This window comes from Serratia sp. TSA_198.1 (assembly GCF_052686505.1).
In genome coordinates this window covers 57672-114394 of the sequence record NZ_JBQZFP010000008.1, presented here as the reverse complement: position 1 = coordinate 114394, position 56723 = coordinate 57672, and the positions used below count along the sequence as shown (strand labels likewise).

At 54.1% G+C, this 56723-nt stretch carries 56 protein-coding genes and 1 tRNA gene (1 of these 57 only partly in view); 32 read left to right on the top strand and 25 right to left on the bottom strand.

The genetic code is table 11. From position 1 onward, the window contains the following. Positions 1 to 50 precede the first annotated feature (50 nt). The 12 genes from ACUTSW_RS23145 to ACUTSW_RS23090 all read left to right on the top strand — a co-directional run bounded on the left by ACUTSW_RS23145 (position 51) and on the right by ACUTSW_RS23090 (position 8890). Positions 51 to 428 (top strand): hypothetical protein, encoded by a 378-nt coding sequence (locus ACUTSW_RS23145; protein ID WP_020439758.1) that lies wholly within the window; start codon positions 51 to 53, stop codon positions 426 to 428. Then, positions 425 to 955, top strand: coding sequence for a serine hydrolase domain-containing protein (locus ACUTSW_RS23140; protein WP_080589810.1), 531 nt, complete (start codon positions 425 to 427; stop codon positions 953 to 955). The genes ACUTSW_RS23145 and ACUTSW_RS23140 overlap by 4 nt, the downstream gene beginning before the upstream one ends. Positions 956 to 1329: 374 nt before the next feature. Continuing rightward, entirely contained in the window at positions 1330 to 2019 is a 690-nt protein-coding gene (locus ACUTSW_RS23135) for a response regulator transcription factor (protein WP_006327934.1), read from the top strand. Positions 2020 to 2021: 2 nt separating this feature from the next. Next, positions 2022 to 3191, top strand: a complete 1170-nt coding sequence (locus tag ACUTSW_RS23130) for a sensor histidine kinase (protein ID WP_020439756.1) — start codon at positions 2022 to 2024, stop codon at positions 3189 to 3191. Positions 3192 to 3764: 573 nt separating this feature from the next. Next, positions 3765 to 4103, top strand: coding sequence for a hypothetical protein (locus ACUTSW_RS23125; protein ID WP_006327932.1), 339 nt, complete (start codon positions 3765 to 3767; stop codon positions 4101 to 4103). Positions 4104 to 4193: 90 nt separating this feature from the next. Then, positions 4194 to 4568, top strand: a complete 375-nt coding sequence (locus tag ACUTSW_RS23120; RefSeq protein WP_006327931.1) for a hypothetical protein — start codon at positions 4194 to 4196, stop codon at positions 4566 to 4568. A gap of 95 nt (positions 4569 to 4663) precedes the next feature. Beyond that, on the top strand, positions 4664 to 5242 hold the full coding sequence (locus tag ACUTSW_RS23115; protein WP_135638622.1) for a hypothetical protein: 579 nt from the start codon (positions 4664 to 4666) through the stop codon (positions 5240 to 5242). Between the two features lie 74 nt (positions 5243 to 5316). Further along, the gene (locus ACUTSW_RS23110) at positions 5317 to 5802 is read left to right on the top strand and encodes a hypothetical protein (protein ID WP_006327929.1); all 486 of its coding nucleotides are present in this window, start codon (positions 5317 to 5319) and stop codon (positions 5800 to 5802) included. Between the two features lie 87 nt (positions 5803 to 5889). Then, complete coding sequence (locus ACUTSW_RS23105) at positions 5890 to 6492, top strand: DUF3085 domain-containing protein (RefSeq protein WP_020439754.1); 603 nt, start codon at positions 5890 to 5892, stop codon at positions 6490 to 6492. Between the two features lie 75 nt (positions 6493 to 6567). Beyond that, the gene (locus tag ACUTSW_RS23100; protein WP_006327926.1) at positions 6568 to 7575 is read left to right on the top strand and encodes an ArdC family protein; all 1008 of its coding nucleotides are present in this window, start codon (positions 6568 to 6570) and stop codon (positions 7573 to 7575) included. A gap of 11 nt (positions 7576 to 7586) precedes the next feature. Continuing rightward, positions 7587 to 7850, top strand: a complete 264-nt coding sequence (locus ACUTSW_RS23095) for a TA system toxin CbtA family protein (RefSeq protein WP_006327925.1) — start codon at positions 7587 to 7589, stop codon at positions 7848 to 7850. 116 nt (positions 7851 to 7966) lie between these two features. Next, the gene (locus ACUTSW_RS23090; protein ID WP_020439753.1) at positions 7967 to 8890 is read left to right on the top strand and encodes a DUF1281 domain-containing protein; all 924 of its coding nucleotides are present in this window, start codon (positions 7967 to 7969) and stop codon (positions 8888 to 8890) included. 166 nt (positions 8891 to 9056) lie between these two features. On the opposite strand, the gene ACUTSW_RS23085 is transcribed toward ACUTSW_RS23090, so the two are convergent. The 3 genes from ACUTSW_RS23085 to ACUTSW_RS23075 form a co-directional block, all read right to left on the bottom strand. Next, the gene (locus ACUTSW_RS23085; protein WP_407822032.1) at positions 9057 to 9311 is read right to left on the bottom strand and encodes a hypothetical protein; all 255 of its coding nucleotides are present in this window, start codon (positions 9309 to 9311) and stop codon (positions 9057 to 9059) included. A gap of 275 nt (positions 9312 to 9586) precedes the next feature. After that, the gene (locus ACUTSW_RS23080) at positions 9587 to 10525 is read right to left on the bottom strand and encodes a VirK/YbjX family protein (RefSeq protein WP_020439752.1); all 939 of its coding nucleotides are present in this window, start codon (positions 10523 to 10525) and stop codon (positions 9587 to 9589) included. A 368-nt stretch (positions 10526 to 10893) separates the two neighbouring features. Beyond that, entirely contained in the window at positions 10894 to 11724 is an 831-nt protein-coding gene (locus tag ACUTSW_RS23075; protein ID WP_020439751.1) for an oxidoreductase, read from the bottom strand. Positions 11725 to 11854: 130 nt separating this feature from the next. Here ACUTSW_RS23075 and ACUTSW_RS23070 point away from each other — a divergent pair, with 130 nt between their 5' ends. Together ACUTSW_RS23070 and ACUTSW_RS23065 are read left to right on the top strand one after the other, a co-directional pair. Then, positions 11855 to 12745 (top strand): LysR family transcriptional regulator, encoded by an 891-nt coding sequence (locus ACUTSW_RS23070; RefSeq protein ID WP_020439750.1) that lies wholly within the window; start codon positions 11855 to 11857, stop codon positions 12743 to 12745. Positions 12746 to 12978: 233 nt separating this feature from the next. Beyond that, entirely contained in the window at positions 12979 to 13266 is a 288-nt protein-coding gene (locus ACUTSW_RS23065; RefSeq protein WP_020439749.1) for a Bor family protein, read from the top strand. Between the two features lie 90 nt (positions 13267 to 13356). Here the strand turns inward: ACUTSW_RS23065 and ACUTSW_RS23060 are convergent, their stop codons facing one another. Beyond that, the gene (locus tag ACUTSW_RS23060; RefSeq protein ID WP_020439748.1) at positions 13357 to 14109 is read right to left on the bottom strand and encodes an SDR family NAD(P)-dependent oxidoreductase; all 753 of its coding nucleotides are present in this window, start codon (positions 14107 to 14109) and stop codon (positions 13357 to 13359) included. Positions 14110 to 14374: 265 nt separating this feature from the next. Here ACUTSW_RS23060 and ACUTSW_RS23055 point away from each other — a divergent pair, with 265 nt between their 5' ends. From ACUTSW_RS23055 to ACUTSW_RS23045, 3 genes are all read left to right on the top strand, one after another. Further along, positions 14375 to 15058, top strand: a complete 684-nt coding sequence (locus ACUTSW_RS23055; protein WP_064799692.1) for a hypothetical protein — start codon at positions 14375 to 14377, stop codon at positions 15056 to 15058. Between the two features lie 777 nt (positions 15059 to 15835). Beyond that, on the top strand, positions 15836 to 17545 hold the full coding sequence (locus ACUTSW_RS23050; protein ID WP_020439745.1) for a TraI domain-containing protein: 1710 nt from the start codon (positions 15836 to 15838) through the stop codon (positions 17543 to 17545). A gap of 66 nt (positions 17546 to 17611) precedes the next feature. Then, positions 17612 to 18625, top strand: a complete 1014-nt coding sequence (locus ACUTSW_RS23045; protein WP_041417764.1) for a tyrosine-type recombinase/integrase — start codon at positions 17612 to 17614, stop codon at positions 18623 to 18625. A 198-nt stretch (positions 18626 to 18823) separates the two neighbouring features. On the opposite strand, the gene ACUTSW_RS23040 is transcribed toward ACUTSW_RS23045, so the two are convergent. Beyond that, positions 18824 to 18899 (bottom strand) — tRNA-Phe (locus tag ACUTSW_RS23040). A 706-nt stretch (positions 18900 to 19605) separates the two neighbouring features. On the opposite strand from ACUTSW_RS23040, the gene speF reads away from it, so the two are divergent. Beyond that, positions 19606 to 21768: an ornithine decarboxylase SpeF gene (speF, locus tag ACUTSW_RS23035; RefSeq protein WP_445585459.1), complete on the top strand. Its 2163-nt coding sequence runs from the start codon at positions 19606 to 19608 to the stop codon at positions 21766 to 21768. A 55-nt stretch (positions 21769 to 21823) separates the two neighbouring features. Here speF and mltC read toward each other — a convergent pair whose 3' ends face one another. From mltC to mutY, 3 genes are read right to left on the bottom strand one after another with little or no spacing between them, the layout of a single operon-like run. Next, a complete protein-coding gene (gene mltC, locus ACUTSW_RS23030) occupies positions 21824 to 22900 on the bottom strand; it encodes a membrane-bound lytic murein transglycosylase MltC (protein WP_013814494.1) in 1077 nt (358 codons plus the stop codon). 54 nt (positions 22901 to 22954) lie between these two features. Continuing rightward, the gene (locus tag ACUTSW_RS23025; protein ID WP_004948040.1) at positions 22955 to 23227 is read right to left on the bottom strand and encodes an oxidative damage protection protein; all 273 of its coding nucleotides are present in this window, start codon (positions 23225 to 23227) and stop codon (positions 22955 to 22957) included. Further along, on the bottom strand, positions 23224 to 24324 hold the full coding sequence (gene mutY, locus ACUTSW_RS23020; protein WP_371105480.1) for an A/G-specific adenine glycosylase: 1101 nt from the start codon (positions 24322 to 24324) through the stop codon (positions 23224 to 23226). Before mutY ends, ACUTSW_RS23025 begins: the two co-directional genes overlap by 4 nt. Positions 24325 to 24500: 176 nt before the next feature. On the opposite strand from mutY, the gene trmB reads away from it, so the two are divergent. The 5 genes from trmB (at position 24501) to ACUTSW_RS22995 (ending at position 27992) form a co-directional block, all read left to right on the top strand. Further along, on the top strand, positions 24501 to 25220 hold the full coding sequence (gene trmB, locus ACUTSW_RS23015; protein WP_004948035.1) for a tRNA (guanosine(46)-N7)-methyltransferase TrmB: 720 nt from the start codon (positions 24501 to 24503) through the stop codon (positions 25218 to 25220). After that, complete coding sequence (locus ACUTSW_RS23010; protein WP_065506525.1) at positions 25220 to 25546, top strand: YggL family protein; 327 nt, start codon at positions 25220 to 25222, stop codon at positions 25544 to 25546. Before trmB ends, ACUTSW_RS23010 begins: the two co-directional genes overlap by 1 nt. Before the next feature lie 243 nt (positions 25547 to 25789). After that, positions 25790 to 26713, top strand: a complete 924-nt coding sequence (gene glsB, locus ACUTSW_RS23005; RefSeq protein WP_445585458.1) for a glutaminase B — start codon at positions 25790 to 25792, stop codon at positions 26711 to 26713. A gap of 30 nt (positions 26714 to 26743) precedes the next feature. Continuing rightward, a complete protein-coding gene (locus tag ACUTSW_RS23000; RefSeq protein WP_004948025.1) occupies positions 26744 to 27460 on the top strand; it encodes a YggN family protein in 717 nt (238 codons plus the stop codon). Positions 27461 to 27557: 97 nt separating this feature from the next. After that, positions 27558 to 27992, top strand: coding sequence for a DUF29 domain-containing protein (locus ACUTSW_RS22995; protein ID WP_062792715.1), 435 nt, complete (start codon positions 27558 to 27560; stop codon positions 27990 to 27992). A 39-nt stretch (positions 27993 to 28031) separates the two neighbouring features. Here the strand turns inward: ACUTSW_RS22995 and hemW are convergent, their stop codons facing one another. The 6 genes from hemW to ACUTSW_RS22965 form a co-directional block, all read right to left on the bottom strand. After that, positions 28032 to 29171, bottom strand: coding sequence for a radical SAM family heme chaperone HemW (gene hemW / locus ACUTSW_RS22990; protein WP_445585457.1), 1140 nt, complete (start codon positions 29169 to 29171; stop codon positions 28032 to 28034). Then, entirely contained in the window at positions 29164 to 29757 is a 594-nt protein-coding gene (locus ACUTSW_RS22985; RefSeq protein WP_062792737.1) for an XTP/dITP diphosphatase, read from the bottom strand. The genes hemW and ACUTSW_RS22985 overlap by 8 nt, the downstream gene beginning before the upstream one ends. A 17-nt stretch (positions 29758 to 29774) precedes the next feature. Further along, entirely contained in the window at positions 29775 to 30065 is a 291-nt protein-coding gene (gene yggU, locus ACUTSW_RS22980; protein WP_269936125.1) for a DUF167 family protein YggU, read from the bottom strand. Continuing rightward, positions 30062 to 30616 (bottom strand): YggT family protein, encoded by a 555-nt coding sequence (locus ACUTSW_RS22975; RefSeq protein ID WP_004948012.1) that lies wholly within the window; start codon positions 30614 to 30616, stop codon positions 30062 to 30064. Before ACUTSW_RS22975 ends, yggU begins: the two co-directional genes overlap by 4 nt. A gap of 31 nt (positions 30617 to 30647) precedes the next feature. After that, entirely contained in the window at positions 30648 to 31466 is an 819-nt protein-coding gene (gene proC / locus ACUTSW_RS22970) for a pyrroline-5-carboxylate reductase (RefSeq protein WP_445585456.1), read from the bottom strand. 148 nt (positions 31467 to 31614) lie between these two features. Beyond that, positions 31615 to 32322, bottom strand: a complete 708-nt coding sequence (locus ACUTSW_RS22965) for a YggS family pyridoxal phosphate-dependent enzyme (RefSeq protein ID WP_445585455.1) — start codon at positions 32320 to 32322, stop codon at positions 31615 to 31617. 20 nt (positions 32323 to 32342) lie between these two features. Between ACUTSW_RS22965 and ACUTSW_RS22960 the strand changes: the two genes are divergently transcribed. Beyond that, complete coding sequence (locus ACUTSW_RS22960; RefSeq protein WP_445585454.1) at positions 32343 to 33350, top strand: type IV pilus twitching motility protein PilT; 1008 nt, start codon at positions 32343 to 32345, stop codon at positions 33348 to 33350. An 8-nt stretch (positions 33351 to 33358) separates the two neighbouring features. Here ACUTSW_RS22960 and ruvX read toward each other — a convergent pair whose 3' ends face one another. The 6 genes from ruvX to ACUTSW_RS22930 all read right to left on the bottom strand — a co-directional run bounded on the left by ruvX (position 33359) and on the right by ACUTSW_RS22930 (position 37680). Next, complete coding sequence (gene ruvX / locus ACUTSW_RS22955; protein ID WP_062868625.1) at positions 33359 to 33781, bottom strand: Holliday junction resolvase RuvX; 423 nt, start codon at positions 33779 to 33781, stop codon at positions 33359 to 33361. Beyond that, on the bottom strand, positions 33781 to 34344 hold the full coding sequence (locus ACUTSW_RS22950; RefSeq protein WP_004948000.1) for a YqgE/AlgH family protein: 564 nt from the start codon (positions 34342 to 34344) through the stop codon (positions 33781 to 33783). The genes ruvX and ACUTSW_RS22950 overlap by 1 nt, the downstream gene beginning before the upstream one ends. A gap of 146 nt (positions 34345 to 34490) precedes the next feature. Next, entirely contained in the window at positions 34491 to 35441 is a 951-nt protein-coding gene (gene gshB / locus ACUTSW_RS22945; protein WP_445585453.1) for a glutathione synthase, read from the bottom strand. Positions 35442 to 35451: 10 nt separating this feature from the next. After that, entirely contained in the window at positions 35452 to 36183 is a 732-nt protein-coding gene (gene rsmE, locus ACUTSW_RS22940; protein ID WP_020453960.1) for a 16S rRNA (uracil(1498)-N(3))-methyltransferase, read from the bottom strand. Between the two features lie 187 nt (positions 36184 to 36370). Further along, positions 36371 to 37066, bottom strand: coding sequence for a deoxyribonuclease I (gene endA, locus ACUTSW_RS22935; RefSeq protein WP_062868624.1), 696 nt, complete (start codon positions 37064 to 37066; stop codon positions 36371 to 36373). 101 nt (positions 37067 to 37167) lie between these two features. After that, complete coding sequence (locus tag ACUTSW_RS22930) at positions 37168 to 37680, bottom strand: SprT family zinc-dependent metalloprotease (protein ID WP_004947987.1); 513 nt, start codon at positions 37678 to 37680, stop codon at positions 37168 to 37170. Positions 37681 to 38044: 364 nt separating this feature from the next. Here ACUTSW_RS22930 and fumA point away from each other — a divergent pair, with 364 nt between their 5' ends. Further along, complete coding sequence (fumA, locus tag ACUTSW_RS22925; protein WP_445585452.1) at positions 38045 to 39691, top strand: class I fumarate hydratase FumA; 1647 nt, start codon at positions 38045 to 38047, stop codon at positions 39689 to 39691. A 169-nt stretch (positions 39692 to 39860) separates the two neighbouring features. Further along, on the top strand, positions 39861 to 40727 hold the full coding sequence (locus ACUTSW_RS22920) for a helix-turn-helix domain-containing protein (protein ID WP_445585451.1): 867 nt from the start codon (positions 39861 to 39863) through the stop codon (positions 40725 to 40727). On the opposite strand, the gene ACUTSW_RS22915 is transcribed toward ACUTSW_RS22920, so the two are convergent. Together ACUTSW_RS22915 and ACUTSW_RS22910 are read right to left on the bottom strand one after the other, a co-directional pair. Further along, positions 40663 to 41700, bottom strand: a complete 1038-nt coding sequence (locus tag ACUTSW_RS22915) for an XdhC family protein (protein WP_445585450.1) — start codon at positions 41698 to 41700, stop codon at positions 40663 to 40665. The two genes, ACUTSW_RS22920 and ACUTSW_RS22915, sit on opposite strands and share 65 nt — an antisense overlap. Before the next feature lie 8 nt (positions 41701 to 41708). Next, the gene (locus ACUTSW_RS22910) at positions 41709 to 42293 is read right to left on the bottom strand and encodes a nucleotidyltransferase family protein (RefSeq protein WP_445585449.1); all 585 of its coding nucleotides are present in this window, start codon (positions 42291 to 42293) and stop codon (positions 41709 to 41711) included. A 205-nt stretch (positions 42294 to 42498) separates the two neighbouring features. On the opposite strand from ACUTSW_RS22910, the gene ACUTSW_RS22905 reads away from it, so the two are divergent. Genes ACUTSW_RS22905 through ACUTSW_RS22895 form a run of 3 tightly spaced genes read left to right on the top strand, consistent with a single transcriptional unit; the run spans position 42499 to position 47077 of the window. Next, a complete protein-coding gene (locus tag ACUTSW_RS22905) occupies positions 42499 to 45288 on the top strand; it encodes a xanthine dehydrogenase family protein molybdopterin-binding subunit (RefSeq protein WP_445585448.1) in 2790 nt (929 codons plus the stop codon). Further along, complete coding sequence (locus ACUTSW_RS22900; RefSeq protein ID WP_062868614.1) at positions 45285 to 45839, top strand: (2Fe-2S)-binding protein; 555 nt, start codon at positions 45285 to 45287, stop codon at positions 45837 to 45839. The genes ACUTSW_RS22905 and ACUTSW_RS22900 overlap by 4 nt, the downstream gene beginning before the upstream one ends. Next, on the top strand, positions 45836 to 47077 hold the full coding sequence (locus ACUTSW_RS22895; protein ID WP_445585447.1) for a c-type cytochrome: 1242 nt from the start codon (positions 45836 to 45838) through the stop codon (positions 47075 to 47077). Before ACUTSW_RS22900 ends, ACUTSW_RS22895 begins: the two co-directional genes overlap by 4 nt. Positions 47078 to 47116: 39 nt before the next feature. Here the strand turns inward: ACUTSW_RS22895 and ACUTSW_RS22890 are convergent, their stop codons facing one another. The 3 genes from ACUTSW_RS22890 to ACUTSW_RS22880 all read right to left on the bottom strand — a co-directional run bounded on the left by ACUTSW_RS22890 (position 47117) and on the right by ACUTSW_RS22880 (position 51051). After that, positions 47117 to 48067 (bottom strand): glycoside hydrolase family 43 protein, encoded by a 951-nt coding sequence (locus ACUTSW_RS22890; RefSeq protein WP_197929617.1) that lies wholly within the window; start codon positions 48065 to 48067, stop codon positions 47117 to 47119. A 10-nt stretch (positions 48068 to 48077) separates the two neighbouring features. Then, a complete protein-coding gene (locus ACUTSW_RS22885) occupies positions 48078 to 49478 on the bottom strand; it encodes a glycoside-pentoside-hexuronide (GPH):cation symporter (RefSeq protein WP_062868608.1) in 1401 nt (466 codons plus the stop codon). A 196-nt stretch (positions 49479 to 49674) separates the two neighbouring features. Beyond that, positions 49675 to 51051 (bottom strand): amino acid permease, encoded by a 1377-nt coding sequence (locus ACUTSW_RS22880; RefSeq protein WP_445585446.1) that lies wholly within the window; start codon positions 51049 to 51051, stop codon positions 49675 to 49677. 655 nt (positions 51052 to 51706) lie between these two features. On the opposite strand from ACUTSW_RS22880, the gene pdhR reads away from it, so the two are divergent. From pdhR to aceF, 3 genes are all read left to right on the top strand, one after another. Then, complete coding sequence (gene pdhR / locus ACUTSW_RS22875) at positions 51707 to 52471, top strand: pyruvate dehydrogenase complex transcriptional repressor PdhR (RefSeq protein ID WP_004947949.1); 765 nt, start codon at positions 51707 to 51709, stop codon at positions 52469 to 52471. Between the two features lie 165 nt (positions 52472 to 52636). Continuing rightward, positions 52637 to 55300: a pyruvate dehydrogenase (acetyl-transferring), homodimeric type gene (gene aceE, locus ACUTSW_RS22870; protein ID WP_013814466.1), complete on the top strand. Its 2664-nt coding sequence runs from the start codon at positions 52637 to 52639 to the stop codon at positions 55298 to 55300. Between the two features lie 13 nt (positions 55301 to 55313). Further along, positions 55314 to 56723, top strand: the 5' portion of a protein-coding gene (gene aceF / locus ACUTSW_RS22865; protein ID WP_445585445.1) for a pyruvate dehydrogenase complex dihydrolipoyllysine-residue acetyltransferase. It continues 480 nt past the right edge of the window; 1410 of the gene's 1890 nt are visible here — the first part of the coding sequence; the start codon lies at positions 55314 to 55316; its stop codon lies beyond the right edge, outside the window.

Here is a 56723-nt window from a genome sequence, read left to right as displayed (position 1 = left end):
TGATAGTAACGGTATTTAATTCGTGCTGGATTATAACCAGGATGCATTGAATGAAAAAGATACTCTTCTCCATAATTATGTCATTGTGTTTGACTTCATCAGTCTATGCCCAGTCTTCGGCTTCCGTTATCGGACTAGGTGAGAATATCTCTAGTGCCGGCAAAACACGTACTGAACTTGGTATCGAGCAATACAACATGCTGAGCCAGAGAAATAATCGTTACAGCTTTAAACATGCAAAGGAGTTTTTCCCCCATAAAAGTATTGATACTGCAGGTACGCCGGTTTACTCGCTTGGAACAGGTAAGCCTCAGTTGAATATGAACGAAATAAATTTCGACTTTGAAGATCCGGTTATTCATCGTGTTTTTCGAAAAACTGTCGCGGATATGTTGCATCAGACACGAACAGATTCGTTTTCGTCATAAAAAATGGCGAAATAAGATACGAAAATTACTTCGATGGGCAAAGTAGTCGCACTCGCCATCTGGTAATGTCTGTATCAAAATCACTTACCGGGATACTGGCCACCTTTCTCGTTGCTGAAGGGAAGTTAAACAGGGATGCTAAGGTCATGGATTATATACCTGAGTTGAAAGGTGCGGCTCCTGAGCTCAAAAATGACCATGGGCCGAGGACTATTCGTCAGTTCTTAACTACACTGAAAAAGCAGAGAAAACATGGTGATAAGTTCCATTATGTGACTCCCACTACGGATGTACTTTGCTGGCTTACAGAACGTGCCTCAGGGGAGACATTTGAAACGTTATTGTCAGATCGGTTGTGGTCTAAACTCGGTATGAGCAGAGGTGCCTTCGTGTTGGTTGATAAATCAGGCACCCCATCCTGTGGTGGCGGTGTGAATGCTACGGCAATAGATCTGGCTAAGGTCGGCGTGATGTTATTGAATAAAGGTGAATTTAATGGGAAAAAATCCTGCCGTACAAGGCCATAGAGAGCATCACTTCTGGCGGCGATATTAATGTATTTGCGGAAAGTGGATCTGCGGCAGAAGGGCTGGCTGGAGCTATAAGGACCAATTCTGGATCCGCAATAACGCTCATCATGCCTATACGGCAATTGGTGTTTACGGTCAATGGGTATACATTGATCCGACAGCAAACGTGGTGATTGTGAAGCAATCCAGCTTGCCGCAGGCAGATAACAATGGGGTGGATGCCTATACTCGTGCGGGGTTCGATGCGATTATTAAGCAACTCGACAAGCAATGACGCTGAACATGACATAATTTCGCATAGTTACTGGCTGTAAAAGCGGCCAGTAACTATACAGGAATGAGAGGGATTTATTGGTAGTCAGGAAAACGTTATGGACAAAAAACATGTATTGATTATTGAAGATGACAGTGATGCCGCACAGGTGCTGGAAGCTTATCTACAACGGGAGCATTTCCATGTCTCAGTGGCTGGGGATGGTTCTAAAGGGATGGAGATGGTTCAGCGCCTGAAGCCTGACTTAATCTTGCTTGACATGATGCTGCCGGGTATCAACGGGACGGAAATTTTGAGCCAGTTAAGGAAAAAGAGTGACACTCCCGTCATTATGATCACCGGAATGGGGGATGCGACGGATAAGATCGGTGCACTTCGTTATGGTGCCGATGACTATATCGTCAAGCCTTATCATCCTGGGGAAGTGATGGCCCGTGTGCATGCGGTAATGCGACGCTATTACTATCAAAATCATGTGAAAGAGAGCCTGTCTTTTGGCTCATTGCGCCTTGATACTGAATCGATGGTGGCCTCCGTCGAAACCTCCGCTGATAAAGTCCAAAATCTCGAGCTAACCCCGACAGAATTCAGCTTGTTGGCGACACTTTTACGTGCACCTACCAAGGTTTTTTCACGTCAGGAGTTGCTAGAAAAGTGTTTACCAGAAAGTGAGGCTATGGAGCGAGTGATGGACATGCATATTTATAAGCTACGTAAAAAATTGGAGAATGCCGGCGTCACTGGAGTGCTGCTCACCGTCAGGGGCTTCGGATACAGGTTCAGGTAAGTATGGACAAGTCACACAAACCGTCATCTTTATCGCGTTGGATTTTATTGCGGGTCCTCTCACTGGCTATTGGTTGCGTGATCATTATTGCCAGTTGTATGTGGGGTGCTTATCGTCTGGTATATCTTTGGAAACTGCACTCTATGCCTGAGTCTACCAGGGAAGAGATGCAGAAACTGTTGGCAGACCCAGACATTAATATCACACGCTATCATCAACTGGTGGATGCTTGGTATGGCGTAAACTTCTCTAATCCTTCTGCCACCTCTATTGACTTGATGCTGCTTTGTTCCCTAGTTTTGGTCGCTATACCGACAATTGTTATCCTTGGGCTATATGCTGCCCGTCCGCTATCACGCCAATTTACCCGTATTGCGAAAATAGCGAGGAAGGTCTCTGAAGGGGAGTTTTCGCATCGTGTCGGGCTGGAAAGAAGAGCGCCGGTAGAGCTCATCAACCTGACTAACGACTTTAATACGATGACGGAGCGCCTTTCGCAATATGAACGTGAACTCAAGGCTTCTCACGTGGCAATGGCCCATGAGCTACGCTCTCCCCTTACTGCAGCGACCGGACGGATGCAGGGAATGATTGATGGCATTTTTCCTTGTGAAACGAAGCAGCTTAACCTTGTCATGAGTCAGCTTCATCATCTTAACCGTTTGATTGATGATCTGTACCTGTTATCCATGGCGCAGGCGGGGCAACTGTTACTGGATAAGTCTCCGGTTAATATTGTTGAATTACTTAGAGAACGGATCCTCTGGTTGAGGCCGCAGGCTGAACTACAAGGCTTTACTTTCACTCTGGAATCACATACCTCACCGAGTCTTTTGGTCGATCCTTATCGTATGGGGCAGGTATTTATCATTTTGATGGATAACGCATTGCGTTATGCCAAAGAGGGGCGGCATCAGGAGATCAGCTTATGTGACGAACCCGGTTTTCTAGCAGTACGTTTCCGTGATTACGGGCCCGGGGTAAGCAGTGAGTTTTTACCGCATATGTTTGAACGTTTTGCTCGCGCTGAAAGCTCCAGAGCGAGATCTTCAGGCGGTAGTGGGTTGGGACTTTCTATCGCACGTGCTATTTGTGAGTTACATAGAGGGAGCCTAGATGCGGAAATCGCTCCAGAAGGGGGAATGACTTTCACGTTACGGTTGCAGGTGTGAAAATATATTTATTTTTTGTTGGTTTTGTTCGGTTAGGACTATGCCATGTCCCATATTAAAATAATTTCTTTATTGATGTGTTTGCAATTACATTTGGTAGGTTTTAATGGTTGCTGTTAATAACAGTTTTTTTCCATATTTAACATGTTGACGTGATATTGATAGTGTCAGGATTCGAACACTGATTATATAGCTTGATTTTTTTAAGAAACATAACCTGGCTGCATTTTAGTTCTCCTGTGGTTGACATTGTTCTCTTTTGATTCGAAAATGAACAGGCTTACTTGTTGTCTTCGGACAACCAGCCAATGCTTCAGCACTCTGTGAGAAGCGCCTTCGGGTGAGTGCCAGCCAAAGTTTCAGCGGTCTGTGAGAAACGCCTTCGGGTGACTGCCAATAGCCTCGTAGCCTGAAAGAGGAAGCCCCAGTGGCGGTAACCCTGTTTAACCTTTGAGAACAGGGATCACTTAACGGTGATGAAGGTACTGACGATTGCGGTTACCGCAATCCAATCCCCAGGGGAAATACCTTTCCCCTGGGAGCGGTGTTTCCCTTTTTTACAGGAGAAACACCATGTCTGTTTTTACTTCTTCAGTTGTTCCTGATTTCTTCTCAACCCTGCACCGTGTCAAATCGGCTGTCCAGCGAATACCTTTTCGCATGACGCCGCCGCGTTTTACTGACTGGTACGTCAATGCAGCAGGTAATTTTGCCGTTCGCGCGCATGTTATCTGCAGTGATGATGGTTCGGTCAGCGCGTTGCTGACGCTGCGCAAAGGTTGGTACAAAGGCGAATATACCTACGCAAGCACCCATGTTGTGCTGGCTTGCAAACATACCGAGCGCAGAAAAGCTTACCGACTCGCTAGCCAACATGCTGAGCATTTGGCCAGACTGCGTTACCGCTTTTAGAGCTGTCGGTTTACCCACTTAATACCCTGACGGGGATTTACACCCGTTATGGGGATAAATCCCGCTTTTCTTTTTGTGGAGGATTTATCGATGCATACCCAGTTACCCAACGTACTTGACGTGAAAACCGCGCTTGATGCGTTTCATTTCCTTTGCCTGGTTGAAGGTAAGCTCATGAGTATACGGGCTTGCCAGCGCCTGGGATTGGGTATTGAACGTGAAGACCCCACTGAGCTGAATGATGTGGAAAATGCCGTTATCAATGCGGGAGAGGCCTTTGGTGGTTTCCTGCTGGTCATGCAGTACGGCTATATATCGACACTTTCCGCTAACGGGCAAGCGCTTATGGCTCGCCTGGATACACTGAGCAAAGATATTCATGCGTCTTATTGGACACAGGCCGTGGAGCAAGGCAAGCGTTATGTCGAAGCCGACATAGCTATTGGCGAGCTCGAGGTTTGGTGATCGGCACGGCAGCCTGACAGACACACACCCTGACGGGGATTTATTCCCGTCAGGGGGATAAATCCCCCCAATTTTTTGTTACCGGAGGATTTATCGTGAGTATGAACGTGTATTTTGTCGCACCACCGTCCCAGGACGAGTGGATTGATTTCACCCTGGCGGTAACCGAGGTGTTCTGGTTGTTGCCGGATGAAGCCCGGCCAGAAGGTATCACGGAAGCCGGCCAGCTGTTTGATGGCATGATCTTCGAAACGGCCGGTTTACGTGTATCACCGGAATCAGAGGAAAATAGTCCGATGCAACCGGTGCCTGACGTCGAAGAACGTGTGGGGTTCTTTCAGCGCCCCGACTTTTTTCACCGACTGGTTCTGACACTGATTCATAACCTGTGCCCTGGCTCTGTACGGATAGAGCGGAACGACTCCAAACTCGCCAAATATCCAGGATGGGAGTTGCCACTACTCTGGTTGCGCCACCACCTCAAACGCCCAGAACTTATTGCTCCAGGTGAAGTGGATGAGGCGGCACTGACTGATGACTCCATTCTTTACCATTTGGAAGGGTATAGCAGTCATAACGATGATCCCGATGAACTGCTTTGTCGCTGGTGCGTTATTGTCGGCATGGATGACGTGCTGGCGGCGCGTTTGAATCAGGCGCATTCGGCGGCATAGTCGCGATTTTTTTATTCACCCGGCAGGGCCTCCCTGCAGGGGAGCTCCTGTCCGTATACCGAGAGGAGTGACCCATGGGGCTTGATATCAACTTTTTCCGTCAGCGTAAGGCTGACTATCCGATGTTGCCGGTTAACGGCGACTGGACACCCGTTGGCGACTGGGTGCCGTGTTCACCAGCGTGGCTGGAGGACGGCGGTGATTGTGTGCAGGCGCCGCGAATATACAACCACAAAACGTGTAACCACTACCATCCGCCGCTGCTGGTTCACTCCTGTCATTTTCGCGGGTTTACTGCGTTGATGCATTGGGTGGCCAACAGTGTCGGGGACGTCAAAAGCGGTGAGCTGATGGCGTTCGACCGCAATGACATCCAGATGCTGCAGATGCTGTTGTCACGATTGAATGAAGCGAACTGCCATGAGGAGTTCCCTGATGACTCTCGCGACTACTGCGATGTGTACTGGATGCAGGTCGACTTACTGAAAACGTACGTTAACAGCGTACTTACCGGTTTCGATTTTAGTCGGTATCACCTTTACTTCCGGGCTTCGTGGTAACACCACCGCGCTGGCCATAACGTTTTATTTCCCTGGAGGGGCTTCCCCTCCAGGGGAAGTCGTCTCCGCTTTTTAAGGAGACTTATCATGTTGCATTTTAACCCTGCAGAACTGCGCGCCGTGGTGGCTGAAGTCCGCGCCAATCAGTGTGCGTTGGTGTTGGCCAAAGACGACGGCGTCTATCTGATGCCTGCTGTGGGCGAACGAAACGCCACCGGCCGTATCAAGCACCTGGCGTATGCCGACGGTTGCCATCCCGAAAAGGATGAAGCCTGGTATGAAACGTCCCGGCGGCTCGCTGGCGGCGACGACTTTGGCGAGGAGCTGATGCTGAACGACAGTTGTATCGAGCGAATACTGTCGCAAGGCCATGAGCTCTGGATCCACCTGTTACCCGAAACGGTCTATATGCACGTTGCCACGGTTAACTGGGTGTGTGTCGCCGACTTCCGTCGTATAACCGCCCGCATGCTGCAGCTGGCCGAGGTCCATTACTCGGTTTGTGTCAGCCAGGATGAGTTTAAACACTGGCGTGAGCGGTCCATCAACTTGCTGGCCACGGCCTGTCATACCGATTGCAAGCGGGCAAAGCCCGCCGATCGGGAAGACTATCTGGCCATGTTCGAACGGCTGAAACAGCGTGTTGACACGGTAAACCCGAAAGGGGCACTGCGTTACCCCGCTCTCTAACCACTTTTTTCTGTCCCCTGGGGCGTATTCTTCGCCGCTAGGGGAGGAATGCGCCTTTTTTACGAGGAGCACTCCATGAAAAAAACATCATCATCACGTCGGCCGGCAAAAGCCCGTCGCGAACGTACTGACCTGTACCAACAGGTTACGGACAAAATCATTGCCGCCATCGAGACGGGAACCTTGCCCTGGCGCAAGCCCTGGCGGACCGACAAGGGCCGCGGCGCGTCGACGGCCATCATGCCGCAGAACGGCACGACCGGTTACCACTACAGCGGCGTGAATGTGCTGTTGTTATGGATGGCCGCGGACGAAAGGGGTTTTCACTCCAATCGCTGGCTCACCTACAAGCAGGCGGAAGCCGTTGGTGGGTATGTGCGTGCCGGCGAAACCGCGACGCTGGCCGTGGTATTCAAACCCTGGGACAAGCAAGTGGAGGATGCTGACGGCCGGCAGCTGTTTGACGAAGAGGGGAACCCGCTGAAAATGCGAATACCCATGCTGAAGCCATTGTACCTGTTTAACGTTGCCCAATGCGACGACCTCCCGGAAGTTGTCGGCATTACGCCGGCAGAGGAGCCGGAAGAGGAGGGGGCGTTGGTCGATGCGAAAACACAGGCTCAGGTCAGCACCCTCGTTGACGCCTGTGGCGTTCGGGTTGAACAGGTTTACCAGGACAGAGCCTATTACGCGCCGGGTCGCGACCAGATTGTCCTGCCACAGGTTCAGCAATTTCGAACCGAGGCGGATTACTGGTCGACGTTATTGCATGAACTGGTGCACAGCACCGGTCATGCAACACGGCTCAACCGGGAGGGGATCACGTCTTCCTCCCGGGCGTTCGGGGACCCGGTATACGCGTTCGAGGAACTGGTGGCGGAGCTGGGCAGTGCTTTTATGTGCGCACAGCTTGGCGTCTTTGGCGACATCCAGCACGACAGTTACCTTGAACATTGGCTCAGGGTATTGCGTGAAGATAAGCGCGCGCTGTTTCGTGCGGCAAAACAGGCCCGTGAGGCGTCAGAGTTTTTACTGAAACCCTTGGCGGAAGCGGTGACAACCGATCCTGCCGTTGCGGCATGAGGAGTCTGGTGATGACGATTGAACAACGTTACTGGCAGACCATTGCCGGCAGGTTACTGGCCAAATACTTTGGCCTGGCCTTAAACGATACCGATCTGTGTGAAGCGGAGTGCGTGATGGCTTTACAGGAAGCGGGAGTGCGGCCGTTTGAGGCGATCAACAACCTGGTGGATAAATACCACCTGGTACGCCTGGGCGCCAGTCCCTTTACCCCATCATCACCGTATCTGCGCCAGGCGGAAGAGCTGGGCGTGATCGGTGAGCATGAACTCTAACGGCAGGGCAGTACCCTTGTCCTGACCATCATGATTTAACACCTAACCCATCGGGGGAGACTTTCCCCCGTAGGGGAAAGCTTCCTCTTTTTTCTTGTAAGAAGAGGAGAACTACTATGTCAAATTGGTGCACCAATCGTCTGGTCATCACGGGCCAATCCGTTTTTGTGGATGAACTGCAGCAATGGGTGAATGGCCATGTTGTGCCTGACTACCGTCATGCCATTCAGCAGAGCTGCCGGCTGTTCCTGGCCGGGTGCGGCGGCATACTGAAGCCGGCCACGACAAAACCCGGTGTTTACGTGTCCTATCCGGGCTTATTAACGCATCCGGGTATCGCATCACCTCAGAACCTGGCCTTTGAACACTGGTTCGGGTTGCTGAAGGCGGATGTCCCGTTAACGGCTGAGAGCATTCGCTTGATTGAGCGTCTGTATCGCCAGTCGGGTATTGACGCCGTGAAATGGGAGAACATCCCCAACGTCGCGAAGGAGCGTATGGCGGATGTGCTGTCTCGCCAGTATGCGGACTGGTTCGGTCTGGTGGGAGTGAGCCCTGACATCGATGCCGGCAGCTGTTGGGAGCGTTTGGGCATGATGCCTGAGTATACCGCACCGTGCGATATGCTGATGCTGATCCCGACGCGCCTGGCTACCGAGCTGAATGGTTCAGGCGCACTGTTACGTGATGTGCCGACCACGGCCGAGCTCTATGGTCGACAGTACGGCGTCGAATGGCCATCAGGCCAGAATGTCGGTTGTGTTCGGGATGGCATCAACACGTTGACTGTTCACTTTGATTCCCCGTGGTACCCGCCAGCCGGCGAGGTTATCGGGATAGTGTCGGATCTGTTCAGTTGCCAGGTGGAACATACCTGGTATATGCCCGATGCGAAACGCAGTGGTTACGATCGCTACGACCGCGGCGAGCATGTCGACGGCGGACGAATAGCGGCTGAGGTCGAGGTTGGTGAGGTGAGCCACCTGGCCTACGCCGACAAGGATTCTGTGCCGTTGTCACCCAATTCAGCAGTTGGCTAATCACCGAGTTTTGTTATTGCATTAACCTATGGCCACCGATGTTCGGTGGTCTTTTTCCCCGTAGGGGGAGATCACCATACGGACGTTTACTAAGGCACAAAAAAATTCAGCGGTCTCTTTGGCCAAACACTATGTCTCCACCTGTTGTACCAGCGGTGATATTGCCTTACTTATTGATTGAAGCCTGTTCTTTACGCAGCAGCTCCCAATAGATAAGGCATAATTTAGTGATTTTGGCGGCTTTCATTGTTTTCGATTTATCTCCATTTATCGAGTAAACCGCGTTAAGCAGAGGGTAAAGCACTGCGCCGGGTTCAATGATGTGATCAGTCTTGGTTCGCGCAATGAGAGTTAGCTCACCTGAATTCAGCACTAGAGCGTATGAGTAATCTGAGTTTTTTAAAGGAATACTATCAATCACAAGCCATTGCAAAGGCCACCTCGGCAGAAATCCTACATTGAATTTAGAGAAATGAATGGATGCAGTGCATAATGTTTTGTACTCACCGTAAACGTGTCTGCTTTAATTTACGCCCCCACACTGAAATAATTGGGGGGCAGGGCGAGGAATGATTTCAATAGGGGAATGCTGCCATTTTTCAACAGATCGCCATAGCAGGAATTGAGATTTTCCTGTTGCCCAACATCAGATTAACACGGAGGATTTAATCAGATATTTACCCCTCGCCAAACATACTATTTACTTATTGAGATACAGTTATTAATTTGTTCATTCATACTATCCAGTAGCTGAAAACGGCGCCGATATTCCGCTCGTTTTTTACTTGGGATATTTTCCAGCATCTTCCGTTCTGGCCATATGGGCAAATTCCAAACCCGTTTGTTCATCTTCACACCCCCTAGCGACGCCCAGAATTCGTCATAGCTGGCGTGGAAATGATGCCCCTTACTCCAACGGTAGCGCAGCGCACGGAAAACATGTCCATCGTTGCTGACGCCATAAATGGTGCTGATAGAAGTGCGGGCAACCAGTAGCCAAATAAACTCCATCAGGATCCTCTTTGGGAAAAGCCCGTGGCAGGCACGTGTTGCGTCTTTGATGACATCGTGCGCAACATCACGTCTTGGTCCCTGTAGACCGCCGATCACCAGGACCAACTTTGCCTTTACCTGCATAACACTAAACGTAAGGCTAGCCAGCAACCTATCGTTGTTATCACGCAGCCATAGTGTCGCTTCCCCTTCGAGTTCGGCTTTATGCGCGCTGGATGCTGAAAGCGTGAAACACGCTTCATCTTTCCCTGCTAATTGCAGCAGCATAACTTCATCGGGGGAGGTAAATGCCCTGATGAGTCGAGGGGCCGACAGCGAGTCGATATAGTGATAATAATCGACGATTGCTGCGGCGCGCTGGCCCGCATTTAACCCTAAAATTAAATACTGACGGTGTGGTTTACTTGGCAGAGTAATCTGTGCGTTTAACAGATATTCAAAATCAGTGCGTTTTGAAAGGTTTTTCAGCATGTGCCGTGTCGGACCGTAATATAACGCCGTTCTTATCATAAACTTGAAACGGTAGTTTTTTTTCTTCCAGATGTCTCCGGGAGTCAGTCGCCCTGTAATGAGGTCAAAAATAATATGAGTGCGAGATGTTGAAAGTTTTCCATGTTTCATGAAATTGATACTTCTCCAAACCTTATTGAAGGTTATGATTAGAAATTATTTAAACCATATTCCAATTAATTTCTTTTCATACAACAAACATAAGAAATTATTAATATGAATAGCGATATAATTAATCCAACATAAAACAGATGGGTAAAATAAATGCAAATTTCAAAAAAAAACACGTAATTTCATGGAGCGTCCAACATATGAAAACGCTGGGGGGAATAATTATTCTATTGATATTTATATTGCGAGCTTAAAATTACATTGATTGCGCGCCGTTAAAGCTAGCGGTGAATGAGCATAACCACGCATTCTACCTGTCCAATACACGCAAAAACCGGATAAGTCCGGTTTTTGTGTCGTATCGTTGTTTAGTCTTTAAAGTCTGTCGAGAGGGACAGCGCTTTCCATTCGGCTAATTCAGCATCCACAAAGCGATGCTTCTCGCCGATCCGAGCTACCGTATCACTGCCCAACGCTAGGCGCTGAGGAGGGTTCGGCGCATTAACCAGAGTCAATATGGCTTCGGCAAACTTCACTGGATCACCAGGCTGAGCGTGATTAGCTCCCTCGGCAAAGCGCCGCATTTTCCCGACGGTATCGTCGTAGTCTGAGAGCTCCAGTGCAGTCTTGATCAAAGACTGCTCATCAAGGAAATCGGTGCGAAAGAAACCTGGTTCAACTACCGTCGCATGGATACCCAAGGGGGCCAACTCTTGGTGGAGTGCTTCGGTGATGCCCTCCACGGCAAACTTGGTGGAGCCGTAAACCCCCCAGCCAACATAGGCTTGATACCCGCCGACAGAGGAAATGTTGATGATGTGGCCGCTACGTTGGCGGCGCATGTGTGGTAGTACAGCGCGCGTCACATTCAGTACGCCAAAGACGTTGGTGGCGAACAGACTCTCCGTTTCGCGAGCACTGGTTTCCTCAACCGCGCCCAAAACTCCAAAGCCAGCGTTATTGATAACGACATCAATCTGGCCAAAACGCTTGATACCTTCAGCAACAGCCTGATGTGATTCTTCTTCGCTGGTGACATCCAGTCTTACAGCCAGCAGGTTTGGGTGGTCGCCCAAGCGATCAGTGATGTCTTTTGGCTTGCGAGCGGTAGCGATGACTGAGTCTCCCGCACGCAGGGCATGTTCTGCGATGAGTGTGCCAAATCCACGGGATGCTCCAGTAATGAACCAAGTACGCATTTCAACTCCTCCTGTCAGCGATCCGTTCGGTGTCGCTAAGTCTTCTTGATGGGTTGACACAACTGTACACATTCATTACTAATGTGTTAATACCACTAATTTGACATTGCTTTGTGAAAATGGCTCATATATGAAAGCACCATCGCCAGCTGACCTGTCGATATTTTTGAGTATTGCTCAACATCTAAACCTAAGCAGGGCAGCAATAGATCTTGGCCTTACCCCTTCAGCCTTGAGCCATTCTTTGCGTGTACTGGAGAATCGGCTTGGCGTGCGGCTGTTCAATCGTACTACGCGTAGCGTGGCATTGACCGAAGCCGGAGACAGGCTATACACCCGCCTGAGACCTGCATTCCGAGATATTGATGATGCTCTCGAAGACCTCAATAGCTTTCGCGACAAGCCTTCAGGCAGTTTGCGCATAACCGCAAGTCGCCAGGCTTGCGAATTGGTGCTTCTCCCAATAATTAGCCCGTTTCTACAGCAGTATCCGGATATCCGGCTGGAGATCGTCGAAAGCGATGCTTTCGTCGATGTAGTAGCTGAGGGATTTGATGCAGGAGTACGCTTTAGTAATCGACTGGACGCAGACATGGTGTCTTTGGAAATTGGCCCGAACCTGCGATCTGTTGTCGTGGGGGCACCCAAGTTTTTCGAGCTTCACGGTGTCCCACAAAAACCTGAAGATTTGCAGCGTATTCCCTGCATTCGCCATCGATTTCCCAGTGGGACAATTTATCGCTGGGAATTCGAGCGTGGGGGGATCACCCAAGAAATTGAAGTTAACGGCTCACTTACCCTAGGTGACGTCAGTCTGATGCTCAGGCCGGCTATACAGGGGCTGGGATTGGCTTATGTCTTCGAGGACATGGCGACTCGATATCTGGCCGAAGGGAGCTTGATCCAGGTTTTGGCCGATTGGTGTCCATACTATCCAGGACTACATTTGTATTACCCGGGCCGGCGACATGTACCTGCTCCGTTAAAGGCTTTCATTGATTTTGCCCGCACGACCCGCTAGTTAAGGAAGCAAAAGTGCGCTATTTGAGAGGAAACTAACCACTGTTTCACTCCTTGTTATAGACGTTTTAATCACTCTTCCTTTCTTCTGAATACGAGGTTCACGAAGACAACTACTAACCTAGTAATACATAGAGTGTGGTGTGATTTTTTTGTTAAAATTGACTCCAGCATGTAAATTAATGTAAAAGGATTATCGTTAAAGTGTTTTGCTAATTTACATAAGGAATGGTTATGAAGAAGTTGTTTGCCACTGTAGTTCTCGCAATGGTTGTTACTGGCTGTGCTCAGCAAACATTTATTGTAAAAAATGACGTAGCGGTAACACCAAAACAGATCACTACTCACCACTTCTTTGTGGCCGGTATTGGTCAGAAGAAAACTATTGATGCTGCCGCTGTTTGTGGTGGGACTGACAAAGTTGTCCGTACAGAAGTACAGCAAACCTTCGTTAATGGGTTGCTTGGATTTGTGACCTTTGGCATCTACGCTCCGCGTGAAGCTCGCGTATATTGCTCATAATCATTTTGCTGTAAACTAAGCCTGCTTAATGCAGGCTTTTTATTATTTCTACTTGATATTAGATATTTAAAAGTTGTATTACACGCGGAATTAACCTACTGAATAACCACCGTCAATAGTGATAATTTGGCCAATGATAGAACGGGCATTATCCGAAGTCAGGAAAAGTGCCGTTGCAGCAATCTCCTCGGTTGTAACAATACGCCCGGTAGGCATTTTGCTGAGAAATTTTTCCTTCTCTATCGGATCGTTCCCCACAAACCGGTCAAACATTGCTGTTGCTACTGGCCCAGGAGCAATGGCGTTAACCCGTACCCCGTCAGCGGCAACTTCAAGTGCGGCGGAGCGCGTTAATCCGTTTACTGCATGTTTACTTGCTGAATAGACGCTGCCGCCAGGAATACCGACTTGCCCGGCTTGGGATGAGAAATTAACTAAACTGCCTGAACCCTGTTTGCACATAACCGGCAGAGCATGTTTCATCACAAGCTGAGTTCCCAGCACATTGGTATCAAATACATGGCGGAAGTCTTCGACTGTGGTTTTGTCATGCGAAATAGGTTTCCCCTCTGTACCTGCAACATTAAGCAATACATCGATTGTCCCAAAGACTTGTTGCGTGTACTTAATTAATTCGGAAACCTGATTTTCAAATACGATATCGGCTAAAAAGAAGTGTGTCTCAGGATTGATTTGACGTAGTTCGGTTTCTAATTCCCTACCTCTTTGCTCATTACGTCCTGAAATTACTACATTATACCCCACTTGACTGAACGTGCGGGCACATTCTTCGCCAATTCCGCTAAGCGCACCAGTAATTATGACGGTTTGTTTCTTAGACATCCTGAATCTCCATGGACTGTAAAACACCTACCCCAGTATAGATTGGCATTTAGGAAACGGAAATAAAATATCCTGTTTTTAGCTGCATTATAGTTATAATGGGTCGCGGTTTTAATCCGGAAAATAATAATGAAAATTATTGTTACATTATATTCATAAAATGCTAGGGTTTTAGGTTGCAGGAAATATGTTACTTATAGAATGAATGTGAAGGATTGTGCTTTCACTTTACAGTGAAAGACCTAAAGTCCATGGGAGGACTTCCATGACCAAAATAGACAGTAGACAGTTTTCACCTTTGGATGAGAAGAATGCACCAACCATTGAGTATTATTTGGACAATCCCGTAATACCTGCCTGCGCCGGGATAAACCTTGTTAAAGATCTCAATCACCGCTTTGTTGCATCTAACTTGTTGTTTAGTCGGTTCTCTGGCGTAGATCCACATAGGTTGCCGACTCTTGATGACTCAGACATGCCATGGGCTGAAAGAGGCGATATTTATAGGGATCATGAGAAAGCGGTTCTTGCAGGTGAGGTTTACAATGTTCTTGAACCACTCCCAGGTGTTGTTCATGCATTTTTACATACCTCTAAACAAGTTATATATGATAAGAATGGATTTCCTGCCGGGACCACGGCAACAGCTATTATTATGAATGGTTATGTTGACTTTCATAATATTACCGGTGTGTCAAAAGTGTTAAAAATATCATCATACAAAGATGTGAAACTTAGTGCCAATGAGGCTAAGTTGCTGTTTTTTCTTCTGAAGGGATTAAAAAGAAAACAAATATCAGAGCTTTTGAATATTAACCTTGCTAATTATGACTACTGTATGAGAAACCTGAAAATCAAGTTCAATGTGATTTCAAGTGTTCAGCTTATAGATGAGTGCATTAAGTTAGGGTATCAGGATACATTCCCTTTTCAGATTTTTTTCAAGTAGTTATCGTGAGTTTCTTGGTTTTATCCTATGACTTCTCATAGGATCTTAAATCCTTCTTTTTGACACGTTAATAAAATTAATATTATTCTACTCTACACGTTGTTAATTAAAAAATTATAAATAGTTATCATAATTACTTGTGGTATTACTGAGGCCGAATTTATTTTAGATAACAGGAATGAATTGAAAATACGTAACGTCAGGGAAATTCTCAACACTTAGTTTAGAAGGGTTGTAATGCATAAGGTAATATATTCTCTCGTGCCAAATAAAATGATATCCGAATTTTTTCTATCGGTGTTGAAAATCCATATGTTTGAAGTATGTACCATATATCCGTTCATGCCGTCTGGATTAACACGTTTTTTACGTAATAAATGATGTGACGTAATGGTAAATGTACCATCCCTATAAAAATTTAAAATAGATATAGACCTACTATTTTTTCGCGAGTCACTGACTCAACTTATTTTCCATAAGATCTTTTTACCAGACTCCAGCAGCATATATGACAGCCCAGAGAAAATCTTTTCTGTCGCGAAAAGATTTTCCTGTGGTGTGTACCGTATTGACTTAGGCAGCATAGCGCCGGTCATGATTCAACGGAGTGCTGCTAATGCCTTATTCTGATATGCCTGAACAGGCCGCTATCATCGGTTGGTCTGGAAGCAAACTGGTGCTAAAGGTTTTTGCCGGCACCGGAAAAACGTCCCAAATGGTGCGATTCGCGCTGGCGAAGCCTGGCAACAGGATGCTTTATGTCGCTGGAGGCGTGGCATGCTGAAGGTCTTCAAAGAGCTGCTTGTTGGGGCTCGGGATATGTCGGCAAAGCCAGCGGTAATCACTTCAGGCTCACGAGGCCCTGCTGGTTACTATATGCCCGCGTCAGCAGAACAGCTGTTGAGCACGGCATCTCGTAAGCAGTGTTTACAGCAGTTATGGGAAAACTGTGCACTTCCCAAAGACCTCTATGAACAATTCTATCTGCAGCCATTGAAGCAACTCATGACGTTGATGCAGGTATTGCCGGCTACGCTTCTGGGCGAGTATGCCAGGGAAGGGGGGTTGGTTGATATCACTCTGCAGACGACGACGTATGCGGTGCGTCTGGCCAAAGGGCACATGTTACCTCCTGGGGCCGCACCGGAAGAACAATCTGCCCAGAATGTACAATGGAATGTCGTGGTGTATTACGCTGCGCTTTGGCGCTACCTGCCGCTGTTGAGTCAGCTGCAGGGGGAGTACCAAAGTGGCCGCGCCTGGTTACCTGGTCTGACAGTGCCGAGTGAACCTTACCGCTTTCGTTTCAGTGCGATTCCGCCAACCCCGACATTGACAACAAGTCAGAGTACGATGATTTCGGCCCGGCTGTTGCCAGCAGAGGTAATCGACTGGCTATCAACACTGCCGGCGGCTACACACTCGTTGATGACGATCGCTTCCCGACAGTCTGGCGCTTTACCTGTGATAGACGAAATTGTCCAGGAAGCGGCCAAGCTGGCGCGCGGCGATAGCCTGCCCGTAGCGTCCTCTCCTGCATCCATCTCCAACACTTTGACAGTAGCCTTACCGCCGGTGGCGCCGACTACAGAAAATATCACCTCATCAGTGCCCGTGGTTGATTTGCAAAGTGCGGTCAGTAGCAACAACTCGCCGGTCATTGAGGAACAACTGCCGGCCGAGGCATTAAGCCACCCCGAAGAAAATACAGCGTCAGTGGCTGAGGTATTACTGAGTTCGGCTCTGGATGCACCGGTCAGCGATAAGCCTTTGGCTGAGATGATCCTGGCACCAGAAACGGTTGTCGGTATCGGGGAGGATATGCAGGCCCTATTGTCATTGATGGCGGTTGAGGTGTCTGTTCCGGTAATTCAGACAGAACAGGAGTCCGGGGACGCCCCTCACCAGGATGAAGGCCCTACGCCTGCCGATTGCCCTGCGATTACTGCTGAAGTGACTCAGGTAATTGAAGCTGCCGAAATAAACCGGGAGTCAGACGCTATCGATGATATCGCTGTCGAAGCGGCAGATTCAATATCTGAATTTTGTGCCCCTCAAACTACTGACTTCGTTCCCTCACAATCACAAAAGTCGGGCATTGAAGGCGATGGGGGCATAACTCCCGGTGAAGTCTTTTGGCGTTGGTTAGCTGATGGACTCAATTCTAATGAGATCCCCATCAATTCCGTAGTAGCGCGGGTTCATCTTGTTTCTGGTTTTGTCTTTATCGCCGTACCTGGGATTTTTTATTTGTACCTTAAACAGGCTGGTCAGGATGGCTCTCAACGAGAAGCCCTTCAGGAGGATTTCGAACGTCTGGATAAACATCGCCGGCTCAAAGGTAAGCGATTTTATTTTGCTCACCTGTATGAAACATCAGAGCGCACAGGAGCGTTTAAACGAACCAAAGGTTACCTCGTTAAAGCAAGCTTGCTCTATCGGGGGAAAAGTTTGCCTGACGACAGTCCGGTGCTGGTGATTCCTTGATAGGGATTAATCGTATCTTGCGACAACATCATGTTCGCAATACTTCTATTTAAACTAGGGGAAATCATGCATAAATCGCGTGTTATGGACTGGGACACTTTGCTCGAAGAGTATTTTTTCTCAAAGGTGTTACGCCCGGAAACTGAGAGGAGCTATCGCAGAGTGGTTGCCGTTTTCAGAAAATTTATTGGGTATGACACGTTACCGGATGAAGTCACGAACCGAGAGCTGATTTTGTGGCGTAGAGACATGTTGGGAAGGGGTTTAACAAGAAGTACGTGGAATAATAAAGCTCGGCATTTGCGTGCGATTTACAACCAGGGGATGAAGAAAAAATGGCTCAACGTAGAGGAAAATCCGCTAAATGAAACGCAAGTGCCGCCGGGTAACAAGCGTAAAAAAACACTGAACCGTGACCAGTTGGTTAAAGTGAATCTGGTATTAGAACAATTTGAAGAACGCGAAAAATTAAGGGTAGGTAAATGTCGTCCTTGTGCGCTCTTTCCTGTGTGGTATTGGCGGACTGTCATAGACGTCTTGCGTTCGACTGGGATGCGGCAAAACCAGTTATTACATATACGACTAATGGATGTAGATCTGGAGGCAAACTCGATGTTGCTGTGTAAAGAAGGCAGTAAAACGCATCGCGAGTGGTTAGTTCCTATCGTGAGCTTTATCCGTGAACGGATGCGAATACTTGTTGATCGTGCGATAGCACAGGGGGCCGAACCGGCAGGTTATCTGTTCGATGTAGCACGATTCTTGAATCCATTGGGTGACGTTGACTCAGAACCTGCAATCCAACCTGTTCGCTCATTCTTCACCAGGCTGACGAAAGAGTGTGGCTTTAAGGTGAGTCCGCATCGATTCAGACATACCCTGGCTACCGAAATGATGAAGTCACCCGATCGTAATTTGGCAATGGTTAAAGGTTTGCTTGGACATCGCAGCGTCAGCACAACAATGGAATATGTCGAACTGGATTTAAAGGTTACCGGTCAAGCGTTAGAGAATGAGCTGTCACTGTATATGGATGTGATACCAGCGCGTGAAAGTGAGGCCAGACTCGTCTTGACATGACTTTAACAAGCTGTGAAAATCAACAGTGATCGAGAAAAGGACGCTTGTGCGCGAACACAAGCATCCTTTTTAAGAGGAACCTAGTTATTAATATCGAGTGTACAAATTCGGAAAACACTGCGATATCAACCTGCCAGCTCCTTTGTTCCGCCCGTTAAAGGGTGTACCTCTAACCAGCGTGCTTTGATGCAGAATTAGTGGTGCCCGGACTCGGAATCGAACCAAGGACACGGGGATTTTCAATCCCCTGCTCTACCGACTGAGCTATCCGGGCAACGGGGCGCATTTAACCCTATTGGCCGGATATCGTCAATCGCTTTCTGTCACAAACCCGATCGGTTGCTCTTTTTTCATTCAATGGGGTGGGGCGCTCCAGGGCGTCTGCGTCGGCCTGCGGCAATAGATATGCAGAAAAGATGTGTATTTATACCGTTTTGATTTTACAGGTATTTATTTTTATATGATAAATAACAATGAGTTATGTAATGTCTGCCTCAATGGGTAGTAACATAATTGTTACTTGAACCTCATAAAAAAACATGCAATCATTGCGCAAATTTTGGCACTCTACGTCCCCTAACGGTGTTTCCGCTCATTTAAGTCAGAGGATTACTGGCATGACTGGTTTTGTTACTCAAGCGCCACTGCGCACCAGACATCTGATGATGCCATCACGCCGCCGTTACCTTTCCCGAACACAGTACGCCAAGAACGCCCTGCCGACCATGCGGTAAGGCATCTTCTGATGCTCGCTGTTAGGCATTATTAAAAATAGAGCTGCGGCTCTGATTTTACTGATGTCTATCGGACGCTGCCGATACCAGTCCCCGATAGCTGCCTGATGATCTCGCGATCATGAGCCGGTCACGGTTGCGCTTTATGCTGCAACGCCGGACATCACTTTGCCGGGATAACCTTTGTTATCTCATCGCCGTGCCCCGTGGCACCACCTCATCCTTAACCGTTTGAGAGTTAGCATTATGAAAGAATTGAAAATAGCGACAAGCGCCAGCCTGGTCGCCACGATTGAAACGCTGCGCCAGATTGTCCGCATTGAACAGACGGACTATACCGATGTGGCCGCGGTGGTCGTGTCGGTTGATGACGTTAACGCCGGTATTTTGGCGCAGTTGAAAGCCACCGGATTCGAGATCCCAACGTTTGTTGCTGTTGAAGGGGATGAACACCTTTCCCCGGACTACCTGCCGTTTATTACCGGCGTTTTTGCCCTGGCCGGCGCCAGCAAGGCGTTCTATATGGCGCAACTGGAAGCCGCTGCGGACACCTACGAGCAGGCGCTGCTGCCGCCGTTTTTCAAAACGCTGAAGACCTATGTGGAAATGGAAAACTCCACTTTTGCCTGCCCGGGGCATCAGGGCGGGGAGTTTTTCCGCAAGCACCCGGCCGGCCGGAAGTTTTTCGAGTTCTACGGCGAAACGCTTTTCCGTTCCGACATGTGCAACGCCGACGTCAAGTTGGGCGACCTGCTGATCCACGAAGGTTCGGCCAAGGATGCGCAAAAGCATGCGGCGCGGGTCTTCAACGCCGATAAAACCTATTTCGTGCTTAACGGCACTTCGGCGGCCAACAAGGTGGTGACCAATGCGCTGCTGACCCGCGGCGATCTGGTGCTGTTCGATCGCAACAACCATAAATCCAACCACCACGGCGCGCTGATCCAGGCCGGGGCGACGCCGGTGTATCTGGAAACCGCGCGCAACCCGTTTGGCTTTATCGGCGGTATCGATTCGCGTTGTTTTGACGAGCGCTATCTGCGTGAGCAAATCCGTGAGGTGGCGCCGGAGAAGGCCAATGCGGCGCGGCCGTTCCGCCTGGCGATCATTCAGCTCGGTACTTACGATGGCACTATCTATAATGCGCGCCAGGTGATAGACACCATCGGCCACCTGTGCGATTACATCCTGTTTGACTCCGCCTGGGTGGGTTACGAAGGCTTTATCCCGATGCTGAAAGAGTGCTCGCCGCTGCTGCTGGAGCTCGATGAACTCGATCCGGGTATTTTCGTCACCCAGTCGGTGCATAAGCAGCAGGCCGGTTTCTCGCAGACCTCGCAGATCCACAAGAAAGACGATCACATCAAGGGCCAAAAGCGCCACTGTAACCACAAGCACCTTAACAATGCTTTCATGTTGCACGCCTCGACCAGCCCGTTCTACCCGTTGTTCGCCGCGCTGGACGTTAACGCCAAGATGCATGCCGGGGCCGCCGGCCGTCGCATGTGGATGGACTGCGTAAAGCTCGGCATCGAGACGCGCAAGCAACTGCTGGAACGCTGTTCGCAGCTGCGGCCGTTTATTCCTTTGCAGGTGGCGGGCAAGGCCTGGCAGGATTACGATACTGACCTGATCGCCAACGATGCCCGTTTCTTCAACTTTGTGCCGGGCGAGACATGGCACGGTTTCGAAGGCTATGCGCAGGACCAATATCTGGTCGATCCGTGCAAGCTGCTGCTGACCACGCCGGGCATCGACGCGGCCACCGGCCAATATACCGAGTTCGGCGTGCCGGCCACCATTCTGGCCAACTTCCTGCGCGAGAACGGCATAGTGCCGGAGAAATGCGATCTTAACTCGATCCTGTTCCTGCTGACCCCGGCGGAAAATCCGGCCAAGATGGAGCACCTGGTCGATATGCTGGTGCAGTTCGAACGCTACGTGGAAGAAGACGCGCCGCTGAGCGAAGTATTGCCGACGGTGTACCGCAAGAACGAGCAGCGCTACCGCGGCTATACCATCCGCCAGCTTTGCCAGGAAATGCACGATCTGTACGTCAGCTTCGACGTTAAGCAACTGCAAAAAGAGATGTTCCGCAAGAACCATTTCCCGCAGGTGGTGATGAACCCGCAGGACACCAACGTGGAGTTTATTCGCGACAACGTCGAGCTGGTGCCGATCGGCCAGGCCGAAGGGCGCATTGCGGCGGAAGGCGCGTTGCCGTACCCGCCGGGCGTGCTGTGCGTGGTACCGGGGGAAGTGTGGGGCGGAGCGGTGCAGCGTTACTTCCTGGCGCTGGAAGACGGCATCAATCGTCTGCCGGGCTTCTCACCGGAGCTGCAGGGCGTGTATATCGAGAAAAAGGATCACGGCTGGAAACGCATTTTCGGCTATATGATCAAGCAATAAACAACAAGGGCCGGTTTGCACCGGCCCTTTTCATTGATAACAACCTCACCGCACGTTACTTCCTGCGATAACTCTTCTGCGCGTTGTTCACCTTCACCAGATAGCGGCGTGATTCGCTGGCCGGGTGTTTGGTGGTCAGCGTCTGGTAAATGTCACCCGGCTGCATGCCGTTGATGATACTCACCGCACGGGTTCTGTCGCTGGAGAATACCCGCAACACGCTGCCTGCGCCGCCGTTATAGGCGGTGATCACCGCATAGCGGCGCGAGGTCGGGTTCTGAATGCCGCCCAGGTAGTTGTTTTGCAGGATCGCCAGATAAGCGGTACCGGTGTCGATGTTGTTCTCCGGATCGAACAGGTAACTGCGGCTTGGCGTGCCCCATTTCCCGCGCATCTGGAACACGTCTTTACCGGCGGTATGCTGCACAACCTGCATCAGACCAAGCGCATCCGAACCGCTTACCGCATACGGGTTAAAGCTGGATTCGGTTTGCATGATCGCCAGGATCAGCGACTCTTCCACACCGTATTTCTCCGACGCCTTGCGTACCATCGGCAGGTATTTGTGCGCACGCTGATCCAGGTGGTTTGGTACCAGCTGAATGGTGACCGAGTAAATCACGTGCAGGCCGGAGGTGCGTTTTTGCAGCTTGGTTTGCAGCAGATAGTCGGCAAAGTGCGCCGCACGCCATTCCCAACGGATCGGCGCGCCTTTGTTATCCAGCACCTGGCCGTACAGGAACGGCTCTTTACTGATCTGGATATCGTTGACGTCGGAATAGAGATCGATTGAACCCGGGTCGTCCCCCATCAGCAGGGTGCTGATGATAGCCTGGCGCAGGTGAGCGGCAGGATCGGTGGTGGCGATGGTTTCAATGGTAATCGCGCCAGAATCAAAGTTGATGTGGCTACGGGTTTCATACTGGTCGGTATATTTAACGTAATCTTTTGGCCCGGCGATCAGAACCTCGTTCAGACCCCAGATATTCTCGATGTTGTGGGCAAATTGGCCCATCAGGATCTCGAAGCCGTTAGTGTCTTTGACCCAGGCTTCGTTGACTTCGTCGGTTTTCTTGCCGGAACAGGAAATCAGCAATGGCGCTATTACTAGCAAAGCTAAAATTTTCTTCATCTTAAAGCCGTATACGAGAAGTTTTGGAAGGGCCAGCGCCTGGCCCCAACAGCATTATTCGCTCGGTGGCGTATAGCCTTCGATATGGACGTCGTGCCCTTCGAACAGGAATTTGACCATTTCGGCTTCCAGCAGTTTGCGGTCATCCACGTTCATCATGTTCAGTTTTTTCTCGTTGATCAGCATGGTCTGCTTTTTCATCCATTCTGCCCAGGCCTCTTTCGAGATCTCGTTATAGATGCGTTTGCCGATGTCCCCTGGATAAAGTTGGAAATCCTGCCCTTCGGCATCGCGCTGCAGGAAGGTACAAAAAATGGTTCTGCTCATGCTAATTCCTCATCAATGGCGCTAGCGCCAAATAAACCCTGTTGGAGCGGGGAGTGTTTTGCCAACTGTTGCAACAGGCGGTCAACCGGCGCTGCCAGCCCGACGGCGGGCGGTTGCGCCAGGTTATACCAGAGACCGACTCCTTCATCCATACTGCCGCCGGCATCGTTCATTTCCAGCCACATTGGCACGATATCGAGATGGAAATGGCTGAAAGTATGGCGAAATGCGGTCAACTGCTCCAGGCGATTGCCTTTCAGACCGCGCTGTTGCAGCCAGAGTTCCATCTCTTCGCGTTCGCTGAACTGCGGGAAGCAAAACAGCCCGCCCCACAGCCCTACGGCCGGGCGCTGTTCCAGCCACGCCCGCTCGCCGTTTTGCAGCAATAAGAAGTAGGCGGTTTTTTCCGGCAGCGTCTGCTTCGGTTTTTTGCCGGGGTATTTTGCCCAACTGTGGTTAGCGTAAGCGATGCAGCCGGTGTTAAGGGGGCACAGCTCGCATTTGGGTTTGGAGCGGGTGCAGACCATCGCCCCCAGATCCATCATCGCCTGATTGAATTGGCCGACGCCTTTGGCCGGGGTGACGTCTTCACTGATCCGCCACAGGCGGTTCTCTACGTCTTTCTTGCCCGGCCAGCCCTCAACCGCATAGCAGCGGGCCAGCACGCGCTTCACGTTGCCGTCGAGGATCGGATAGTGTTGACCGAGCGCCAGCGACAGCACCGCACCGGCGGTTGAGCGGCCGATGCCGGGCAAAGCGGCGATTTCTTCAAAGGTTGTCGGGAACTCGCCGCCGTGCTGTGCGACAATGGTCTGCGCCGCCTTATGCAGGTTGCGCGCGCGAGCGTAGTAGCCCAGGCCGGTCCACAGGTGCAGCACTTCGTCCAGCGGCGCTTCTGCCAAGGCGCGTACGTTGGGAAAGCGCGCCATAAAACGCTGAAAATAAGGAATAACGGTGGCAACCTGAGTTTGTTGCAACATGACCTCGGAGAGCCATACTTGATAGGCGGTCTTATCAAGCTGCCACGGCAGGGTTTTACGACCGTAACGCTGGTACCAGTCAAGCACTACCTGTGCGAACTGTTGTGCTTGCATCATAAGCAGATTCGATATCCGGCAGAAAATGAAGCGAGATTGCAGCATAGAGTCATGTTGCTGTAAACCGGAACTTTCCGACGTCGCACGGCAGGTATCAAGATGAACACTTGCTAAACCAAGGTATCTTTGCATAATGCGCGTTTCCCTAATTGGCAGCCAAACAGACAGAAAGCACTATGATTAATGACGTCATCTCCCCGGAATTTGATGAGAACGGCCGCGCGATGCGCCGTATCCGCAGTTTTGTCCGCCGCCAGGGGCGGTTGACCAAAGGCCAGCAGCACGCGCTGGACAACTATTGGCCGGTGATGGGCGTGGAGTATCAGGCTGAACCTGTCGATATCGCCGCACTGTTCGGGCGCGAAGCGCCGACCGTGCTGGAGATCGGTTTTGGCATGGGCGCCTCGCTGGTGACCATGGCGAGCAACAATCCGCAGCAGAACTTCCTGGGGATTGAGGTGCATTCGCCAGGCGTGGGCGCTTGCCTGGCGGACGCCACCGAAGCGGAATTGAGCAACCTGCGCGTGATGTGTCACGATGCGGTTGAGGTGCTGGAGAATATGATCCCGGACGGATCGCTGGACATGGTGCAGCTGTTTTTCCCCGATCCGTGGCACAAAGCGCGCCACAACAAACGCCGCATCGTACAGACGCCGTTTGTTGAACTGGTGCGACGCAAACTGAAAGTCGGCGGCGTATTCCATATGGCCACCGACTGGCAACCTTATGCAGAACATATGTTAGAGGTTATGAACGGGATCTCAGGCTACCGTAATCTTTCCAGCGATAATGATTACGTGCCGCGTCCGGATTCACGCCCGCTGACAAAATTTGAATTACGCGGCCAGCGTCTGGGACATGGCGTTTGGGATTTGATGTTTGAGAGGAAAGAATAATGGCTAAGAACCGCAGTCGTCGTTTACGTAAAAAGTTACACATTGAAGAGTTTCAGGAGCTGGGTTTCTCCGTAGCATGGCGTTTTGCCGAAGGCACCGCGGTTGAGGATATCGACAGCACGCTGGACGCTTTCATCGACGAAATGATTGAGCCGAATGGCCTGGCGTTTGACGGCAGCGGCTATCTGCAGTGGGAAGGGTTAATCTGCCTGCAAACCATCGGTCATTGTACCGACGAACAGCGTGAACTGGTCAAAAAATGGCTGGAAGCGCGCAAGCTGTCTGACGTTAAGGTCAGCGATCTGTTCGATATCTGGTGGGATTGATTTTACCGGCCTGATGAGTGCGGCATCGCGCCGTGCTATTCATTGATTTAAGGTGCCTTAACGGCGCCTTAGACTGTGGACAACCCGCCGAAAAACGTGGTTTTCGGTGGGTTGGGGGTAAAACAGAAAATCTGATTCTTTGTTTTTATTGGCACTCATAGCACTGCTTTTAACTACAGAGGACTTTTTCAGCATTCTCAGGTGCCTTTACGGCACCTTTGTTTTGTCCGGAGTGTGACCGAGGTGGTAACGACATTGGATAACGCGTTGCTGGATGACATCCTGCAACAGGTGCGCCCGCTGATTGGCAAAGGGAAAGTGGCGGACTATATACCGGCGCTGGCGGAAGTGGCCGCCGACCGTCTGGCGATCGCCGTTTGCACCGTCGACGGCGAGATGTTCCAGGCCGGGGACGCCACGGAACGTTTTTCTATTCAGTCTATTTCCAAGGTGCTGAGCCTGACGCTGGCGCTGACGCGCTACCAGGAACACGAGATCTGGCAACGGGTCGGCAAAGAGCCTTCCGGCTTGCCGTTCAACTCGCTGTTGCAGTTGGAAATGGAACAGGGCAAGCCGCGTAATCCGTTTATCAACCCCGGCGCGCTGGTGGTGTGCGACATGCTGCAAACCCGGCTCAGCGCCCCTAAACAGCGGATGCTGGAAGTGGTGCGGCAACTGACCGGCGAAGACGATCTGGCCTATGATTCCCGCGTGGCGCGCTCCGAGTTCGAACACTCCGATCGCAACGCGGCGATAGCCTATTTGATGAAGTCGTTCGGCAACTTCGAAAACGACGTGCTCACCGTTTTGCAAACCTATTTCCACTACTGCGCGCTGCGCATGAGCTGCGTGGAGCTGGCGCGCAGCTTTGCCTATCTGGCCAATCACGGGCGTGACCTCAGTGGGCGGGAAGTGATAAGCCCGCTGCAAGCCCGCCAGATCAACGCGCTGATGATGACCTGCGGCATGTACGACGGCGCAGGGGAGTTTGCTTATCGGGTGGGCTTGCCGGGCAAATCCGGCGTAGGCGGCGGCATTGTCGCTATCGTGCCCGATGAGCTGTCGATCGCCGTCTGGTCGCCGGAGCTGGATGCATCCGGTAACTCCCTGGCGGGAACTGCGGTGCTGGAACTGTTGTCTCAACGGATTAGCCGTTCGATTTTTTAATCCCACCACGGAAGGGAGTCAGGAGAAAATATGTTAAAGAAAACCGGGTTAGCCTTACTGTTGTTGACCGCTTCACAGGCGCATGCCGAATATCAGTGCAGCGTTAAACCTCAGGACGACGTGGTCATCAGCCCGCAAAACGTGCAGGTGACCGGCGCCAGCGGCAATCTGCAGATTTCGGCGGATGGCGATGTCACCCGTAACGGCCAGGCGCTGAGCCTCAACGATAGCCAGCGTCAGAAAGCGTTCAGTTACCAGAGTGCGCTACGCAAAGAACTGCCGTGGATCGACAAGGGCGCGCAGCAGCATCTGGAAAAAGCGCGGGTGGCGCTGGACAAGGTGATCGTGAAGGAACTGGGTAGCGACAGCAATGTGCGCAACCGCCTGACCACGCTGAACGACCAGCTTAAGCAGCAGATGAACCGCATTATCGAACACCGCAGCGACGGCCTGGCCTTCCACCACAAGGCGATCGACCAGGTTGAGCAGGATGGCCGCAATCTCGTGCAGCAAAGCATGGGCGGCGTGTTGCAAGACAGCCTGAACGAGATGGGCGTCAAGCAGGCCGCCAGCAGCGGCGGTAATCCGTTGCAGGCGATTATGGGCAACCTGGGTGGCCTGCAGAAGGCGATTCAGAACGAATGGAACAACCAGGAGCAGGATTTCCAGAACTTTGGTCACGACGTCTGCAACCGCGTTACCGGCCTGGAAACCCAGCGTAAAGACCTGCTTAACGCGTTGAAGTAACGCTAAATCAGGGGAGTAGCATATTTTGACCTGCGGATTGTTATCTGACAGACTGGTTAAACTATGTACTGATTCATGGGTGTTTACGGAGAACGCTATGGGCCATACTCGCTACGAAACTGATGTTGTCGCCTGGGCAAATGAACAGGCAGCTCTTTTGCGCTCCGGAAAATTGTCTGAGATCGATATTGAAAAGATCGCCGAGGAGATTGAGGACGTGGGGAAGAGCGAGCAAAGGGAACTTGCAAGCCGCATGACGGTGCTGATTGCACACCTGCTAAAATGGAAGTATCAGCCGGCGCGGCGCGGAAGCAGTTGGGAAAAAACCATTAAAGCGCAACGGAAAGAGGTGCTTTACAGTTTGAAGGAATCGCCGAGTTTAAAAGGTAAACTCGGTGATGCAGATTGGCTGGATGTGATTTGGTCAAAAGCGGTAGCGCTTGCCACCACGGAAACCGGATTGGACGTTTTCCCCGAAAGCGCCATTTGGGATACCCAGCAGGCACTTTCACAAGAATTTTTCCCAGACTAGAATCAATAAAAAAAGCGCTGATAATTCAGCGCTTTTTGTTTATTCATCCGCCAGGAACAGCTCCAGCAGCGAGTTAAGGAACAGTTTGCCTTTTTCGGTGATCTGCCAGTATTCCGCCGTTTCCTCCAGATAGCCTTTCTCCAGCGCCTCATCCAACTGTGGGCGAATCACGCTTTCGTCCAGCCCGGTGTAGTTGGCGAAATCGGCACGCGGTGCGGCCTCCAGCAGGCGGAAGCGGTTCATAAAGAACTCGAACGGCCGATCTGCCGTCGTCACCTCATGCTGCTTGTCCATGTACTTGCCCTGCATAAAACCGCGCGGATGCTTGGTTTTTGCGGTGCGCAGAATGCGGCCGTCGCTGAAGGTCAGCTTGCCGTGCGCGCCGCAGCCAATCCCCAGGTAGTCGCCGAAGCGCCAGTAGTTGAGGTTGTGTCGGCATTGGTAACCCGGTTTGGCGTAGGCCGAGGTTTCATACTGCCGGTAGCCGGCGGCGCTCAGCAGTTGGTGGCCGCGTTCGAAGATGTCCCACAGCGCATCGTCGTCCGGCAGCACCGGCGGCCGCGAGCTGAACAGGGTGTTTGGCTCGATGGTCAGTTGATACCACGACAGGTGCGGCGGGTTCAGGGCGATCGCCTGGCGCAGATCGTCCAGCGCCTCTTCCAGCGACTGGTCCGGCAAGCCGTGCATCAGATCGAGGTTAAAGCTGCGCAGGCCGAGAGCGGTGGCCAGGTGTGCCGCACGCTTGGCCTCTTCCGGGCCGTGAATGCGCCCCAGACGGGTTAATTTCTCTGCGCTGAAGCTTTGCACGCCGATCGAGATGCGGTTCACACCGGCGCGCTGGTAGCCGCTGAAGCGATCGGCCTCCACGGTACCGGGGTTGGCCTCCATGGTGATCTCTGCGTCATCGGCGACGCGAATACGCGCCCGCACGCCATCGAGCAGCGATTGCATCGCCTCGGCACTCAGCAGGCTGGGGGTACCGCCGCCGATAAAAATGGTGCTGATCTCCCGGCCGCCTGCCAGCGGCAGATCGGCATCCAGATCGGCCAGCAGGTGATCGACGTATTCCTGATGCGGCACTTCACCCTTCAACGCATGCGAGTTGAAGTCGCAGTACGGACACTTCTGTACGCACCACGGGATATGAATGTACAAACTCAGCGGGGGCAGCTTAAGCATTGCGCATGGCTTCCAGCATCAGCTTCAGCGCCTTACCGCGGTGTGACACCGCGCTCTTCTCGTCGCGGCTCAGTTCGGCGGCGGTGCGGCCCAACTCCGGGACGTAGAAGACAGGATCGTAACCGAAACCACCGGCACCGGCGGATTCAAAGGTGATTTCACCCGCCCAGCTGCCGTGGAACACCAGCGGCGTCGGGTCTTCTGCATGGCGCATGTACACCAGCACGCAGTGGAATTGTGCGCCGCGGCTGCCTTGCGGCACGTCTTTCAGCGCCACCAGCAGCTTGTCGAGGTTTTGCTGGTCAGAGGCGTCTACGCCGGCGTAGCGCGCAGAGTAGATGCCAGGTGCGCCGCCCAGGGCGTCCACTGCCAGGCCGGAATCATCGGCGATCGCCGGCAGGCCGGTGATTTGCGCCGCGTGACGGGCTTTCAGGATGGCGTTTTCGATAAACGTCAGGCCGGTTTCCTCGGCGGAATCCACGCCCAGCTCGGTTTGTGCGACCACGTTCAGACCGAAATCGGCCAGCAGGTCGGCGAGTTCACGCACTTTTCCCGGGTTACCGGTGGCAAGAACGACTTTTTGCATGATGACTACCTTGAACATTATTCGATAAGCGCCGCGACCACGGCGGGGATCTGTTGCGGATTAACGATGCGTAACTGTTTATGCCGCCCCAGCTCGCCTTTCTCGATGGTGACGTTGCTTTTCGCCACTTTAAACTGCTTGGCGAAAAACTTGATCAGATGGGCGTTGGCCTGGCCGTCAACCGGCGGAGCGGTAATGGCGACTTTAAGTTCGTCGCCATGCAAACCGATAATCTGGTCGCGGCTGGCTTTCGGCTGAATATATAGCCTGATCGCCAGCCCGTCCAGCACGGGGGTGACTGCACTCACAGCAGGAACCAGATCTCACCGAACAAATCCATACCCAGGTAGTTGATCAGATACAGGATCAGGATCACCACCATCGCTGAAAAATCGATGCCGCCCATGGCGGGAAGAATGCGACGGATCGGGGCCATCAGGGGTTCGGTCAACTGATACATCACATAGTCAATCGGGCTGCGGCCCTGGCTGATCCAGCTCATCAGGGCGCGGATAATCATCACCCAGAAGATCAGATAACCCGCCGACTTGACCAGCGAAATCAGGCCAAACAGCAGGTTATACGGGCTGAGCGACATTGCGCCGCCCTGAATCAGCAGCAGCAGCGGGTACTTGATGGTCATCAGCAGGAACGCCAACAACAGCGAAGCGCTGTCGACAGGCCCCAGCGACGGGATGATGCGACGCAGCGGGCCGACCACCGGTTGGGTGATCTTCACCACGAACTGGGCGAACGGGTTATAAAAGTCGGTACGCGTCCACTGCATCCAAATGCGTAGCAGCAGCACCATAACGTAAAGATCAATAACGGTTTTGACCAAAAAAGTCAGCGTTAGCATGAAAGGGTCCTTCTCCTTAACTCTCGGTTATTTAAAATGATTTTTCCATTTCCTGCGCACGGGAAACCGCCGCGCGCATGGCTTTGGCCACGGTCTCCGGCAGTTGCTGCTCGTTGAATACCCGCAGCGCTTCGGCGGTGGTGCCGCCTTTGGAGGTGACCTGCTCGCGCAGGGTCGATAATGGCGTGTCCGGATTGGCTTCCACCAACGCGGCGGCGCCGGAAGCGGCCTGTTGCACCAGCTCGCGTGCGGTTTGGCTGTCGAAGCCCATGCGCTCGGCTTCTTGCTGCATGGCTTCCATAAACAGGAAGAAGTAGGCCGGTGCGCTGCCTGCGGCGGCGATGACGCCGTTGATGCCGTTTTCGTCATCCACCCAGCAAACCTTGCCGACGGAGGCCATCAACTCGCCGGTGTAGTCGCGATCCTGCTGGCTGACCTGTTGCGGCGCGTACAGGCCGCTCATGCCTTTGCCAACCAGAGACGGGGTATTGGGCATAATGCGCACGATGCTCAGCTTGTCGCTCAACAGTTGGTAAAAACGGCTGACCTGAATGCCGGCGGCGATCGACAGCACCAGCTTGCCGGAGAAATCGACCTGTTGCAGCGGCTGACAGACGTCGGCCATCATTTGCGGTTTTACCGCCAGCACCACGACCTCGGCCTCGCGTGCGCAGGCCAGATTGTCGCCGCTGCTGACGATGCCGTAGTCCGCCGCCAACGCATCGCGGTTTTTAGCCGAAGGCGCACAGACGCTGATGAGTTTAGCCGGGTATCCGCCCGCCACCAGGCCGGCGATAATCGCACGCGCCATGTTGCCGGCGCCAATAAAGGTAATCTTACGATGTTGCATCAAAATCCCTCGTTATATGTGTATACCCGTCGTCTTTCAAGCTGCAGCGTTGTTACCTGCACTCGCTCACCCCAGTTACTTACTCAAGTAAGCGCCTGGGGATGAGCGAGCTGGGCGCCTAGCTGCAACTTGAAAGCCATAGGGTATGTTAATTCGGTGAATAATCACGAGCGCCAAAAATTGCGGTGCCGATACGCACCAGGGTGCTGCCTGCGGCAATCGCCGCCGCCATATCATCCGTCATGCCCATCGACAGGGTATCCACTTGCGGATAATGCTGTTGCAGGGCCAGGAAGGCGTCGCTCATCTGGCCGAAGACCGCCAACTGGCGTTGGTAGTCTTCTTCTGGAGCGGGAATCGCCATCAGCCCGCGCAACCTAAGGTTCGGCAGCGCGGCTACCGCCTCCGCCAGCGCCGGTAATTCAGCCAGTACAATGCCAGATTTACTCTGTTCATCGCTGATATTAATTTGGATCAGAACGTTAAGCGGCGGCATGTCAGCCGGGCGTTGATCGCTGAGCCGTTGGGCGATGCGCAGCCGATCCACCGTGTGGCACCAGGCGAAGTGCTCCGCCACCAGCCGGCTTTTATTGGATTGCAGCGGGCCGATAAAGTGCCAATCCAGCGTTGCGCCTTCCGGCTGCGTGGCGAAATGCTGAACTTTATCCACGCCTTCCTGCACGTAATTCTCGCCAAAGGCACGCTGGCCGGCCGCGATGGCTTCTGCGATCGCCGCCACAGGTTTGGTTTTGCTGACTGCAAGCAGAGTGATTTCTTCTGGAGCGCGTGCGCAACCTTGAGCGGCTGCCGCGATGCGGCTTCTGACATCCTGCAGATTCTGTTGGATAGTGCTCATTATTGACCCAGGAGATTGATATGGATATCGACGAATTCGTGGCCCTTAGTGTAAAGCATAATGCTTCCGATCTGCACCTTTGTGCGGGCCATCAACCCATGTTGCGCATTGATGGTGAACTGCAACCGCTGGAAGGGGCGGAAATACTGACTCAGGAGCGAATGCACCAGCTGTGCGGCACGCTGCTGCAACCGCCGCAGCGACAGCTTTTGCAGCAGCATGGGCAGCTCGATCTGGCGTTGACGTTGGCGGGCGATATCCGGCTGCGCGCCAATTTCTTTTTGCAAAGCCTGGGGATATCCATCGCGCTGCGGTTGATCGCCGGCCACTGCCCGACGCTGGCGACGTTAGCGGTGCCGGGTATTGTCCCCGCGCTGCTGCGGCGTGAGGATGGCCTGATATTGGTCACCGGCGCGACCGGCAGCGGTAAATCCACCACGCTGGCGGCGATGATTGACGACATCAATCAGCATCAACGCCGGCATGTCATCACGCTGGAAGACCCGATCGAATTTATGCACCATAGCCGGAAGTCGTTGATTCAACAGCGCGAACTGGGCCGTGATAGCCACAGTTTTGACGAAGCGCTACGCGCCGCGCTGCGTGAAGATCCGGATGTGATCCTGTTGGGAGAACTGCGTGATACCACCACCATTCGTTTGGCGCTCACTGCGGCGGAAACCGGCCATTTGGTGCTGGCGACGCTGCACACCCGCAGCGCGCCGCAGGCGGTGGATCGTTTGGTAGACGTTTTCCCGGCGGAAGAAAAGCCTTATGTGCGCGCACAGCTGGCTGCCAGCCTGCAGGCGGTGATTGCGCAAAAGCTGCTAAGCAGGCCCGGCGGCGGGCGAGTGGCGATCTTCGAGGTGCTGACGGCAACGGCGGCGGTCAGCAGCATGATCCGCGAAGGCAAAACCCATCAGCTTGCCAGCGTGCTGCAAACCGGCGCGCAGTCCGGCATGCAGACCTTTGAACAGGGATTGCAGCAACGGATCGACGCCGGTTTGTTGGGGGGAGAAGAAGCGTGACGGGCCGGTCAGCCCAGTTGCCGTTCGAACCAGCTTTCCAGGATGACCACCGCAGAGGCGGAGTCTACGCTGCCTTTGTCCAGAGCGCGGAAACCGCCGCGATCGAACAGATTGGCGCGTGCTTCGACGGTGCTGAGGCGTTCGTCATGCAGCGCGACCTGCACGCCAAAGCGGCCATGCAGACGGTTGGCGAACTTGCGTGCCTGGTCGGTCACCAACTGCTCGGTGCCATCCATATTCAACGGCAGGCCGACCACCACCAGATCCGGCTGCCACTCTTTCAGCAGCTTTTCGATCTTTTGCCAGTCCGGTGATCCGTCCTGCGCTTTGAACGCCGCCAACGCGCGGGCGCTGCCGGTGAGTTCTTGACCTATGGCCGCGCCGATACTTTTGGTGCCGAAGTCGAAGGCGATAATGGTGCGGTTGGTCATCAGGCGTGTCCTGCGTGGTTGGCAATGCTGCGGATATCAATACCAAGAAGGTTGGCTGCCTCGCGCCAGCGGCTGGCGATCGGCGTATGGAACAGAATGTCGGTATCGGCTTCGATGGTCAGCCAGGCGTTTTCCAGTACTTCCTGTTCCAACTGGCCTTTTTCCCAGCCGGCATAGCCGAGCGCCACCAGCACGTCATCCGGCTGCTCCGGAGTACCCAGCGTTTCCAACACGTCTTTTGACGTGGTGATCATGGTATCCGGCGAAATCTGGATGCTGGAGCCGAAGCCACTGCGTGGCGTATGCAGGATAAAACCGCGATCGTCCGCCAATGGGCCACCGGCGAATACCGGCCTATCCAGGCTGATGGCCGGATTGCGGGCAGGCGGCATGATCTTCAGCTTGCTCAGCACCGTTTCCACCGTGAACTGTTCCACCGGCTTGTTGATCACCAGGCCCATGGCGCCCTCTTCATTGTGCTCGCAGACATAAATCACCGAGCGTTTGAAGCGAGGATCCTGAAGAGATGGCATGGCGATAAGAAAATGGTGCTGTAAATTCATGGCGTTATTTAAGGTAATTGAGTGGTGATAAGTTAAACAGCCGCCAGTATGCGGCTATACCCGTCACCTTTCAAGCCGCAGCGTTGTTGGCTGCACGCGCCTTGTAAGGTCAGGACTGCGGGCGACAGCGCCGCCCGCATGGCGGATTACTTCGTTGCCAGACGCTTTTCGATCGCGTCCATCAGCATGCCGGTGATGGAAACCGGGAAGGCCGCTTCGATTTCGCGCGCACAGGTTGGGCTGGTGACGTTGATCTCGGTCAGACGATCGCCGATCACGTCCAGGCCAACGAAGATCAGGCCTTTCTCTTTCAGTGTCGGAGCCACTGCGCGGGCAATTTTCCAGTCGCTTTCGCTCAGAGGGCGCGGTTCGCCACGGCCACCGGCCGCCAGATTACCACGGGTTTCCCCCTGCGCCGGGATGCGCGCCAGGCAGTACGGCACAGGTTCGCCGTCAACCACCAGAATGCGCTTATCGCCTTCCTTGATCGCCGGCAGGAAGTTTTGCGCCATGCAGAAACGGCTGCCGTGCTCGGTTAAGGTCTCGATAATCACCGACAGGTTAGGATCGTCTTGCTTCACGCGGAAGATGGACGCGCCGCCCATGCCGTCCAGCGGTTTGAGGATGATGTCGCCGTGCTGCTGGTGGAATTTGCGGATGTGGGCTGCGCTACGGCTGACCAGGGTGTCCGGCGTCAGCTCCGGGAACCAGGCGGTGAACAGCTTTTCGTTGCAGTCACGCAGGCTCTGAGGCTTGTTGACCACCAGCGTGCCTTTCACCTCTGCGCGCTCCAGAATGTAGGTCGCGTAGATGTATTCGGTATCGAATGGCGGATCCTTGCGCATCAGAATCACGTCCAGATCCTGCAGCGCCAGATCCTGCTCGGCTCCGAAGCTGAACCAGCTTTCTTTATCTTCTTTCACGCTCAGCAAGCGGGTGCGTGCGCGCCCATCACCGGCGTGCAGATAGAGATCGTTCATCTCCATGTAATGCAGTTCCCAGCCACGGCGCTGCGCTTCGAGCAGCATGGCGAAGCTGGTGTCTTTCTTGATATTGATGGAGGCGATAGGGTCCATCACGATGCCGAGCTTAATCATTTTCTCTCCTTTAACCCAGATCGCCGAAACGTACCTGCAAAGCGGTAATTGCGGTGAGCGCTGTAGTTTCTGTACGCAGAACGCGTGGCCCCAGCAGGATATCAGTAAATCCGTAGCCGGTGGTCATCGCAATTTCGTCGGCGGATAACCCGCCTTCCGGCCCAATCAGCAGGCGGACATGGTCCACCGGCAGCGGCAGGGTATTGATGCTGTGGCTGGCGCGCGGGTGCAGGTTAAGCTTCAGACTGCCGTCCTGCTCGGCGCACCAGGCTTCCAGCTGCATGGCCTCGCGAATTTCCGGAATGCGGTTGCGGCCGCATTGTTCGCAGGCGGCGACGGCGATTTTCTGCCATTGCTGAATTTTTTTCGCCAGACGTTCGCCATCCAACTTGACGCCGCAGCGTTCGGAAAACAACGGTGTAATGACGTTAACGCCCAGCTCGATGGATTTCTGAATGGTGAACTCCATCTTCTCCCCACGGGAAATCACCTGGCCCAGGTGCAGATTGAGCGGTGATTCACGGTCTTCCAACTGGCCGGCGCCGAGTTGCACCTGCACGCTTTTCTTATCGACCCGAACGATCTCGGCGTTAAACACCCGGTTACTGCCGTCGAACAACTGCAACGTCTGGCCAGCGCTCATGCGCAGCACGCGTCCGACGTGGTTGGCGGCGTCTTCGCTCAGCGCGATTTCCGCATTGTCGATCAGCGGTTGCGGGTGATAAATGCGGGGTATACGCATGTGAATATTCGATCCTGACTAATGTGCAGTCATCAGTGCTGCAGCTTGAAAAAAAAGAGTATATACCCAAAGTAATTGAAGCTGCAGCAAGGCGGCAAGAGCGCTCATCCCGATGAGCTTACTTAAGTAAGTGATTCGGGTAAGCTCAAGCAGCCAACACCGCTGCAGTTTTAAGTACGAAGGGGATTTAGCCTTTTCGTTGCTGGCAAGCCTGCTGAATATAGTTGTTATGGTTGCCCTGAACCTTGGCGATGCGTGCTTCACGCAGACATTCCCATTGGCTGACCGGATATTGGCGGTTCCACACTTCGAACAATTGGGTTTGCTGGCGTGAAAGCCGCAGTTGATAACGGTCGCGCATATAGAAATAGGTGCGTGCGATAGCGCCACGGGCCCGCGCCGGCGGCTCAGCCTGCTTATTTTTGAAGTCCACTTTCATCGGGCATTGGCCGTACTGGCCTTCGCCGCCTTTCCACTGGCTGTACATAAAGTTATTGCGATCGCCGTTCACTTCCCCGATCGCCGGCTGCAGGTTGTGCAGATCGGTTTCGATCTGGCGGTAGGTCGCGTCTTTATTGCAGTTTTTGCGGCCGCCTTGCTGCCAGCATTGCAACTGATGGCCGAACTGCCAGGCCGGCACTACGTGTTCCCATTCAATACGCTGCGCACGCTGGGCGTTTTTACGCACCTGATAGCCGCAGCTATTGAGGTCAGGAATGCCTTTTTTACCCTGCCAGTCGATCCGGCATCCGCAGTAAAAAGAGCCGGGCGCATCCTGATTGATTTTGGCCGCCGCTGTCTTGGCCTGAGAGAAATTATTGATGCCGTGGGCGTGCGCGGCACCTGCAATGAAAACCACCATAAACAGAATTTTGCGAAGCATATTCCAAAACAGCTCGAAATTGGAAAAGCAGGCAGGGTAACGGAAGTTTATGGCAGTGGCAAATGGTGATATTTACTTGTTTTAACGTATAAATCGTTTCGTTAAAGGTTCTCGATAGCGATAAATCTCAGCTTTTCGCCGCACTGGCGACAGCGGTATTCGCTTTCACCGCGTAGCACCCGATTGTGACGGCGCACGGTGAGCTGGTGCTGCTGACAGCGGCACAGGTAGGGGAAGGTTTTGCTCTGCACCGAGGCGATTTCGAACTGGTGGGTGCGGCTGGCGGGCACCCGCAAGACGCTCTCCATCATCTGGCGCCATTCGCGGCCATGCGGCGGCACACGGCCAAACTGGCGAAACACCAACAGGTGCGCCAGCTCATGCGGCACCACTTCATCGATAAACGGCTGCTGATTTTCCATTAACAGCACCGGATTCAGCCGGATTTCCCAGGCTTGCAGCCAGGCGGTGCCCGCAGTGGTGCCGCGCTGCTGGTAAACGACTTTGGGTTCAGGAAACTCGACGGAAAAATGCTGGCGGGCCAGCTGAAGCTTTTCCCGCAGACAGCGCATTACCGCCTGTTGCAGTGCAATGGGGATTCTTACTTTGTTCATTGTGGGTAGCTTAAGCAAAGGCGCACCGGCTGGCAATAAGACGAAAAACTAATTCCGCGTTCACTCTCGGCAGGTTTTTCACCGCATTGATAACCCGATCGTCTCTGATGGATTGTAATCAATGTGTTAACTGCGGGATAATAAAGCGTGCATGCTGAGTCTGTACCCGCAGTGCTCATCGTATGAGGTTGGGAAAAAACCACCTGAAGTAATGCCTTGCTAATATAGGGGTTATTATGCGATTCAGCGCAATAACCGACTGATTAAAAATACGTAAGGTGTGGGAGGTTTTTTGCCGCAGCCTGCCCCGGGCATGCTGAGTAAGTGTGAATTTAACGCAGCTGATGTTGCAAGTGAGAGATCAATGTCGAATAAACCGTTCCATTATCAAGATCCGTTCCCGCTGAAGAAAGACGATACCGAATACTATCTGCTGAGCCGCGATCACGTTTCTGTGAGTGAGTTTGAAGGCCAGGAAATCCTGAAAGTTGCCCCCGAAGCCTTAACCCTGCTCGCCCAGCATGCTTTCCATGACGCTTCGTTTATGCTGCGTCCGGCGCACCAACAGCAGGTTGCCGATATCCTTGAGGATCCGGACGCCAGCGAAAACGATAAGTACGTTGCGCTGCAATTTCTGCGTAACTCAGAAATCGCCGCCAAGGGTATTTTGCCAACCTGCCAGGACACCGGCACCGCGATCATCATGGGGAAAAAGGGCCAGCGCGTCTGGACCGGCGGCGGCGATGAAGAAGCGCTGTCGCGCGGGGTGTACAACACCTTTATCGAAGACAACCTGCGTTATTCGCAAAACGCTGCGCTGGACATGTACAAAGAGGTCAACACCGGCAGCAACCTGCCGGCGCAGATCGATCTCTACAGTGTGGACGGTGAAGAGTACAAGTTCCTGTGCGTCGCCAAAGGCGGCGGTTCGGCCAACAAAACTTATCTGTATCAGGAAACCAAGGCGCTGCTGTCGCCGGGCAAGCTGAAAGATTACCTGGTCGATAAAATGCGCACGCTGGGCACTGCGGCCTGTCCGCCGTACCACGTGGCGTTTGTCATCGGGGGCACGTCGGCTGAAGCTACGCTGAAAACCGTCAAGCTGGCATCGACCAAGTACTACGACGGCCTGCCGACCGAAGGCAACGAACATGGTCAGGCGTTCCGTGATGTGGCGCTGGAAGAAGAGTTGCTGAAAGAAGCGCAGAACCTGGGGCTGGGCGCGCAATTTGGCGGTAAATACTTTGCGCACGATATCCGCGTGGTGCGTTTGCCGCGCCACGGCGCATCCTGCCCGGTCGGCATGGGCGTTTCCTGTTCTGCTGACCGCAACATCAAGGGAAAAATCAACCGCGACGGCATTTGGCTGGAGAAGCTGGAGCACAATCCGGGCAAATTTATCCCGCAGGAACTGCGCCAGGCCGGAGAGGGCGAGGCGATCAAGGTCGACCTCAACCGCCCGATGGCCGATATCCTCAAGCAGTTGTCGCAGTATCCGGTATCGACCCGCCTGTCGCTGAGCGGCACTATCATCGTGGGTCGCGACATCGCGCACGCCAAGCTGAAAGAGCGTCTGGATCGCGGTGAAGGTTTGCCGCAATACATTAAGGATCACCCGATTTACTACGCCGGCCCGGCCAAAACGCCGGACGGTTACGCCTCGGGTTCGTTGGGGCCGACCACCGCCGGGCGCATGGACTCTTACGTCGATCTGCTGCAATCTCACGGTGGCAGCATGATCATGCTGGCGAAGGGCAACCGCAGCCAGCAGGTGACGGATGCCTGCAACAAACATGGCGGTTTCTACCTTGGCAGCATCGGTGGCCCGGCTGCGGTTCTGGCGCAGCAAAGCATCAAGAGCCTGACCTGTGTGGAATATCCTGAACTGGGGATGGAAGCGATCTGGAAAATCGAAGTGGAAGATTTCCCGGCGTTTATTCTGGTGGACGACAAAGGCAATGACTTCTTCCAGAAGATCCAGGCCGGCCAGTGCTCGCGCTGCGTGAAATAACCCTTCAAAAACAGTTGCCGCCTGATAGGGGCGGCAACTTTCACACTGAGTTCCCTCCTGTGTAAAGTCCTGTTGCCCGCTGGACGCCTCGTTTTAACCTGTATACCCTACGCACAAAGCAGTAAAACGTGCACAAAGGCATATTTGTAACGGAAGGTTCGGCAAGAAAATGGGAACGCAGGAAAATCACATCAAGGATCTGCTGGTCTGGATTGAGGACAATCTGACTAATCCGCTGTCATTGGATATTGTGTCCGCCAAATCAGGCTACTCGAAATGGTATCTGCAGCGGCTGTTCAAGAAGCAGACCGGTCTGTCGCTGGCATCGTATATTCGCGCACGACGTTTGTATCTGGCTGCTTTCGCGTTGCGTTTCACGCGAAAGAGCATTCTTGATATTTCCGTAGAATATCAATTTGATAACCAACAAACCTTTTCCCGCTGTTTCAAAAAGCACTTTGCCGAATCCCCCAGCGTCTACCGCCATGCCCGCAAGCAGGATTTCAGCCATCTGGTGCGTTCGCTGTCCGCCGGTCAGCCTGGCGATATTAAGGTCGATCGCGTCACCGTTGATAAAGGCCAGTATCTCCTCAGAGGGAAAAATTACGCCTATCACCTGGACATCGAACATCTGGATAAGTCGCATCTGCACCTGCGCAGCGGGATCAAAGAGAATTTCTACAAGCTACTCGGCGGCCGTCCGCCGTTGATCTACGCGCTGACCCATTTGAGTCCGGATGGGGAAAGGGTCAGGGTGGATTATTCTCTCGGTGTTGAGGCGGACAGTTCGGTCAATGCCGTTCCCGAGCTGGAACCGCTGCCGGACATCTACGGCGATTTTTGCCGCTTTTGTTATTCCGGCAAGCCGGTGGCGCTGAACGACCACGTGGTGCAGATATACACTCAGATATTGCCGGAGCTAGGCCTGGCCCGCAGGGAAGGGCCTGACCTGACGTTGTTCAGATATTCGCTCAATGAGCGGGAGGAGCTGCATCTGGAGCTTCAGCATCTGGTACCCGTAATTCCTCTGGACTGAAAGGCCGGGCCGCCGCGCGATTTTTCTGTTGCACGATATCGGCCATTACCGCCAGGGCGATTTCCGCCGGGGTTTTACTGCCGAGCGGCAGCCCAATCGGCGCGTGAATACGCTCCAGCTCTTGTGGGCTGAACTCGGCAATCTGCTGCAGGCGCTGGCGGCGGCGTGCGCTGTTGCGCAGCGAGCCCATGGCACCGATATAAAATGCCGGGGTGTGTATGGCCTCCATCAGCGTCAGATCGTCCATCCGTGGGTCGTGAGTCAGCGCCACGATGGCGGTGTTGGCGTGGCACCCGCCGTCCTCAATAAATTTGGCCGGGAACTGGCGCAGCAGCGTCACGCCGGGCCGGAGCTGGGGGGCGAAGTTATCCAGCGCCTCCGGGCGGTTTTCACACACCAGCACTTCGAACCCCAACGAACCGGCGAAATCGGCGCAATACAGTGCCACGCTCGATAACCCGGCAATCAGCAGGCGCGGTGCAGCGGCGATATTCAGCGTGATGTGTTGCCCATGGCGTTCCACCTGGGTGGCGCTGGCGAAGTCGGTCAGTTCCAGGTTGCGGCAGGCATCGGGCAAGGTCAGGCGTTTGACCAACGCGTGGTGTCCGTCCAGTGCGCCGGCGATTTTTGTCAGGTAGCCGATGCTGTCGTCACCGGCCGGCAGGTATTCAATCAGCACGTCCAGCACACCGCCGCAGGGCAACGCCACGTTCGGCTCCAGGCCGCCCTCACCGTAGCGGATCACCTGGCTGGCCGCCAGATACTCCCCGGCCGCCACGCGCCGCAGAAAATCCTCTTCCACGCAGCCCCCGGACAGCGAGCCGCAGTAATGCCCGCTCTGAGTTGCCGCCAGCAGCGCGCCTGGCGATCGCGGCGAGGAGCCGTAAGTATTCAGTACGGTACACAGCCACACCGGCTGCTGTTTCAGCCAGCTTATCGCCTGGCTGACCACGGTGATATCAAGATGCTGCATAGATGATTTTACTCGCTGGCCGGTAGCTGTGACGGAAGATCAATATCCTGCACGACGCTTGCCCGATCAAGAGGCAACAGATAAACCGCTTCCCCTTGCAGCAGTTCACGTGCGCCATTATCACCGCGCAACTGGCAAAGCCTTTTGCGCAATGGAGCGGCAAAGCCAACCGGGTGGCCAGGCCGTTGGCCGAAACAGGGGCGAGCTATCGCATGATCTTGCAACGCGTTGGCGACCAACCGGAAGATGTCCGGCGTGACGAACGGCATATCCGCCAGATGGATCAACCAGCCTTGCCAGTGCGGCGTAGCGCCAACGCCGGCGGCAATGGAATCCCCGAGACCCGCGCTGGCGATCAGCGTGACCGGCACCTGATACGCGGCGCAAACCTCCTGTACCCACCGGTTATCCGGCCGGGTGACGACCCATATCGGCAGGCCGGAGGCCAGCGCCTGGCGCAAGGTATGTTCAAACAACGGGCGCCGACGACCCGCCTCATCCGCAAACTCAGCGTTTAATTTGTTGCCTGCGCCACCGGCCTGCGAGAAACGTTCCCCACGCCCGGCGGCGGCGATCACTATGCCAGTTGTCATCTGCTCTGCCCGAATTTGCGCAACTATTGATAACCTTAGCGCCAATGCGTGTTTTTAATATGTGTTTTTGTTGAAAACAGGATGTTAATCATCACATAATTTTGGCTATAAGCATATGCTTATGACGTCTACGGCAAGGTCGTCAGCGTTTGCGCAACAACACCGCGAACACAAAAAACAACAATAAAGAAGTGAAGGACTTTTTATGAGCAATTTCAACTCGTCACGGCGTCGCTTTATCAAAAGCGCCGTGATAGCGGGGGTGTCCGTCTACCTCGCCCCCCTCTACAGCCGCGCCTACGCCGCGTTGTTTGAACAGAAGATTCTTCAGTCGCCTAACTGGGACGCCCATGAGAAACGCGTGCGTTTCCGTATTGACGGCCGTGCCAAGGTCATGGGTCAGAAGGTGTTCGCCCGGGATATCCGCGCGGTCGATATGCCGCACTGGCCACAAAAGCAGGCGCACGCCTTTATTCTGCGCGTGACCAAGGCCGACAGGCTGTTTACGGGCCTCGATCTCTCGTTGTTGGGAGACGACCTGCAGCCGGATCGTTTGGTGACGGCGGAAGATTTGGCGCGCGACGGCCTGGCTTTCCCGGCGTTTTATGGCGACGACATGCTGCTGCCCGCAGGCAAGACGCCGGCCTATCTGGGGCAAGCGGTGGCGATCCTGATTTATCACGACTTTGCTCGCTTCCGCTTTGCCAAGGACAAGCTGAAATTCCGCGAAGATACCCTCAAATACGGTGCCGAGACCGGCCCGCTGGAGCGCGATCCCTGGGGCACCTTCCGCTATGTGCGGGTGGGTGGCGACCAGCCGTTCGATGACGATCGTTTCTCCAGCCTGAAAGACACGCCGATTTTCCCGGTGTCGATGAGGAAACACCTGCCGGTCTGGCCGGAAGGCCGCGAAGGCGGCAAGCTGGATCAGGAAGGCATGCATTATGCCGGGATGATTGCCGCAGAGCTGCAAACGCCGCCGGATGATTGGCTGGTACTGTCGCGCCGTTATACCACGCAGTCTGTCGATACTTCGGCGCTGGAGCCGGATAACGCCAACGGCTGGTTCGATGAAGCGACGCAAACCCTGCATCTGGTGGTGCCGACCCAGTCGCCGCAGGAAGTGGCCGACGAAATGCCGCGCATGCTGGCTAAACGCAACCCGCCGGTGAAGCAGTTGATTTTGCACCCGTGCTACACCGTCGGTTACGGTTCGAAAGATCACTTTAACTTCCCGTACTACGGCGCGGTGGCGGCGATGTATGGCGACGGGCACCCGGTACGCCTGGCCAATGACCGTTTCGAGCAGTTCCAGACGGCGCTGAAACGCCACGCTTTCGACATGAATTACCGTATTGCGGTCAATCGCCAAACCGGCGTACTGCAATCATTCCACGCAGAGATGACGGCAGACGGTGGTGGCCGCAGCAACTTTACGCCGTCGGTGGTGATGGTGGCGGCGACGGCGGCGCAGTCGATTTACTACTTCCCGAAAAGCGATTTGTCTGCGGTGGGATTGGCTTCGCGTGCTATCGACGCCGGTTCGGCACGCGGCTACGGCACGCTGCAAAGCATGGCCGCCACCGAGATGATGGTGGATGAACTGGCTGCCGAACTGAAGATCGACCCGATCGAGTTCCGTTTGCGCAACGTACTGAAGTCCGGCATGAAAAACACCCAGGGCGCTATTCCTGCCGGCGCTATTCGTGCCGATGAAGTACTGGAGAAGGCGGCGAAGCACGAGATGTGGCTGCAACGTGCCCAGCGCAAGGCGGAGTTCGAGAGCAAGAACCCGGGCAAACGCTACGGCGTTGGCTTCGGTTGCGTGCAAAAAGACTTCGGCACCGGCGCGGAAACCTCCTTTGCTCGCGTCGAGCTGGGGGAAGACGGGCGCATCATGCTGCATCACAGCGGCGCAGAGATGGGGACCGGCATGTCGACTTCACAGTCGGTGCTGTGCGCACAGTGGCTGGGCAAACCGGCGGATGAGGCGCACTTTTCGGTGACCGACTGGTCAGTACTGCCGATGATCGCCAGCGGCGATCCTTACATCATGTCGCAGGCCGAGCAGGATCAATTGCAAACCAACCCAGCCTGGACGCCAAGCTACTGTTCGCCGTCCAGCGCCAGCAACTCGGCGTATTACTTTTCCCACAGCACGCGCGAAGCGGCCCGGCTGATATTCAACCACGGCTTGTGGCCGGCGGCGATGGCGCTGTGGCAGGTGGGTATCGGCGGCGGCCAGGCGGCGCCGCTGGTGGTGCGCAGAGAGGACGCGCGCTGGGTAGAAGGCGGGCTGACCGCCGCCGGAATGGCGGTGTTGAGCCTGGAGATGTTGGCGAAAAAAGCCTACCAGATGGGCGGTATCACCGGTGCAGCGGTGCACGTGTTTAACCGTTGGCAGTGGGCGGAGGCGGATTTCACGCTGAGCGGTAACGGTGAGCGCCTGCCGATCGACGGGTTGGCGGTACGCAATGCAAATGGCGAGTTCAAAACGCTGCCGCGCACCCAGGTCTATTATCCACCGACCCAGCGCAATAACGCGGCGGTGACCTATTACAGCGCCGTCGGCACCTTGGCGGAAGTGGCGGTGGATATCGCCACCGGCCAGGTGGAACTGCTTAACCATCATTCGATCATGGAGTGCGGCAACCTGATTGTGCCGGAACTGGTTTCCGGCCAGCTGCAGGGCGGGCTGGCGATGGGCATCGGCCATGCGTTGCACGAATATTTACCCTTGTACGAAGACGGGCCGGGTAACGGCACCTGGAACTTTAACCGTTACCACCTGCCGCGCGCCAGCGATGTGGCGGTCTGGAAGCAGACCGGTGACATCCTGCCCGCGCTGTCGGAAACCGATCCGCCAAAAGGCATGGCCGAAGTGGTGATGATCCCGGTGGTCGCCGCGTTGGTTAACGCCATCGCCCATGCCACTGGCCACCGTTTCCGTGATTTGCCCGTTCGTGCAGAAAATATTCGTGAGGTATTACAATGAGCATTAAAACCCAGCCGATCTCCCTGACCGTCAACGATAAGCAGTATGGCCCGATCGAGGTGCCGGAAGGGCTGATGATGATCGACTTCCTGCATGAATATCTCGATCTGACCGGTTCGCGCCTGGGCTGCGGGCAGGGCATTTGTCACGCCTGCGTGGCGATTGTCGATCACCCGAGCGGCACCAGTGAGGAAGTGCGCACTTGCATCACCGGCGCGCACTTTTTCAGCGGCAAGAAAGTGCGCACCGTCGAAGGGCACGCCAGGGTGGATGAACACGGTGAGGTGGTCGAGCTTTCACCGATCCAGCAGGCCTTTCTCGAACATTACAGCTTCCAGTGCGGCTACTGCACGCCGGGCTTCGTCAACGCCGCCACCCTTTTTGTGGAAAAGCTCAAGCGTGAACCCATTGCGCGCGAGCAGCTGGAAAGCGCCATCGAGCAAGCGCTGGACAACCATATCTGCCGCTGTACCGGTTATGTGCGCTACTACGAAGCGGTGCGCGACGTGGTGTTGAAGACGCCGGGTCTGGTGAAGGAGACGGCGCGATGAAAAAACGTCTCGCACTGTTGATTCTGCTGGTGGCGATTATCGTTATCGCCTTGTTGTGGTGGCGGGAAAACCGCCGCTACGACGGTCCGGTGCAGCAGGTGACCGCCAGCGCCGAACAAATCGTCCGGGGGCGCTATCTGGCCCAGGCCGCCGACTGCGCAGCCTGCCATACCGCCAGCGGCGGCGCACCTTTGGCGGGCGGCTATCCGTTGGATACGCCGTTCGGCACAATTTATGGCAGCAACCTGACGCCGTCGGCCGACCACGGCATTGGCCGCTGGACCAAAGACGACTTCTTCCTGGCGTTGACCCAGGGCGTGGCACCGGGCGGACGCCATCTCTACCCGGCGATGCCTTATACCTCGTATAAAGGGATTTCGCGCCAGGATGCCGATGATATTTATGCCTATTTGATGACGCGCCCGGCGGTGGACGTCGCCATCCCGGAAAATGCCATGCCGTTCCCGTTCAACCAGCGCATGGCGCTGATTGGCTGGAACCTGTTGTTCCGCAACCAGGATCCGCTGCCGGCCAGTTCGCAGGGGACTTCGGCGCAGTGGCAACGTGGCCGCTATCTGGCGGATACGCTGGGGCACTGCGGGGAGTGCCATACGCCCCGCGGCATGCTGGGCCAGATGGATCTCGGGAAACCGATGCAAGGCGGCGAACTGGGGCGCTTTATGGCGCCGGACATTACTCCGCACGGGTTGGCGCAACGCGGTTGGACGCCGGACGACCTGAACCGCTTCCTGGCAACCGGCATTGCGCCGCAGGGCAGCGCCTTCAGCGAAATGCATATGGTGGTGGATCTCAGCACGCGTCATTTGACGCCGGAGGACCATCAGGCGTTGGCTACCTATCTGATGGGTGAGCAACCGCCGGCCGCGCTGCCGGTAAAAGTGGGGCAGGGCAGCGATGCCGGGCGCATCAGCTATCTGGATCAATGTTCCGGCTGCCATGCACGTGAAGGCGAGGGTAAGCCGCATGTGGCGGTCGCGATGCGCGATAACGCTACGCTGCGCCAGCCGGACGCCAAGAATCTGATTGTCTCGGTGCTGGACGGTTTGCCGGCGCAGCAGTTCCCCAACGGTGAAAGCATGCAGAGCATGCCGGCCTTTGGTGCGCGGCTGGATGATGCGCAGGTGGCTGAACTGGTGAACTATCTGCGTGTCACCTGGGGTGGGTTGCCGGGCGATATCACTGCCGAGCAGGTTAAGAAGCTGCGAAATCAGCCTTGATCAAGAAGGGGCTCAGCGTGTTGAGCCCCTTTTACTCTACTAACGATTATCCGCCGGCGGTTCACCCAATACCGGCATGCCTTCTTCATCCCACGCTATCGGTTTAATCCGCGCATGACGATTGGGGTCATAGAGCGGATCGCCCTCGATTTCCGTGTAATTGCGCGCATGGTAAACCAACAGATCCCGGCCCTGCTCGTCGAGGGTAAAGCTGTTGTGTCCGGGGCCGAATTGGCGGTTTTTGGCGCTGGTGCGGAATATCGGTTGACTGGCCTTGTGCCATTGGGTTGCGTCGGTGATGTCGCTATCGATATCGGCCCAGAGCAGCCCGATGCAGTAATTTTCATCGGTGGCGCTGGCGGAGTAGCTGATAAATATCCGTTGGCCATGAGTAATCACCGCAGGTCCTTCATTCACCTCGAAACCCACGATTTCCCAGGGGAGCTCCGGCTTGCTGAGCAGCACCGGTTTGCCCTTTAGCGTCCACGGATTTTCCATCTCCGCCAGGTAAAGATTGGAGTTGCCGCTGATGGCCGGATCCTTTTGCGCCCATAAGTAATAATGTTTGCCGCGATGCTCAAAATGGGTGGCGTCGAGGGAGAAGCTGTCGATGTGGCTGTATATCCTGCCTTTTTCTACCCATTCCCCGGTTAACGGGTTGGCTGCGCTGCATTCCAGCGCAAACATGCGATGCTGGAACAGGCCATCTGCAATGTCGGGGCTGTGGGCGGCGGCAAAATACAAATACCACTTGCCGCTGATAAAGTGCAGTTCCGGCGCCCAGATCAGCGCGCTCATTGGCCCTTGCTGCGGCTTTCGCCATACTACCCTAGCTGTGGCCTGCGGCAGTTCGTCGAGGCTGCGCGCCCGGCGAAGCTCCAGGCGATCGTATTCCGGCACCGAGGCGGTGAAATAGTAATAGCCATCGCTGTGGCGCAAAATAAACGGATCGGCCCGCTGTTCGATAAAGGGATTAGGGTAGTCTCGCATTACGGGCTCCTTACGGGTGTTTGGTTTCTAGCTGCTGCTCACGATAGTCGGCCAGTTCCTGGTAATTGACCCGGCGCTTTTCCAGATCGATCTGAATCTGCTGCATCAGTTGGCGATCGACCTTCAGCAGGCGCACTACGCCTGCGGTGATCAGATAGCCAATGCCCGGGATCACGGTGAACAACAATACGATGCTATTCAGTGCACTGGCGCTTTGGCTGGCCGCATCTGCCTGATAACCGGAATACGACATCAGGAAGCCCACCATGGCGCCGGCTACCGCCAGCCCGACCTTCAGGAAGAACAGATTGCCGGAAAAGCTGATGCCGGTGATGCGCTTGCCGGTTTTCCACTCGCCATAGTCGTCCACGTCGGCCATTAACGACCAGTGCAGCGGTGAAGGGATTTGATGCAAGATATTCAGCAGGAAATAGGCGACCACGATTAATGAGGTCAACTGAGGGTTGAGGAAGTAAAAACCGCAGGAAAACGCCGCCAGCACGATATTGGTCCAAAAGAACACTTTCAGTTTGCAGAAGCGGTCGGTCAACGGCTTCGCCAATGCGCTGCCGATCATCATGCCGACTACGCCCAGCGCGATAAACAGGCTGGCGAATGAGGTTGACTGCTGCATGACGTAGGTCACGTAATACATGGTGGCCGCCATGCGGATAAACCCGGGGCAAACGTTGCAAAAGGTCAGCAGCAGAATGCGTACCCATTGGTCATTTTTCCACACGTCTTTCAGATCGGACTTGAGCGCGTCGTGGGTCGGCACGGCCGGGCGTATACGCTCTTTGACCGTGGCAAAGCAGAACAGAAACATGAACAGGGCGATCAGCGCCAGTACGCCCATCGCCATCTGATAGCCGCGCGCCTTGTCGGCACCGCCAAACCAGTCGGCCATCGGCAGCAGGGTTAGCGAGAGGATGAGCGTCGCAATGCCGACCAGAATAAAACGGTATGACTGGCAAGATACCCGCTCTTGCGGATCTGAGGTGATTACGCCGCCTAATGAACAGTAGGGAATGTTAATGGCGGTGTAGGTCAGCGACATCAAGAAGTAAGTGGCGAAGGCATAGATGACCTTGCTGTTGTAGCTCCATTCCGGCGTGGTGAACATCAACACGCTGAATAATACATAGGGCAGGGATACCCACAGCAACCAGGGACGAAAGCGCCCCCAGCGGCTTTGGGTGCGATCGGCGATGGCGCCCATAATAGGATCGGTAACCGCATCCAGCACCCGAACCGAGAGCAGCAGAATGCCGACCAGCGCCGGAGTCAATCCAAAGATGTCGGTATAGAAATAGTTGAGAAACAACATAATCGCGCCACCGATCATGTTGCAACCGGCATCTCCCATGCCATAGCCAATCTTTTCTTTTATCGATAGGGCATTGCTCTTCATGGACATTTTCTCCGTGGCGGCAGGATCTGACTGAGTGGCAACGATTATTGTCCCGGCAGGGGGCGAGTTATCAGAAACTATTGGTTGTAGAGATGGACAAACCGGGCGTGGCGAAGAAACTGTGAGCCAGTTGGCAAAATTGAAGGACAATAAAATGGCCCGCATTTGCGGGCCATGTTGATGTTAATGCGGTTTATCAGCGGCTGGCGGTGCTCGCCGCGCGCTGGCTGCGCTGTTTGATGACGTAGCCGATGGCCAGAATCGCCACCCATACCGGGATCAGCAGCACCGAGATTTGGATACCTGGCGTCAGGTACATGATCACCAGAATACCGGCCATAAACGCCAGGCACAGGTAGTTGCTGAACGGATACCAGAATGCCTTGAACTTCGGTTCTACGCCTTCACGGTTCTTGGCCGCGCGGAACTTCAGGTGCGCCAGGCTGATCATCGCCCAGTTGATCACCAGCGCCGATACCACCAGCGCCATCAGCAGCTCGAAGGCGCGCCCTGGGATCAGGTAGTTGATCAGCACGCAGAAGGCGGTGGCAATGGCGGACACGCCGATGGCGATCACCGGCACGCCGCGACCGTCGACTTTCAGCAGGCTTTTCGGGCCGTTGCCTTGTTGCGCCAGGCCGTACAGCATGCGGCTGTTGCAGTATACGCAGCTGTTATAGACCGACAGCGCGGCAGTCAACACCACGATATTCAGCACCGTTGCCACCACGTCGCTGTTCAGCGCGTGGAAGATCAGCACGAACGGGCTACCGCCTTCAACCACTTTGCCCCAAGGGTACAGCGACAGCAGAATGGTCAATGAACCGATATAGAAAATCAGAATGCGGTAGATCACCTGATTGGTGGCTTTAGGGATGCTTTTCTGCGGGTTATCGGCTTCGGCGGCGGTGATGCCCACCAATTCCAGACCGCCGAACGAGAACATGATCACCGCCATCGCCATCACCAGCCCCATGATGCCGTTCGGGAAGAACCCGCCCTGTGCCCACAGATTGGTTACGGTGGCTTCCGGGCCGCCCATGCCGCTGAACAGCAGGTAGGCGCCGAATACGATCATGCCGATAATCGCCACCACTTTGATAATGGCGAACCAGAATTCCATCTCGCCATACACTTTCACGTTGGCCAGGTTGATGGCGTTAATCGCCAGGAAGAACACCGCGGCGGACACCCAGGTCGGGATTTCCGGCCACCAGTACTGAACATAGATGCCGACCGCGGTCAGTTCCGCCATCGCCACCAGCACGTACAGTACCCAGTAGTTCCAGCCGGAAGCGAAGCCGGCGAAGTTGCCCCAGTATTTATAGGCGAAGTGGCTGAAGGAACCGGCAACCGGCTCTTCCACCACCATTTCACCCAGTTGTCGCATAATCAGAAACGCGATGAAGCCGCCAATGGCATAGCCGAGAATGACCGACGGGCCGGCCATTTTGATTGTTTGAGCGATACCGAGAAACAGCCCGGTACCAATTGCGCCACCTAGGGCTATAAGCTGAATATGGCGGTTTTTCAGGCCGCGTTTCAGCTGGTCGCCTTGCTGTTGACCATCCATCAATGAAACCCTCTGTCGTTGCAGAATACTCACATGCTGTAAAGCAGTGGTTACGATGTGTGTTTTGTTTTATTTACGGCGTTATAGCTATTAATTCCACGGAGCCGCTACCGTTTGGCAAAGAATAATGTTATGCGCGTCAGTTTGCACCTGCTTTATTCTGTGAGTGATTAAGATTTCAGCAGTTTAGGAAACAAAATGCGGGTTGTGTGACGACAGAGGGGATCCGATGCACGAAATAAGCAGCAAATCACACAATACGCAGAAATAACGTAGATAGGATCCCCTGGTGGCGGTGAAATAGTAATCAGCTTCATGCCGGACATAGGATGCAAATAGCTATTCGTTAAAGCTTAATAAACATGCAATAAAATTCTGCCTTTGATGCTTCAGTCTTCATGTCGGGACGCAGCCTCTAAAACGTTAAATCAGAAACCTACCTCGTAAATGGTATTACCAACGGTGAGTTACCGGTTTGCAGCAGGCCGGATAGCGAAGTGTTAACCGGATATCGAGGTGTTAAAATGTGCGGGGAATCATGATTTCGAACGAGGCTCATATGGACAGGAGGTGAATACTTTGTTACTTTACCGTCACGTTTTTGAAATTGGTATTACCAATTGACTCCGCGCCATTCGCAGAGAAGAATTCACCCATGGCCTACAGCAAAATCCGCCAACCCAAGTTGTCAGACGTTATCGAGCAGCAGCTCGAACACCTGATCCTCGAGGGAACGTTGCGTCCAGGCGAAAAGTTGCCACCGGAGCGCGAACTGGCGAAACAATTTGATGTTTCCCGTCCTTCTCTGAGAGAGGCCATCCAGCGCCTGGAAGCTAAAGGGCTGCTCCTGCGCCGTCAGGGCGGCGGCACCTTTGTACAAACTAATCTGTGGCAGAGCTTCAGCGATCCGCTGGCTGAACTGCTGGCCGACCATCCTGAATCACAATTCGATCTGTTGGAAACTCGTCATGCCCTCGAAGGCATCGCTGCCTATTATGCGGCGCTGCGCGGTACCGACGAAGATCTGGCGCGCATCCGCGATTGCCATATTGTGATTCAGCAGGCCCAGGACAGCGGCGATCTCGACGCAGAAGCCGACGCGGTCATGCAATACCAAATCGCCGTGACCGAGGCTGCCCACAACGTTGTGTTACTGCACCTGTTACGCTGTATGGGGCCGATGCTGGAACAGAACGTACGTCAGAACTTTGAATTGCTCTACTCGCGCCGTGAGATGTTGGCAAAAGTGAGCAGCCACCGCGCCGGGATTTTTGAGGCGATTGTGGCACGCGAGCCGGAAAGGGCCCGCGAAGCTTCGCACCGCCATTTGGCGTTTATCGAGGAAATATTGCTGGATCTCAGTCGGGAACATACCCGGCGCGAGAGGTCGCTGCGGCGTCTCCAGCAACGCAAGGATTAAGAACGGTTCTCTTCAGGGTACACCAGCCTGCGGGGTTTACGTTCGGAATGCTTATTTAAGCATTTAAGCGGCAACTAAACTGATGGGCCTGTCTTCGTGTGTTTTGCTTCAGAACACAGGAAGACAGGCTCCAAACAAACCATTAGACAGATAAGGAATACCACCATGTCAGAACGTTTAAACAATGACGTGGATCCGATCGAAACCCGCGACTGGCTGCAGGCGATCGAATCGGTCATCCGTGAAGAGGGTGTTGAGCGAGCTCAGTTTCTGATTGATCAGGTATTGGGTGAAGCCCGTAAAGGCGGTGTTAGCGTTGCAGCCGGTGCTGCCGCCAACAACTACGTCAACACCATCGCGGTGGAAGACGAACCTGCTTACCCAGGCAACCTGGATCTGGAACGTCGTATCCGTTCAGCCATCCGCTGGAACGCGGTAATGACCGTTCTGCGTGCATCCAAGAAAGATCTGGACCTGGGCGGCCACATGGCTTCCTTCCAGTCTTCCGCGACCTTCTATGAAGTCTGCTTCAACCACTTCTTCCGTGCGCGCAACGAGCAAGACGGCGGCGATCTGGTTTATTTCCAGGGCCACATCTCTCCAGGCGTTTACGCACGAGCCTTCCTTGAAGGCCGCCTGACCGAAGACCAAATGAACAACTTCCGTCAGGAAGTTCACGGCAAAGGCCTGTCTTCTTACCCGCATCCGAAACTGATGCCGGAATTCTGGCAGTTCCCGACCGTTTCCATGGGCCTGGGCCCAATCAGCGCCATCTATCAAGCGAAGTTCCTGAAATATCTGGAACACCGTGGCCTGAAGAACACCTCTGCTCAAACCGTTTACGCCTTCCTGGGCGACGGCGAGATGGACGAACCTGAATCCAAGGGCGCGATCACCATCGCTACCCGTGAAAAACTGGACAACCTGGTCTTCGTCATCAACTGTAACCTGCAACGTCTGGACGGCCCGGTCACCGGTAACGGCAAGATCATCAACGAGCTGGAAGGCATCTTCGCCGGTGCAGGCTGGCAGGTTCTGAAAGTGATTTGGGGCGGACGTTGGGATGAACTGCTGCGTAAAGACACCAGCGGCAAACTGATCCAACTGATGAACGAAACCCTGGACGGCGACTACCAGACCTTCAAATCCAAAGACGGCGCTTACGTACGCGAGCACTTCTTCGGCCGCTTCCCGGAAACCGCCGCTCTGGTCAAAGACATGACCGACGACGAAATCTGGGCGCTGAACCGTGGTGGTCACGATCCGAAGAAAGTCTTTGCTGCACTGAAAAAAGCGCAGGATACCCAAGGCAAACCAACCGTGATCCTGGCCCATACCATCAAAGGTTACGGCATGGGTGAAACCGCGGAAGGTAAAAACATTGCTCACCAGGTGAAGAAAATGAACATGGAAGGGGTTCACCACTTCCGCGATCGTTTCAACGTGCCGGTTGCCGATGCTGACATCGAAAAACTGCCGTACATCACCTTCGAGAAAGAGTCTGAAGAGTACAAATACCTGCACGAACGCCGTCAGGCGCTGAAAGGTTATGTGCCGACTCGTCTGCCGGCCTTCACCCAGAAGCTGGAAATGCCGGCTCTGGAAGACTTCAGCTCACTGCTGGAAGAGCAGAACAAAGAAATCTCCACCACTATCGCTTTCGTACGCGCCCTGAACGTGATGCTGAAGAACAAGTCGATCAAAGATCGCCTGGTTCCAATCATCGCCGACGAAGCCCGTACCTTCGGTATGGAAGGCCTGTTCCGTCAGATCGGTATCTACAGCCCGAACGGCCAGCAGTACACTCCGCAGGACCGTGAGCAGGTTGCTTACTACAAAGAAGACGAGAAAGGCCAGATCCTGCAGGAAGGCATCAACGAACTGGGCGCAGCCTCTTCATGGTTGGCCGCAGCGACTTCCTACAGCACCAACGATCTGCCGATGATTCCGTTCTACATCTACTATTCGATGTTCGGTTTCCAGCGTATCGGTGACCTGTGCTGGGCAGCGGGCGACCAACAGGCGCGCGGCTTCCTGATCGGCGGGACTTCCGGCCGTACCACCCTGAACGGTGAAGGTCTGCAGCACGAAGACGGCCACAGCCACATTCAGTCTCTGACTATCCCTAACTGTATCTCTTACGATCCGGCTTACGCATACGAAGTGGCTGTAATCATGCATGACGGCCTGGTCCGCATGTACGGCGACGCGCAGGAAAACGTCTACTACTACATCACCACGCTGAACGAAAACTACCACATGCCGGCCATGCCGCAGGGTGCAGAAGAAGGTATCCGTAAAGGTATCTACAAGCTGGAAACTCTGGAAGGCAGCAAAGGTAAAGTGCAGTTGCTGGGTTCAGGTTCCATTCTGCGTCACGTGCGTGAAGCTTCGCAGATCCTGGCGAAAGACTACGGCGTGGGTTCTGACATCTACAGCGTGACTTCCTTCACCGAACTGGCGCGCGATGGCCAGGACTGTGAGCGTTGGAACATGCTGCACCCAACCGAAACCCCACGCGTGCCTTACATCGCTCAGGTGATGAACGATGCGCCTGCGGTTGCGTCTACCGACTACATGAAGCTGTTCGCAGAACAGGTTCGTACTTACGTTCCAGCCAGCGATTATCGCGTTCTGGGTACTGACGGCTTCGGTCGTTCAGACAGCCGCGAAAATCTGCGTCACCACTTTGAAGTCGATGCTTCTTACGTTGTGGTTGCTGCTCTGGGTGAACTGGCTAAACGCGGTGAAATCGAAGCTTCTGTGGTAGCTGATGCGATTAAGAAATTCGACATCAACCCAGAAAAAGTCAACCCGCGTCTGGCATAAGAGGTACAGAAGAATGTCTATCGAAATCAAGGTACCGGACATCGGTGCAGACGAAGTGGAAATCACCGAAATTCTGGTGAAAGTGGGCGATAAAGTTGAAGCTGAACAATCGCTGATCACCGTTGAAGGTGACAAAGCTTCCATGGAAGTCCCGTCCCCGCAAGCGGGCGTGGTGAAAGAGATCAAGGTTTCCGTCGGCGATAAAACCGAAACCGGCAAACTGCTGATGATCTTTGAAGCAGAAGGTGCGGCAGCTGCCGCACCAGCCGCCAAAGCGGAAGAAAAACCGGCCGCAGCACCTGCTGCTGCACCGGCTGCCGCTGCTGCCAAAGACGTTGCGGTACCGGACATCGGTGCCGACGAAGTTGAAGTGACCGAGATCCTGGTGAAAGTGGGCGACAAGGTGGAAGCCGAGCAGTCCCTGATCACCGTGGAAGGCGACAAGGCTTCAATGGAAGTCCCTGCACCCTTTGCGGGCATCGTGAAAGAGATCAAAATCGGCGCCGGCGACAAAGTGAAAACCGGTTCCCTGATCATGGTCTTCGAAGTGGCCGGCGCAGCTTCTGCTGCCGCTCCGGCTGCGGTTGAGGCCCCTGCGGCTCAAGCCGCACCGGCTGCCGCTGCCGCCAAAGACGTTGCCGTGCCGGACATCGGCGGCGACGAAGTAGAAGTGACCGAAGTGATGGTGAAAGTGGGCGACAAAGTTGCCGCTGAGCAGTCGCTGATCACCGTTGAAGGTGACAAGGCTTCTATGGAAGTGCCGGCACCGTTCGCAGGTACCGTGAAAGAAATCAAAATCAGCGCCGGCGACAAAGTGAAAACCGGCTCTCTGATCATGGTGTTCGAAGTTGAAGGCGCGGCACCAGCCGCCGCTCCGGCCCAGAAAGCAGAAGCTGCACCGGCTCCGGCCAAGCAGGAAGCCGCTGCGGCCGCTCCAACTGCCAAAGCGGAAAGCAAAGGCGAGTTCGCAGAGAACGACGCTTACGTGCACGCAACCCCGGTAATCCGTCGTCTGGCGCGTGAATTCGGCGTAAACCTGGCGAAAGTGAAAGGCACCGGTCGTAAAGGCCGCATCCTGCGCGAAGACGTCCAGACTTACGTGAAAGACGCGGTTAAACGTGCGGAAGCGGCTCCAACCGCTGCTGCCGGTGGCGGTCTGCCAGGCATGCTGCCATGGCCGAAAGTGGACTTCAGCAAGTTCGGTGAGATCGAAGAAGTCGAACTGGGCCGCATCCAGAAGATTTCGGGTGCCAACCTGAGCCGCAACTGGGTGATGATCCCGCACGTGACTCACTTCGACAAAACCGATATCACCGATCTGGAAGCGTTCCGCAAGCAACAGAACGATGAAGCGGCCAAACGTAAGCTGGACGTGAAGTTCACCCCTGTGGTGTTCATCATGAAAGCCGTCGCCGCCGCTCTG

Excerpts from the sequence above, each read along its gene's own strand:
- ACUTSW_RS22930 (WP_004947987.1), bottom strand. The coding sequence starts at position 37,680 with ATGAACAAAGTAAGAATCCCCATTGCACTGCAACAGGCGGTAATGCGC.
- ACUTSW_RS23090 (WP_020439753.1), top strand. The coding sequence starts at position 7,967 with ATGTCAAATTGGTGCACCAATCGTCTGGTCATCACGGGCCAATCCGTT.
- ACUTSW_RS22910 (WP_445585449.1), bottom strand. The coding sequence starts at position 42,293 with ATGACAACTGGCATAGTGATCGCCGCCGCCGGGCGTGGGGAACGTTTC.
- ACUTSW_RS22950 (WP_004948000.1), bottom strand. The coding sequence starts at position 34,344 with ATGAATTTACAGCACCATTTTCTTATCGCCATGCCATCTCTTCAGGAT.
- ACUTSW_RS23050 (WP_020439745.1), top strand. The coding sequence starts at position 15,836 with ATGCTGAAGGTCTTCAAAGAGCTGCTTGTTGGGGCTCGGGATATGTCG.
- ACUTSW_RS23055 (WP_064799692.1), top strand. The coding sequence starts at position 14,375 with ATGACCAAAATAGACAGTAGACAGTTTTCACCTTTGGATGAGAAGAAT.
- aceE (WP_013814466.1), top strand. The coding sequence starts at position 52,637 with ATGTCAGAACGTTTAAACAATGACGTGGATCCGATCGAAACCCGCGAC.
- ACUTSW_RS23070 (WP_020439750.1), top strand. The coding sequence starts at position 11,855 with ATGAAAGCACCATCGCCAGCTGACCTGTCGATATTTTTGAGTATTGCT.
- speF (WP_445585459.1), top strand. The coding sequence starts at position 19,606 with ATGAAAGAATTGAAAATAGCGACAAGCGCCAGCCTGGTCGCCACGATT.
- ACUTSW_RS22985 (WP_062792737.1), bottom strand. The coding sequence starts at position 29,757 with ATGCAAAAAGTCGTTCTTGCCACCGGTAACCCGGGAAAAGTGCGTGAA.
- ACUTSW_RS23125 (WP_006327932.1), top strand. The coding sequence starts at position 3,765 with ATGTCTGTTTTTACTTCTTCAGTTGTTCCTGATTTCTTCTCAACCCTG.
- ACUTSW_RS23025 (WP_004948040.1), bottom strand. The coding sequence starts at position 23,227 with ATGAGCAGAACCATTTTTTGTACCTTCCTGCAGCGCGATGCCGAAGGG.
- ACUTSW_RS22995 (WP_062792715.1), top strand. The coding sequence starts at position 27,558 with ATGGGCCATACTCGCTACGAAACTGATGTTGTCGCCTGGGCAAATGAA.
- ACUTSW_RS22900 (WP_062868614.1), top strand. The coding sequence starts at position 45,285 with ATGAGCATTAAAACCCAGCCGATCTCCCTGACCGTCAACGATAAGCAG.
- ACUTSW_RS22885 (WP_062868608.1), bottom strand. The coding sequence starts at position 49,478 with ATGAAGAGCAATGCCCTATCGATAAAAGAAAAGATTGGCTATGGCATG.
- ACUTSW_RS23080 (WP_020439752.1), bottom strand. The coding sequence starts at position 10,525 with ATGAAACATGGAAAACTTTCAACATCTCGCACTCATATTATTTTTGAC.
- ACUTSW_RS22905 (WP_445585448.1), top strand. The coding sequence starts at position 42,499 with ATGAGCAATTTCAACTCGTCACGGCGTCGCTTTATCAAAAGCGCCGTG.
- ACUTSW_RS23065 (WP_020439749.1), top strand. The coding sequence starts at position 12,979 with ATGAAGAAGTTGTTTGCCACTGTAGTTCTCGCAATGGTTGTTACTGGC.
- gshB (WP_445585453.1), bottom strand. The coding sequence starts at position 35,441 with ATGATTAAGCTCGGCATCGTGATGGACCCTATCGCCTCCATCAATATC.
- ACUTSW_RS23000 (WP_004948025.1), top strand. The coding sequence starts at position 26,744 with ATGTTAAAGAAAACCGGGTTAGCCTTACTGTTGTTGACCGCTTCACAG.
- ACUTSW_RS23100 (WP_006327926.1), top strand. The coding sequence starts at position 6,568 with ATGAAAAAAACATCATCATCACGTCGGCCGGCAAAAGCCCGTCGCGAA.
- ACUTSW_RS22975 (WP_004948012.1), bottom strand. The coding sequence starts at position 30,616 with ATGCTAACGCTGACTTTTTTGGTCAAAACCGTTATTGATCTTTACGTT.
- ACUTSW_RS23075 (WP_020439751.1), bottom strand. The coding sequence starts at position 11,724 with ATGCGTACTTGGTTCATTACTGGAGCATCCCGTGGATTTGGCACACTC.
- ACUTSW_RS22895 (WP_445585447.1), top strand. The coding sequence starts at position 45,836 with ATGAAAAAACGTCTCGCACTGTTGATTCTGCTGGTGGCGATTATCGTT.
- ACUTSW_RS22960 (WP_445585454.1), top strand. The coding sequence starts at position 32,343 with ATGGATATCGACGAATTCGTGGCCCTTAGTGTAAAGCATAATGCTTCC.
- endA (WP_062868624.1), bottom strand. The coding sequence starts at position 37,066 with ATGCTTCGCAAAATTCTGTTTATGGTGGTTTTCATTGCAGGTGCCGCG.
- mltC (WP_013814494.1), bottom strand. The coding sequence starts at position 22,900 with ATGAAGAAAATTTTAGCTTTGCTAGTAATAGCGCCATTGCTGATTTCC.
- hemW (WP_445585457.1), bottom strand. The coding sequence starts at position 29,171 with ATGCTTAAGCTGCCCCCGCTGAGTTTGTACATTCATATCCCGTGGTGC.
- ACUTSW_RS23135 (WP_006327934.1), top strand. The coding sequence starts at position 1,330 with ATGGACAAAAAACATGTATTGATTATTGAAGATGACAGTGATGCCGCA.
- ACUTSW_RS22890 (WP_197929617.1), bottom strand. The coding sequence starts at position 48,067 with ATGCGAGACTACCCTAATCCCTTTATCGAACAGCGGGCCGATCCGTTT.
- rsmE (WP_020453960.1), bottom strand. The coding sequence starts at position 36,183 with ATGCGTATACCCCGCATTTATCACCCGCAACCGCTGATCGACAATGCG.
- ACUTSW_RS22915 (WP_445585450.1), bottom strand. The coding sequence starts at position 41,700 with ATGCAGCATCTTGATATCACCGTGGTCAGCCAGGCGATAAGCTGGCTG.
- ACUTSW_RS22920 (WP_445585451.1), top strand. The coding sequence starts at position 39,861 with ATGGGAACGCAGGAAAATCACATCAAGGATCTGCTGGTCTGGATTGAG.
- ACUTSW_RS23145 (WP_020439758.1), top strand. The coding sequence starts at position 51 with ATGAAAAAGATACTCTTCTCCATAATTATGTCATTGTGTTTGACTTCA.
- ACUTSW_RS23060 (WP_020439748.1), bottom strand. The coding sequence starts at position 14,109 with ATGTCTAAGAAACAAACCGTCATAATTACTGGTGCGCTTAGCGGAATT.
- proC (WP_445585456.1), bottom strand. The coding sequence starts at position 31,466 with ATGCAACATCGTAAGATTACCTTTATTGGCGCCGGCAACATGGCGCGT.
- ACUTSW_RS23120 (WP_006327931.1), top strand. The coding sequence starts at position 4,194 with ATGCATACCCAGTTACCCAACGTACTTGACGTGAAAACCGCGCTTGAT.
- ACUTSW_RS23110 (WP_006327929.1), top strand. The coding sequence starts at position 5,317 with ATGGGGCTTGATATCAACTTTTTCCGTCAGCGTAAGGCTGACTATCCG.
- pdhR (WP_004947949.1), top strand. The coding sequence starts at position 51,707 with ATGGCCTACAGCAAAATCCGCCAACCCAAGTTGTCAGACGTTATCGAG.
- ACUTSW_RS23105 (WP_020439754.1), top strand. The coding sequence starts at position 5,890 with ATGTTGCATTTTAACCCTGCAGAACTGCGCGCCGTGGTGGCTGAAGTC.
- ACUTSW_RS23095 (WP_006327925.1), top strand. The coding sequence starts at position 7,587 with ATGACGATTGAACAACGTTACTGGCAGACCATTGCCGGCAGGTTACTG.
- ACUTSW_RS22965 (WP_445585455.1), bottom strand. The coding sequence starts at position 32,322 with ATGAGCACTATCCAACAGAATCTGCAGGATGTCAGAAGCCGCATCGCG.
- ACUTSW_RS23130 (WP_020439756.1), top strand. The coding sequence starts at position 2,022 with ATGGACAAGTCACACAAACCGTCATCTTTATCGCGTTGGATTTTATTG.
- trmB (WP_004948035.1), top strand. The coding sequence starts at position 24,501 with ATGATTAATGACGTCATCTCCCCGGAATTTGATGAGAACGGCCGCGCG.
- ruvX (WP_062868625.1), bottom strand. The coding sequence starts at position 33,781 with ATGACCAACCGCACCATTATCGCCTTCGACTTCGGCACCAAAAGTATC.
- mutY (WP_371105480.1), bottom strand. The coding sequence starts at position 24,324 with ATGATGCAAGCACAACAGTTCGCACAGGTAGTGCTTGACTGGTACCAG.
- ACUTSW_RS22880 (WP_445585446.1), bottom strand. The coding sequence starts at position 51,051 with ATGGATGGTCAACAGCAAGGCGACCAGCTGAAACGCGGCCTGAAAAAC.
- fumA (WP_445585452.1), top strand. The coding sequence starts at position 38,045 with ATGTCGAATAAACCGTTCCATTATCAAGATCCGTTCCCGCTGAAGAAA.
- ACUTSW_RS23045 (WP_041417764.1), top strand. The coding sequence starts at position 17,612 with ATGCATAAATCGCGTGTTATGGACTGGGACACTTTGCTCGAAGAGTAT.
- ACUTSW_RS23010 (WP_065506525.1), top strand. The coding sequence starts at position 25,220 with ATGGCTAAGAACCGCAGTCGTCGTTTACGTAAAAAGTTACACATTGAA.